At 54.5% G+C, this 55,653-nt stretch carries 61 protein-coding genes, 2 tRNA genes and 1 rRNA gene (1 of these 64 only partly in view); 33 read left to right on the top strand and 31 right to left on the bottom strand.

The window, feature by feature from the left end:
- On the bottom strand, positions 1 to 134 hold the start of the coding sequence (locus tag E3E51_RS07350) for a radical SAM protein (protein WP_167912492.1). It extends 1,474 nt beyond the left edge of the window; the window shows 134 of its 1,608 coding nt (coding positions 1-134); it begins with the start codon at positions 132 to 134; its stop codon lies beyond the left edge, outside the window.
- A 426-nt stretch (positions 135 to 560) separates the two neighbouring features.
- On the opposite strand from E3E51_RS07350, the gene E3E51_RS07345 reads away from it, so the two are divergent.
- From E3E51_RS07345 to E3E51_RS07285, 13 genes are all read left to right on the top strand, one after another.
- Complete coding sequence (locus E3E51_RS07345) at positions 561 to 983, top strand: hypothetical protein (protein WP_167912491.1); 423 nt, start codon at positions 561 to 563, stop codon at positions 981 to 983.
- The gene (locus tag E3E51_RS07340) at positions 980 to 2,011 is read left to right on the top strand and encodes a hypothetical protein (RefSeq protein WP_167912490.1); all 1,032 of its coding nucleotides are present in this window, start codon (positions 980 to 982) and stop codon (positions 2,009 to 2,011) included. Before E3E51_RS07345 ends, E3E51_RS07340 begins: the two co-directional genes overlap by 4 nt.
- Positions 2,008 to 3,738 carry a PEGA domain-containing protein gene (locus E3E51_RS13315; protein WP_167912489.1) on the top strand — a complete coding sequence of 577 codons (1,731 nt, stop codon included), beginning with the start codon at positions 2,008 to 2,010 and terminating at the stop codon, positions 3,736 to 3,738. The genes E3E51_RS07340 and E3E51_RS13315 overlap by 4 nt, the downstream gene beginning before the upstream one ends.
- A 4-nt stretch (positions 3,739 to 3,742) precedes the next feature.
- Entirely contained in the window at positions 3,743 to 4,759 is a 1,017-nt protein-coding gene (locus E3E51_RS07330; protein ID WP_167912488.1) for a hypothetical protein, read from the top strand.
- On the top strand, positions 4,756 to 6,474 hold the full coding sequence (locus tag E3E51_RS07325; protein ID WP_167912487.1) for a PEGA domain-containing protein: 1,719 nt from the start codon (positions 4,756 to 4,758) through the stop codon (positions 6,472 to 6,474). Before E3E51_RS07330 ends, E3E51_RS07325 begins: the two co-directional genes overlap by 4 nt.
- A 4-nt stretch (positions 6,475 to 6,478) precedes the next feature.
- Positions 6,479 to 7,540, top strand: a complete 1,062-nt coding sequence (locus tag E3E51_RS07320) for a hypothetical protein (RefSeq protein WP_167912486.1) — start codon at positions 6,479 to 6,481, stop codon at positions 7,538 to 7,540.
- Complete coding sequence (locus tag E3E51_RS07315) at positions 7,537 to 9,210, top strand: PEGA domain-containing protein (RefSeq protein WP_167912485.1); 1,674 nt, start codon at positions 7,537 to 7,539, stop codon at positions 9,208 to 9,210. The genes E3E51_RS07320 and E3E51_RS07315 overlap by 4 nt, the downstream gene beginning before the upstream one ends.
- Before the next feature lie 139 nt (positions 9,211 to 9,349).
- Positions 9,350 to 10,291, top strand: coding sequence for a hypothetical protein (locus tag E3E51_RS07310; RefSeq protein ID WP_167912484.1), 942 nt, complete (start codon positions 9,350 to 9,352; stop codon positions 10,289 to 10,291).
- On the top strand, positions 10,288 to 11,301 hold the full coding sequence (locus E3E51_RS07305) for a hypothetical protein (protein ID WP_167912483.1): 1,014 nt from the start codon (positions 10,288 to 10,290) through the stop codon (positions 11,299 to 11,301). Before E3E51_RS07310 ends, E3E51_RS07305 begins: the two co-directional genes overlap by 4 nt.
- Positions 11,298 to 13,013: a PEGA domain-containing protein gene (locus tag E3E51_RS07300; protein ID WP_167912482.1), complete on the top strand. Its 1,716-nt coding sequence runs from the start codon at positions 11,298 to 11,300 to the stop codon at positions 13,011 to 13,013. Before E3E51_RS07305 ends, E3E51_RS07300 begins: the two co-directional genes overlap by 4 nt.
- A gap of 4 nt (positions 13,014 to 13,017) precedes the next feature.
- A complete protein-coding gene (locus E3E51_RS07295; protein WP_167912481.1) occupies positions 13,018 to 13,794 on the top strand; it encodes an ABC-2 transporter permease in 777 nt (258 codons plus the stop codon).
- Positions 13,791 to 14,228 carry a hypothetical protein gene (locus E3E51_RS07290; RefSeq protein ID WP_167912480.1) on the top strand — a complete coding sequence of 146 codons (438 nt, stop codon included), beginning with the start codon at positions 13,791 to 13,793 and terminating at the stop codon, positions 14,226 to 14,228. Before E3E51_RS07295 ends, E3E51_RS07290 begins: the two co-directional genes overlap by 4 nt.
- Entirely contained in the window at positions 14,225 to 14,887 is a 663-nt protein-coding gene (locus tag E3E51_RS07285) for an ABC transporter ATP-binding protein (RefSeq protein WP_167912479.1), read from the top strand. The genes E3E51_RS07290 and E3E51_RS07285 overlap by 4 nt, the downstream gene beginning before the upstream one ends.
- Here the strand turns inward: E3E51_RS07285 and E3E51_RS07280 are convergent.
- Positions 14,862 to 15,929: a P1 family peptidase gene (locus E3E51_RS07280; RefSeq protein WP_167912478.1), complete on the bottom strand. Its 1,068-nt coding sequence runs from the start codon at positions 15,927 to 15,929 to the stop codon at positions 14,862 to 14,864. The two genes, E3E51_RS07285 and E3E51_RS07280, sit on opposite strands and share 26 nt — an antisense overlap.
- 84 nt (positions 15,930 to 16,013) lie before the next feature.
- Between E3E51_RS07280 and E3E51_RS07275 the strand changes: the two genes are divergently transcribed.
- From E3E51_RS07275 to E3E51_RS07260, 4 genes are all read left to right on the top strand, one after another.
- Positions 16,014 to 17,639 (top strand): iron ABC transporter permease, encoded by a 1,626-nt coding sequence (locus E3E51_RS07275; RefSeq protein WP_167912477.1) that lies wholly within the window; start codon positions 16,014 to 16,016, stop codon positions 17,637 to 17,639.
- Positions 17,633 to 18,643, top strand: coding sequence for an ABC transporter ATP-binding protein (locus tag E3E51_RS07270; protein WP_167912476.1), 1,011 nt, complete (start codon positions 17,633 to 17,635; stop codon positions 18,641 to 18,643). Before E3E51_RS07275 ends, E3E51_RS07270 begins: the two co-directional genes overlap by 7 nt.
- A gap of 83 nt (positions 18,644 to 18,726) precedes the next feature.
- On the top strand, positions 18,727 to 19,635 hold the full coding sequence (locus tag E3E51_RS07265) for a hypothetical protein (RefSeq protein WP_346765955.1): 909 nt from the start codon (positions 18,727 to 18,729) through the stop codon (positions 19,633 to 19,635).
- Between the two features lie 160 nt (positions 19,636 to 19,795).
- A complete protein-coding gene (locus E3E51_RS07260) occupies positions 19,796 to 21,175 on the top strand; it encodes an NCS2 family permease (RefSeq protein ID WP_167912475.1) in 1,380 nt (459 codons plus the stop codon).
- Positions 21,176 to 21,215: 40 nt separating this feature from the next.
- On the opposite strand, the gene E3E51_RS07255 is transcribed toward E3E51_RS07260, so the two are convergent.
- The 3 genes from E3E51_RS07255 to E3E51_RS07245 form a co-directional block, all read right to left on the bottom strand.
- Complete coding sequence (locus tag E3E51_RS07255; RefSeq protein ID WP_167912656.1) at positions 21,216 to 21,653, bottom strand: metal-dependent transcriptional regulator; 438 nt, start codon at positions 21,651 to 21,653, stop codon at positions 21,216 to 21,218.
- Positions 21,654 to 21,829: 176 nt separating this feature from the next.
- Positions 21,830 to 21,907 (bottom strand) — tRNA-Lys (locus E3E51_RS07250).
- Between the two features lie 201 nt (positions 21,908 to 22,108).
- Positions 22,109 to 22,186: transfer RNA gene (locus tag E3E51_RS07245), tRNA-Pro, on the bottom strand.
- A 73-nt stretch (positions 22,187 to 22,259) separates the two neighbouring features.
- Between E3E51_RS07245 and E3E51_RS07240 the strand changes: the two genes are divergently transcribed.
- A complete protein-coding gene (locus E3E51_RS07240) occupies positions 22,260 to 23,318 on the top strand; it encodes a glycosyltransferase (RefSeq protein WP_167912655.1) in 1,059 nt (352 codons plus the stop codon).
- Here E3E51_RS07240 and E3E51_RS07235 read toward each other — a convergent pair.
- A complete protein-coding gene (locus E3E51_RS07235) occupies positions 23,271 to 23,732 on the bottom strand; it encodes a hypothetical protein (protein WP_167912474.1) in 462 nt (153 codons plus the stop codon). The two genes, E3E51_RS07240 and E3E51_RS07235, sit on opposite strands and share 48 nt — an antisense overlap.
- A gap of 226 nt (positions 23,733 to 23,958) precedes the next feature.
- Between E3E51_RS07235 and E3E51_RS07230 the strand changes: the two genes are divergently transcribed.
- The 3 genes from E3E51_RS07230 to E3E51_RS07220 all read left to right on the top strand — a co-directional run bounded on the left by E3E51_RS07230 (position 23,959) and on the right by E3E51_RS07220 (position 26,910).
- Complete coding sequence (locus tag E3E51_RS07230) at positions 23,959 to 24,690, top strand: ATPase domain-containing protein (RefSeq protein ID WP_346765954.1); 732 nt, start codon at positions 23,959 to 23,961, stop codon at positions 24,688 to 24,690.
- Positions 24,691 to 24,702: 12 nt separating this feature from the next.
- Entirely contained in the window at positions 24,703 to 25,134 is a 432-nt protein-coding gene (locus E3E51_RS07225; RefSeq protein WP_167912473.1) for a hypothetical protein, read from the top strand.
- 87 nt (positions 25,135 to 25,221) lie between these two features.
- Positions 25,222 to 26,910, top strand: a complete 1,689-nt coding sequence (locus E3E51_RS07220) for a DUF4910 domain-containing protein (protein ID WP_167912472.1) — start codon at positions 25,222 to 25,224, stop codon at positions 26,908 to 26,910.
- Here the strand turns inward: E3E51_RS07220 and E3E51_RS07215 are convergent.
- A complete protein-coding gene (locus tag E3E51_RS07215) occupies positions 26,907 to 27,248 on the bottom strand; it encodes a transcriptional regulator (protein WP_167912471.1) in 342 nt (113 codons plus the stop codon). The two genes, E3E51_RS07220 and E3E51_RS07215, sit on opposite strands and share 4 nt — an antisense overlap.
- A 101-nt stretch (positions 27,249 to 27,349) precedes the next feature.
- A complete protein-coding gene (locus tag E3E51_RS07210; RefSeq protein WP_167912470.1) occupies positions 27,350 to 27,997 on the bottom strand; it encodes a metallophosphoesterase in 648 nt (215 codons plus the stop codon).
- A gap of 503 nt (positions 27,998 to 28,500) precedes the next feature.
- Between E3E51_RS07210 and E3E51_RS07205 the strand changes: the two genes are divergently transcribed.
- Complete coding sequence (locus tag E3E51_RS07205) at positions 28,501 to 29,295, top strand: nitrilase (protein ID WP_167912469.1); 795 nt, start codon at positions 28,501 to 28,503, stop codon at positions 29,293 to 29,295.
- Here E3E51_RS07205 and E3E51_RS07200 read toward each other — a convergent pair.
- The 6 genes from E3E51_RS07200 to E3E51_RS07175 are packed head-to-tail and all read right to left on the bottom strand — an operon-like array spanning position 29,283 to position 32,550.
- Positions 29,283 to 29,489, bottom strand: a complete 207-nt coding sequence (locus tag E3E51_RS07200; RefSeq protein ID WP_167912468.1) for a hypothetical protein — start codon at positions 29,487 to 29,489, stop codon at positions 29,283 to 29,285. The genes E3E51_RS07205 and E3E51_RS07200 overlap by 13 nt on opposite strands.
- 30 nt (positions 29,490 to 29,519) lie before the next feature.
- Complete coding sequence (locus E3E51_RS07195) at positions 29,520 to 30,263, bottom strand: SdpI family protein (RefSeq protein ID WP_167912467.1); 744 nt, start codon at positions 30,261 to 30,263, stop codon at positions 29,520 to 29,522.
- A gap of 40 nt (positions 30,264 to 30,303) precedes the next feature.
- Complete coding sequence (locus E3E51_RS07190; protein WP_167912466.1) at positions 30,304 to 30,660, bottom strand: PadR family transcriptional regulator; 357 nt, start codon at positions 30,658 to 30,660, stop codon at positions 30,304 to 30,306.
- Positions 30,661 to 30,665: 5 nt separating this feature from the next.
- The gene (locus E3E51_RS07185; RefSeq protein ID WP_167912465.1) at positions 30,666 to 31,370 is read right to left on the bottom strand and encodes a YhfC family glutamic-type intramembrane protease; all 705 of its coding nucleotides are present in this window, start codon (positions 31,368 to 31,370) and stop codon (positions 30,666 to 30,668) included.
- A gap of 2 nt (positions 31,371 to 31,372) precedes the next feature.
- Entirely contained in the window at positions 31,373 to 31,711 is a 339-nt protein-coding gene (locus E3E51_RS07180) for a heavy metal-binding domain-containing protein (RefSeq protein WP_167912464.1), read from the bottom strand.
- Positions 31,712 to 31,716: 5 nt separating this feature from the next.
- A complete protein-coding gene (locus tag E3E51_RS07175) occupies positions 31,717 to 32,550 on the bottom strand; it encodes a hypothetical protein (protein WP_167912463.1) in 834 nt (277 codons plus the stop codon).
- A gap of 97 nt (positions 32,551 to 32,647) precedes the next feature.
- Here E3E51_RS07175 and dph2 point away from each other — a divergent pair, with 97 nt between their 5' ends.
- From dph2 to E3E51_RS07150, 5 genes are all read left to right on the top strand, one after another.
- Positions 32,648 to 33,697: a diphthamide biosynthesis enzyme Dph2 gene (dph2, locus tag E3E51_RS07170; protein ID WP_167912653.1), complete on the top strand. Its 1,050-nt coding sequence runs from the start codon at positions 32,648 to 32,650 to the stop codon at positions 33,695 to 33,697.
- A 26-nt stretch (positions 33,698 to 33,723) separates the two neighbouring features.
- The gene (locus E3E51_RS07165) at positions 33,724 to 35,514 is read left to right on the top strand and encodes a hypothetical protein (protein ID WP_167912462.1); all 1,791 of its coding nucleotides are present in this window, start codon (positions 33,724 to 33,726) and stop codon (positions 35,512 to 35,514) included.
- 54 nt (positions 35,515 to 35,568) lie between these two features.
- Entirely contained in the window at positions 35,569 to 36,180 is a 612-nt protein-coding gene (locus E3E51_RS07160; protein WP_167912461.1) for an METTL5 family protein, read from the top strand.
- A 61-nt stretch (positions 36,181 to 36,241) separates the two neighbouring features.
- The gene (locus E3E51_RS07155) at positions 36,242 to 37,180 is read left to right on the top strand and encodes a hypothetical protein (protein WP_167912460.1); all 939 of its coding nucleotides are present in this window, start codon (positions 36,242 to 36,244) and stop codon (positions 37,178 to 37,180) included.
- 24 nt (positions 37,181 to 37,204) lie between these two features.
- Positions 37,205 to 38,533, top strand: coding sequence for an RsmB/NOP family class I SAM-dependent RNA methyltransferase (locus E3E51_RS07150; protein ID WP_167912459.1), 1,329 nt, complete (start codon positions 37,205 to 37,207; stop codon positions 38,531 to 38,533).
- Here the strand turns inward: E3E51_RS07150 and E3E51_RS07145 are convergent.
- From E3E51_RS07145 to E3E51_RS07105, 10 genes are all read right to left on the bottom strand, one after another.
- Complete coding sequence (locus tag E3E51_RS07145; RefSeq protein ID WP_167912458.1) at positions 38,530 to 39,609, bottom strand: mechanosensitive ion channel family protein; 1,080 nt, start codon at positions 39,607 to 39,609, stop codon at positions 38,530 to 38,532. The genes E3E51_RS07150 and E3E51_RS07145 overlap by 4 nt on opposite strands.
- 2 nt (positions 39,610 to 39,611) lie before the next feature.
- Positions 39,612 to 40,250: a DUF432 domain-containing protein gene (locus E3E51_RS07140; protein WP_167912457.1), complete on the bottom strand. Its 639-nt coding sequence runs from the start codon at positions 40,248 to 40,250 to the stop codon at positions 39,612 to 39,614.
- Positions 40,251 to 40,289: 39 nt separating this feature from the next.
- Entirely contained in the window at positions 40,290 to 41,732 is a 1,443-nt protein-coding gene (locus tag E3E51_RS07135; protein ID WP_240924283.1) for a hypothetical protein, read from the bottom strand.
- Between the two features lie 11 nt (positions 41,733 to 41,743).
- Positions 41,744 to 42,151, bottom strand: coding sequence for a hypothetical protein (locus E3E51_RS13140; protein WP_240924282.1), 408 nt, complete (start codon positions 42,149 to 42,151; stop codon positions 41,744 to 41,746).
- Between the two features lie 287 nt (positions 42,152 to 42,438).
- A complete protein-coding gene (locus E3E51_RS07130) occupies positions 42,439 to 43,086 on the bottom strand; it encodes a DUF434 domain-containing protein (protein WP_167912456.1) in 648 nt (215 codons plus the stop codon).
- Between the two features lie 21 nt (positions 43,087 to 43,107).
- Positions 43,108 to 43,878, bottom strand: coding sequence for an HD domain-containing protein (locus E3E51_RS07125; RefSeq protein ID WP_167912652.1), 771 nt, complete (start codon positions 43,876 to 43,878; stop codon positions 43,108 to 43,110).
- 43 nt (positions 43,879 to 43,921) lie between these two features.
- Entirely contained in the window at positions 43,922 to 44,338 is a 417-nt protein-coding gene (locus tag E3E51_RS07120) for a PIN domain-containing protein (RefSeq protein WP_167912455.1), read from the bottom strand.
- A gap of 36 nt (positions 44,339 to 44,374) precedes the next feature.
- The gene (gene eif2g / locus E3E51_RS07115) at positions 44,375 to 45,607 is read right to left on the bottom strand and encodes a translation initiation factor IF-2 subunit gamma (RefSeq protein ID WP_167912454.1); all 1,233 of its coding nucleotides are present in this window, start codon (positions 45,605 to 45,607) and stop codon (positions 44,375 to 44,377) included.
- Positions 45,608 to 45,714: 107 nt separating this feature from the next.
- Positions 45,715 to 46,092: a 30S ribosomal protein S6e gene (locus E3E51_RS07110; protein ID WP_167912453.1), complete on the bottom strand. Its 378-nt coding sequence runs from the start codon at positions 46,090 to 46,092 to the stop codon at positions 45,715 to 45,717.
- Between the two features lie 107 nt (positions 46,093 to 46,199).
- Complete coding sequence (locus tag E3E51_RS07105) at positions 46,200 to 46,514, bottom strand: hypothetical protein (protein WP_167912452.1); 315 nt, start codon at positions 46,512 to 46,514, stop codon at positions 46,200 to 46,202.
- A 283-nt stretch (positions 46,515 to 46,797) separates the two neighbouring features.
- Here E3E51_RS07105 and E3E51_RS07100 point away from each other — a divergent pair, with 283 nt between their 5' ends.
- Positions 46,798 to 46,968: a preprotein translocase subunit Sec61beta gene (locus E3E51_RS07100; RefSeq protein ID WP_167912451.1), complete on the top strand. Its 171-nt coding sequence runs from the start codon at positions 46,798 to 46,800 to the stop codon at positions 46,966 to 46,968.
- Here E3E51_RS07100 and E3E51_RS07095 read toward each other — a convergent pair.
- A complete protein-coding gene (locus E3E51_RS07095; RefSeq protein WP_167912450.1) occupies positions 46,965 to 47,621 on the bottom strand; it encodes a hypothetical protein in 657 nt (218 codons plus the stop codon). The two genes, E3E51_RS07100 and E3E51_RS07095, sit on opposite strands and share 4 nt — an antisense overlap.
- A gap of 93 nt (positions 47,622 to 47,714) precedes the next feature.
- Between E3E51_RS07095 and engB the strand changes: the two genes are divergently transcribed.
- Entirely contained in the window at positions 47,715 to 48,344 is a 630-nt protein-coding gene (engB, locus tag E3E51_RS07090; protein ID WP_167912651.1) for a GTP-binding protein EngB, read from the top strand.
- Here engB and E3E51_RS07085 read toward each other — a convergent pair.
- Positions 48,291 to 48,755: an Lrp/AsnC family transcriptional regulator gene (locus E3E51_RS07085; RefSeq protein WP_088179754.1), complete on the bottom strand. Its 465-nt coding sequence runs from the start codon at positions 48,753 to 48,755 to the stop codon at positions 48,291 to 48,293. The genes engB and E3E51_RS07085 overlap by 54 nt on opposite strands.
- A gap of 161 nt (positions 48,756 to 48,916) precedes the next feature.
- Between E3E51_RS07085 and E3E51_RS07080 the strand changes: the two genes are divergently transcribed.
- From E3E51_RS07080 to E3E51_RS07070, 3 genes are read left to right on the top strand one after another with little or no spacing between them, the layout of a single operon-like run.
- Positions 48,917 to 49,984, top strand: coding sequence for a Clp1/GlmU family protein (locus E3E51_RS07080; RefSeq protein WP_167912449.1), 1,068 nt, complete (start codon positions 48,917 to 48,919; stop codon positions 49,982 to 49,984).
- 44 nt (positions 49,985 to 50,028) lie between these two features.
- Positions 50,029 to 50,859, top strand: coding sequence for a geranylgeranylglycerol-phosphate geranylgeranyltransferase (locus tag E3E51_RS07075; RefSeq protein WP_167912650.1), 831 nt, complete (start codon positions 50,029 to 50,031; stop codon positions 50,857 to 50,859).
- 12 nt (positions 50,860 to 50,871) lie between these two features.
- Positions 50,872 to 51,252, top strand: a complete 381-nt coding sequence (locus tag E3E51_RS07070; protein ID WP_167912448.1) for a ribonucleoside-triphosphate reductase — start codon at positions 50,872 to 50,874, stop codon at positions 51,250 to 51,252.
- A gap of 32 nt (positions 51,253 to 51,284) precedes the next feature.
- Here E3E51_RS07070 and E3E51_RS07065 read toward each other — a convergent pair whose 3' ends face one another.
- From E3E51_RS07065 to E3E51_RS13310, 5 genes are all read right to left on the bottom strand, one after another.
- A complete protein-coding gene (locus E3E51_RS07065; RefSeq protein WP_167912447.1) occupies positions 51,285 to 52,088 on the bottom strand; it encodes an OB-fold nucleic acid binding domain-containing protein in 804 nt (267 codons plus the stop codon).
- Positions 52,085 to 52,462 (bottom strand): replication protein RepA, encoded by a 378-nt coding sequence (locus tag E3E51_RS07060; protein WP_167912446.1) that lies wholly within the window; start codon positions 52,460 to 52,462, stop codon positions 52,085 to 52,087. Before E3E51_RS07060 ends, E3E51_RS07065 begins: the two co-directional genes overlap by 4 nt.
- A 10-nt stretch (positions 52,463 to 52,472) precedes the next feature.
- The gene (locus E3E51_RS07055; RefSeq protein ID WP_167912649.1) at positions 52,473 to 53,537 is read right to left on the bottom strand and encodes an OB-fold nucleic acid binding domain-containing protein; all 1,065 of its coding nucleotides are present in this window, start codon (positions 53,535 to 53,537) and stop codon (positions 52,473 to 52,475) included.
- A 135-nt stretch (positions 53,538 to 53,672) separates the two neighbouring features.
- Positions 53,673 to 54,290: an SMC-Scp complex subunit ScpB gene (gene scpB, locus E3E51_RS07050; RefSeq protein ID WP_167912648.1), complete on the bottom strand. Its 618-nt coding sequence runs from the start codon at positions 54,288 to 54,290 to the stop codon at positions 53,673 to 53,675.
- Between the two features lie 41 nt (positions 54,291 to 54,331).
- Positions 54,332 to 55,423, bottom strand: a complete 1,092-nt coding sequence (locus tag E3E51_RS13310; RefSeq protein ID WP_167912445.1) for a DUF835 domain-containing protein — start codon at positions 55,421 to 55,423, stop codon at positions 54,332 to 54,334.
- A 97-nt stretch (positions 55,424 to 55,520) separates the two neighbouring features.
- Between E3E51_RS13310 and rrf the strand changes: the two genes are divergently transcribed.
- Positions 55,521 to 55,642 (top strand): 5S ribosomal RNA (gene rrf / locus E3E51_RS07040).
- Positions 55,643 to 55,653: the final 11 nt, after the last annotated feature.

The raw sequence follows: 55,653 nt of genomic DNA, 5'->3' as shown, positions 1-55,653 counted from the left end.
AGCTGGGTGTCCATTACCCGGAAGACCCACTTGGGGAGTTTGTCGTAGGGCGCACAGCCGAGAAAGTCAAGCAGGGGGACGTCGTGGTACGTGCTCGTCAGGGTCTCGTCCAGTGTGAAAACAATCCTAGTCATCTCTGATCACCACATACATCTGAAGAAAAAATTGCATATTTAAGAATTTCTGTTTTCCAGAAATATCATAGTGCCAATTTAGAATATTCCAATTAATAACTATGAATTAGAGTAATACAGAGTGGAAACCCGACACATGCTTCCCAAATCATGATGCCCGAAGGCGGTGGTGATCTCAGTATGCGTACTTAATGCAACATTGTCTCCTCAATGAATTACGTTGAAACCAACCCTCGGCCTGATGTGGGCCCCCACTGGAACATCTATTGTTACTTTGTGACCATTAAAAGTCAGTATCTACGGAACAACAGTATTCATGTATGTCCTTAATTATTCATATTGTGTGTAAATTATTTTGTTTTCTAAAAAAACTTATATACTTTTGAACATAGTTAGGACTGCCCGCTGGGGCAGTGGGGTGGCACCATGAGGTCAAGGAAACTGCTCGGAGTTCTCCTGCTCGGGGGACTCCTCTTCGGGTTGGTGTCAGCATGGAGACCGCTGGTCCCCACAGCAACATCACCCTGCAAAGAAGTCTGGGACCACGACGTTGATGAGAAGAGCTGGGGCGCTTCTAAGCTCGTCTGGGTCGGCGTCCACGCCAAGGTTCTCGTCTGCAACGGAAGCTTCGTTCGCATAATCATAGACCCGACTCCGAACCACAGATCACCTCGCTTCGTGGTGAATGCTCAGGATGTTACAGTGCTTGAAAACGGTAAATACGTGAAAGATGACCTAAGTGAAGCCGGAGCTTGGATTACATACATTGACCCAGAAACAGGAAAGAAATCCCAAGTTTACGCAAGAATCCCTCATCTGTGGCCCCGACGCCAGGAGGTGAACCTTTGAAGGCCAGAGCTTTTTCGCTTCTTTTCATTTTTATTCTTTTCTCCTCCCCGGTTAGTGCATTCACTCCACCCTCCTGGTTCAAAAACGGAACGTACGTGACGTACGCGGTGCTACCAGGGAAAGAGAAGTACGAAGGCTATCCCAACATGCTCTTCTACACTCCCAGCAAGCTCTCTGATGAAACCCTGAATGCTTTCATCGACGTGCTCGAAAATGGCCCCAACTCCTGCCAAAAACTCAAAGCCAAGATAGAGAACTCAGGCAGTGAATATCCTCTCTATGGTTTGTCCGTTTTCGGTCCGATTTTTGTGACGTTTAACCTCACGAACGTGACGAATTCTTCCGCTGTGGTTGTGGTTACATTAACGCTGACCAACTTCACTCCCACCTTGCATTGCACTGTCAGCTCTTTAACCCTCCGTGGAAGGCTTTTCCTGAATGTGACGGACGGGTATTACTACCTCAACGGCACTAAAATAGGTCGACCTTCATTCTTCATCCTTCCCTACCACCTTCCGGAGAGGAAGGATCTGCTTTACAAAGCATCAATACTGAGGAGGCACGGTTTCACGCTGGTTGGTGACCTTGAGGTGAGCAACGTAACCTTCACCCAGGGCAAGCTCGTGCACACATTCGTTAAAACCTTCCACCCGCCGTTGATAGGAGTCAAATCAAACAGGCAACCAATACTCTACCAGAAAAAGGGTTATCTGAGCTCGTCCATTGGCATGGACTCTCTCTATGACATCGACACCGGCGTGGCGGTCTCAATTGGGGACTTGCCATATCCCGAACTCTACACCCTCGGCGTGGTGAAAGGGCACATCTTTAACCATTACTCCGCGGAGATGAACGATAAAATCGACTTCTCCAGGGAGTACTGGCCTTACGAGTTCGTTCTTTATGAGACGAACATCAAGTTCCCGGAGGAGAGGATCGGAAGAACTCCGGATACAATCCTCAAGTACTACCTGCTCGCTGGGTTGATTATTCTCACCGCATCACTCACCCGGAGGTGGAGAAAGTGAAGAGGCTATTTTTAATGGGGTTGCTGTTGACTGCCATCTTCAATCCCACAGCACAGAGAGCACTGGCCAGCTCTGCTTACGGTGTCCTCACGATAGAAGGGGCCAACCTCACGGTTGAAGTTCACGGCGTTGGAGTTTTTAACACCCCAATAACTCTCGTCCTTCCAGTAGGGAACTACACCGTAACCGCGGAGGGTCAAGTTGGGCTTGAGGCCAAAGTCTTCGTCAGCACTTCAAAACTCGTGAGGGTGGAATTCAGCACAGCTATGCCTGATGAGTTGGTGGAGGGAAACCTCACGATCCTCGGCGTTAAAGTGACGTACGACTGGTGGAAGAATCACCCAAAGTACAACTCCCCACCAAGCCTCCACCCTCGGATACGCGGGTGCGGAGAGGTATGGAGTCCATTTTATTACACGGACAGACCCCTGCCGATGACCCTTGAGGACGTTGGGGACACCATTGCAAAGCTCACCATCAACGGCACTATAATGCCCTGTTACCTGCAGAACAGTACTCAAGACATAAGCGGAAAACTAGAGTACATCTTCTACACGATTGTGGGTCCCTTTGGAACCTTCGGAACATCGCTCAAAAACACAAGCTTCATACCCCCACTCTCCTCCGTTAAAGTAACTTCTGATGTGCCCTACGTGGAGGGCTACCTCTACAACGTCAGCGCTGCCTCGATGGTGACTCCCTTCACCCTAATCCTGCCCGTGATTCCCCATGATATTTACAACGTCACCGCCGTGGATTACTACGGGGGTACCCTTATAATAGACCATATTCCAAAGATAGACACTTATAACCTGAGCGTCGGCGTCAACCACACTCTTCTGACGGCGGTTGTCAAACTCAAACCAAGGGAGAAGTACGCAATCAAGTACCACCTGAAAACCGCAAAGAAGCTAATAACAGTTAAAGAAGAACCCGCCGAACTCTACAATCTCAGAATCTCCACAAAACCCGAGAACGCCAAGTTCATTATCACTGACGGAATCCTAGTGGCAAACGGCACAAGCCCCACAACACTGTATCTACCAAAAGGAAACTACAAGGTGACGGCATTCGCCAACGGGAGCGGAGCAGTAAAGAACTTTTCACTCCCAGAAACTTCAGAGGTCGAACTCACCCTGAAGCCGCTACCCGCGATGCTAATCCTCAACATCACCCCCAAGAACGCTTCCATAACCGTTGACGGCAAGCCAGTCGAAAACACCACCCTCACTCTTGCCCCGGGCGAGCACTGGATTTACGCCTCAGCCAGCGGGTACGTACCAGACAATATCTCCATAGTGCTTTCCCCAAACGAGTCCAGAACCTTGAGAGTAATCCTAAAGCGCCTTCCCTCCCTTAGGATTGAAACTAAACCCGCTGGAGCCCTCGTCAGGATCAAAAACACCACCTGCACGAGCCCATGCAAGCTTACGCTAAAGCCCGGAAGCCACACCATTGAAGTCTCACTGAATGGTTACCAGAACGAGACTGCTTCCGTGTACCTAACTGCTGGAGAGAGCAAGAACGTCTCAATAACTCTCAAACCCATTAAAACCCAGAAGACCACCACACCCCTAAACCCTGTCCAGAGTACTACCGCACCGGCTACTCCCACCCAAGGAGCAAACTTCTCAACGGACGCTTCCAGTGAACATTCTACCATCTTAAAGCTCCTCCTCCTTGGCTTGCTAATCCTTGGGCTAGGATTTGCGCTAAGAAGGAGGTAAACGAATGGAAAGAAGATTCAAAAACCAAAAATGGACCGTGAGAGTCATTAAAACATCACCCGCATTTTTCATTTTTCTCCTCCTATCCCCCCAGGCCAGTGCCTTTACTCCACCCTCCTGGTTCAAAAACGGAACGTACGTGACGTACGCGATTTTCCCAGGGGAAGGTGAGGACGAGAAGGGCTTTAATCTCCTATTACCCTCCCTAATGCCCCCCAAAGATATTATCAAGTTCAGGCCTTATGTTGGCGATTACATAAAGCACGATGCACTTTTTGACGTTGATACTTACGGACCCACCTTCCTGACCATCAGGCTTTACAACGTCACCAACTCCTCAGCACTTGTGAACATTACACTGGAGTTCAGGAATGCCACACTTGGGCGCTCCAAGCCAATAAAAAGCCTAACCCTTTCAAGAACGCTCCTGTTGAACCTCACTGATGGCTACTACTACCTGAACGGCACGCGCATTGGAATGCCCTCATTCTTCATCAGCACATCAAACCTGCCCCCCAAGGGAAAAATTTTCCTGAACTGTAAACCCCTCAGAGAACGCGCCTTCGCATGTAACGACCTCAAAGTGTCCAACGTAAGCTTCGAGTCCAAAAAGACCGTGATAACCTTCGTTAAAAAGTTCCATCCGCCCCAAGTGAAAGTATCCCTGGGAACCCTTTCCCTAACGACCACAAAACACGGGAACTTGGCCCTTACAGGAATCTCATGGACAATCTATGATTTTGACACAGGCCTCGCAATATCCCTCGATACCATTACCTCCCCAGAATTCATCGCCCTCGGGATAATCTGCCCCAGCACGTACAACCACTACTCTGCTGAAATGAACAAGAAGCTGGACTTCTCCAAAGAGTACTGGCCCTACGGGTTCGTTCTTTATGAAACGAACATTCAATTCCCAAAGGAAGAGACTGGGAGAGCACCTGACACGCCGCTTAAATACTACCTCATCCTTGGAATCACCCTTCTCATCACATCACTCATCCGGAGGCTGAGAAAATGAAGCTAAAAGGACTGCTCCTGCTTGGAGTTCTCCTGTTTGCCTTGTGCCCCAACGTCAATGCTGGCAACACTGCATACGGAGTCATGAGCATTAAGGGGATCAAAAGAGTCACGATTGATGGTGTAGGAACCTTCAAGGCACCTGTTGTCCTCGTTTTGCCCACCGGCAACTACACCGTTAGAACAGAAGGAGCGGTCAAACTTGAAGCGAGAGTCTTCGTGAACGGGTCGAGACTCGTCGAAGTGGAGTTTGAAGAGGCCAAGCTAAAAGATCTCGTTAGAGGAAACACCACAATCCTCGGCGTTAAAGTCACATACAACCAATGGAGGGCATACCCGAAACTCAATGGCACGCCAAGCCTCGGCCTCATAGGGGGATGCGGAGGAGGGGTAGGGCCAGGCTATGGAACTACAAAACCCTACCCAATGAGCCTTGAGGACGTGGATAATAATGTGGCCAAACTACACTTGAACAATACTATACTGCCCTGCTACCTCAAGGGCAGGAAACAGAACATCACAGGGAAACTAGAGTACTTGTTCTACACTATAGCAGGGCCATTTGGGGTTAGTGGTGTTGGACTCAAGAACGCGAGTTTTGTTACGCCTTTGTCCTTAGTGAATGTGAATGCTGATGTGGATTACGTTGTGGGGTACCTCTTCAGCATGAGCGCGGCTTCAATGGTCACGCCATTTAAACTCATCCTCCCAACAATACCAGAGGACTTTTACAACGTGACGGGAGTGACTGAAGAGGGAGACGTCATCAGGATTGAGCACGTTCCCAAACTGGACGTGTACAACCTGAGCGTGGGCGTTAACCACACTCTCTTAACCGCCGTAATCCAGCTCAAACCCAGGAAACGGTACAGCATCACATACAGCCTTAAAACAGCCTTAAACCTCATTAAGGTTAAAGAAGAGAGCGTGAAACTTTACAAGCTCATTGTGAGCACGAGCCCAACACCTGCAGAAATCGTGATTAACGGGAGCGCGGTAGCACACGGTCATTCAGGGGAAGTGTTTTACTTGCCCGCTGGAGAGTACATGATCACAGCATTCACTAATGAGAGCGGGGCCATCAAACGCTTCAGAATACCCGAAGTGAGCACTATTAACCTCACACTAAAACCCCACCCCGCGAGATTAACACTCCACACTACACCAGAGGACGCTCTGGTTGTTATAGACGGTAGAACCGTCAACAACACGAGTGTGACGCTTTCGCCTGGTGAGCACCAGATTCTAGTATCGGCCAATGGCTACGTCGCGGAGAACCTCAGCGTACTCCTCACCCCAAACGAGTCCAGAACCCTAAGAGTGGCCCTAAAGCGCCTCCCCTCCCTGAGGATTGAAACTAAACCCGCCGGAGCCCTTGTCAGGATCAAAAACACCACCTGCACGAGTCCGTGCAGGCTTACGCTAAAGCCCGGAAGCCACACCATTGAAGTCTCACTGAATGGTTACCAGAACGAGATTGTTTCTGTATACCTCAATGCTGGGGAAAGCAGGAATGTCTCAATAACCCTCGAACCCGTTGAAACCCAGAAAACAAGGACACCCCTAAACCCTGTCCAGAGTACTACCGCACCGGCTACTCCCACCCAAGGAGCAAACTTCTCAACGGACGCTTCCAGCGAACATTCTACAGCCTTAAAGCTCCTCCTCCTTGGCTTGCTAATCGTTGGGTTGATCTTCGCACTAAAAAGGAGGTAAACGAATGAAAAGAAGATCCAAAGACCAAAAATGGACCGTGAGAGTCATTAAAACGTCACCCATCCTTTTCATTTTTATTCTTTTCTCCTCCCCGGTTAGTGCCTTCACTCCACCCTCCTGGTTCAAAAACGGGACGTATGTTACATACGTAGTTTACTCTGACAGTGATGCTTTCAATGGAGTTGATGTTCTCACCTCCCTCCTCTCCGAGAGAAACCTGAGGGAGATAGTTGGTAAGCTCAATGAAAGTGACAAGGAGTGTATTGATGTGAGGGAATACTTCGACAGGCCCGAGGGCCTAGTGAGCCTCCTTGTGAGCGGCAAAATGCTCCTTACATTTAATCTGACCAATGTCACCAACTCTTCCGCGGTTGTTAAAGTCACCCTGGAGCTCCACAACACCACAATCCCCTGGTGCAACATCGGTAACGTCACGCTGGAGAAAGAGCTCTTCCTGAATCTCACCGACGGGTACTACTACCTCAACGGCACTAAACTGGGCAGGCCTTCCTTCTTCATCCTCCCCTACAGCCTCCCAGAGAAGGACGAACTCTTTGTAACCACAGACCTGCTCCGAAAACACAGTTTCACCTGCAATGACATTAAAATTGCAAACGTCAGTTTTAAGGGGGAAGAAGTCATCCAGACATTTTCGGATAAGGTTATCCACACGTTTGTAAAAAAGTTTTATCCCCCCCACATTTATGTCAGGTATTCCCAGTTCTACCTTAGTAGCACAAAACACAGAATCTCCCTTACGGGCATTTCCTTCGCAACATATGACCTCGACACGGGTGTTGCCACGTCGCTTGAGCCGATAACCTCTCCGGAACTCCTCGCTTTGGGTATCGTGACTGTCAGAGAGTACAACTACTATTCCGCCAAAATGAACAAAAAGCTGGACTTTTCAAAGGAGTACTGGCCGTACGGGTTCGTTCTTTATAAAACAAACATCCAGTTCCCCAAAGAACAGACTGGCAAAGCCCCGGATACTGTCCTCAAGTACTACCTCCTCCTTGGGCTCGTCATTCTAACCGCATCGCTCTTAAGGAGGTGGAAGAGGTGAGGTTGAAGGGACTGTTCCTGCTTGGAGTCCTCCTGCTCGCGCTGATGGCAATTACCCCTGTGGATGCTAATGAACCAGCCTATGGCATTTTGAGTATACGTGGAGACGTGGATGAGGTCACCGTTCCGGAAATCGGGACGTTTAAAGTCCCTGTCTCTCTCGTCCTCCCCGTCGGAAACTACACCGTTAAAGTGAAGGGAGACGTCGAGCTTGAGGCGAGGGTTTTCGTGAACTCTTCAAGGCTCGTCGAGGTGGAGTTCAGAAAGGGAAACCCGGGCGACCTTGTTAAGGGCAACCTCACAATCCTCGGCGTTAAAGTGACGTACGACCAGTGGAAGAACTACCCAAAGTACAACTCCCCACCAAGCCTCGGCATTAAACGGGGCTACGGGGTAGGGGCAGGTTATGGCACCACGGTTCCATACCCAATGAGTCTCGTGGACGTGGGCAACAGTGTGGCCAAACTCCTCCTGAACAACACAGTGATGCCTTCCCTCTCTTACACCCTGGCAGGGCCCTTTGGTGTTGTTGGCGTTGCACTCAGGAACGCGAGCTTTATAACGCCCCTCTCTGCCGTCAGCGTTGCCTCTGACATACAGTACGCAAAGGGGTACCTGTTCAACATTAGTGCAGCCTCGATGGTGACTCCCTTCACCCTAATCCTGCCCGTGATTCCTCACGATGTGTACAACGTCACCGCCGTGGATTACTACGGGGGTACCCTTATAATAGACCATATTCCAAAGATAGACACTTATAACCTGAGCGTCGGCGTCAACCACACTCTTCTGACGGCGGTTGTCAAACTCAAACCAAGGGAGAAGTACGCAATCAAGTACCACCTGAAAACCGCAAAGAAGCTAATAACAGTTAAAGAAGAACCCGCCGAACTCTACAATCTCAGAATCTCCACAAAACCCGAGAACGCTAGATTTATCATCACGGACGGGATTTTGGTGGTAAATGGCACAAGCCCCGCAACACTGTATCTACCAAAAGGAAACTACAAGGTGACGGCATTCACCAACGGGAGCGGAGCAGTAGAGAACTTTTCGATTCCGGAGACTTCAAAAGTTGAACTCACCCTGAAGCCGTTACCCGCGATGCTAATCCTCAACATTACCCCCAAGAATGCTTCAATAACCATCGACGGCGAGGAGGTCAACAACACGAGTGTGACGCTTTCGCCCGGCGAGCACTGGATTTACGCCTCAGCCAGCGGGTACGTACCAGACAATATCTCCATAGTGCTTTCCCCAAACGAGTCCAAGAACATGAAGGTAGCCCTAAAGCGCCTTCCCTCCCTTAGGATTGAAACTAAACCCGCTGGAGCCCTCGTCAGGATCAAAAACACCACCTGCACGAGCCCATGCAAGCTTACACTAAAGCCCGGAAGCTACACCGTCGAGGTCTCTCTGAAGGGTTACCAGAACGAGACTGCTTTCGTGTACCTAACCGCAGGAGAGAGCAAGAACGTCTCAATAACTCTCAAACCCATTAAAACCCAGAAGACAATGACACATTCAAACCCCGGCACCACCTCACCGGCCACTCCCACCCAAGGAGCAAACTTCTCAACGGACGCTTCCAGCGAACATTCTACCGCCTTAAAGCTCTTCCTCCTTGGTTTGATAATCCTTGGGTTGATCTTCGCACTAAAAAGGAGGTAAACAAATGAAACAAAAGTCCAAGGGCCTGGAATGGAGAGTAAGAATCTTTAAAACATTACCCGCATTTTTCATTTTCCTCCTCCTATCCCCCCAGGCCAGTGCATTCACTCCACCCTCCTGGTTCAAAAACGGAACGTACGTGACGTACGCGATTTTCCCAGGGAAGGAGAGGTACAAGGACATGCCCATACTCATGCCCACTTACATCCCAGCACTACTCCCTGCGAGGGATTGGGAGGTTTTTATGAATGCGCTTGAAAATGGTTCGAAGGACTGCATTGAGTTTAAGAAGGAGATAGAAAGCCCGCGGTACCGTTCAATCTGGGACTGCTTTCACGTTTATGGCCCCGTTTTTGTGACGTTCAACATTACCAATGTTACTAACTCCACCGCCGTAATCCTCGTAACGCTGAAAATGATGAACGTCAGTCCAACAGTTTACTGCACCCTCAAATCTCTAACTTTCCAAGGAAAAATCCTGTTGAACCTCACCGACGGTTATTATTACCTCAACGGCACTAAAATAGGTCGACCTTCATTCTTCATCCTTCCCTACAGCCTCCCTGAGAAGGGTAGTCTGCTCTATAGGGCCTCCCTCCTGAGGAAGTACGATTTCCAGCTCGTAGAGGATTTAACCGTTAAAAACGTAACCTTCAAGGAGGGCAAACTCGTCCACACCTTCGTTAGAACCTTCCATCCGCCCCTCATAGCGGCAAAATCAAGCAGGAAGCCGATACTCTACCAGAAGGCAGGCTACCTGAGCTCCTCCCTTAGAATTGATTCGCTCTACGACTTAGACACAGGGGTAGCGGTTGACATGAGCTTCCCATACCCTGAACTGTACTCCATCGGGATAGTGGAAGGGGATGATTTCAACCCATATTCCGCTGAACTAAACGACAAAATTGACTTCTCAAAGGAGTATTGGCCGTATGAGTTCGTTCTCTATAAAACAAACATCCAGTTCCCCAAGGAACAGACCGGCAAGGCTCCCGATACTGTTCTCAAGTACTACCTCCTCCTTGGTCTTGCAATCCTCGGAATCGTCGGAGTTTTGAAGTTAAGGGAGGTGCGGAAGTGAAAGCCGTTAAAATCATCCCCCTCCTGCTCATCCTCCTCTTATCCCCCCTGGTTAGTGCCCTCACTCCGCCCTCCTGGTTCAAGAACGGGACGTATGTCACATACGTAGTTTTTGCCAGCAATACAAAGAAGGGTGTTAACGATTTATTTTTCTTCACAGAGCTTATGTCGGAAAAGAATAAGAAAGCACTGCTTGAGGGGATAGACAACTCCAGTGATGAGCAGTGCGAGGATGTTAAACGTGTGCTCTTAGAGTCTGGCCATGTTGGTGATCCGGTTGTAACCGACAAGTTGCTCTTGACTTTTAGGATAGTTAATGTCACGAACTCCTCCGCGGTGATTAAAATCACCTTAAAGCTCTATAACACTACAATCCCCTGGTGCAATCTCGGTAACGTTACGTTAACAGGAAAGCTACTTTTGAACTTTACTGACGGCTATTATTATTTTAATGGCACTCAAATTGGCAGGCCTTCATTCTTTATCCTCCCCTACGAACTCCCAGGGAAGAAGACTCTGCTTTTCAGGGCGTCGCTTCTCAAAAAATACGGCTTTATCTCCCATGACCTCCTGGTGGAGAACGTGACGTTTGAAGATAGACGGAAAGCTTTAACCTTCATCAAAACCTTTTATCCCCCTCTCATTGAGGTCAAATCAAACCAGCCACCACTAATCTACTCGCGGAAGGGCTATCTAAGCGCGTCCTTAATAACAAACACCATTTATGACTTAGACACTGGGGTGGCCATTGGCATATGGCCGGCACCTTGGCCGGAACTTTATATCCTTGGAATAATAAACGGGGGGATATCCAACTACTATTCCGCCAAAATGAATAAAAAGCTGGACTTTTCAAAGGAGTACTGGCCGTACGGGTTCGTTCTCTATAAAACAAACATCCAGTTCCCCAAAGAACAGACTGGCAAAGCCCCCGACACGCCCCTTAAGTACTACCTGCTACTCGGGCTCGTCATTCTAACCGCATCGCTCTTAAGGAGGTGGAAGAGGTGAAGTTGAAGGGACTGTTCCTGCTTGGAGTCCTCCTGCTCTCCCTACTGCCCGCCGTCAATGCCAGCAACATCGCATACGGCGTCCTGAGCATAAAGGGAGCGGGAAAAGTCACAATTGATGGGGTGGGCACCTTTACCGCTCCGGTTGCCTTAGTCCTCCCCGCCGGCAACTACACCGTTAGAGTGAAAGGAGACGTTGAGCTCGAGGCGAGAGTCTTCGTGAACCATTCAAAGCTCGTCGAGGTGGAGTTCAGGAAGGGAAACCCGGGGGAGCTCGTTGAGGGCAACCTCACAATCCTCGGCGTTAAAGTGACGTACGACCAGTGGAAGAACTACCCCGTTTACAACTCCACGCCAAGCCTCGGCGTTGGGCGGGGATGCGGAGGCGGCTGGAGCCCCTTTTACTACACAGACAGGCCCTTCCCCATGACCTTAATGGACATCGGGAGCACCGTTGCAAAGCTCCTAATCAACGACACAGTGATGCCCTGCTATCTCAGGGACGGCACGCAGGACATAGACGGGAAGCTTGAGTACGTCTCCCATACGATTGCAGGGCCCTTTGGTGTTGGTGGTGGTGCTGTACTCAAGAACGCGAGCTTTATAACTCCCCTATCCGCCGTCAGCGTTGCCTCTGACATACAGTACGTTAAGGGCTACGTCTTCAATGCCAGTGCGGCCTCGATGACGACCCCGTTTACCGTAATCCTGCCGGTGATTCCCCGCGATGTGTACAACGTCACGGGGACGAGTACGGACGGGGACGTCATAAGAATAGAGCACATTCCAAGGATTGACACCTACAACCTAAGCGTCGGCGTCAACCACACTCTTCTGACGGCAGTTGTCAAACTCAAACCAAAGGAGAGGTACAAAATAAGTTACAATCTCAAGCGCGCCCGTGACCTGGTGCGCGTTACCGAGGAGAAAGTAGAGCTCCACCGAATAACGGTTAGAACGGATCCGGAGGGAGCATCGCTCGTCATCAGCGGCGCCGTCCTCGTCAGGGGCACTTCTCCCGCCACATTCTACCTGCCCACCGGAAACTACACCGCAACGGCATTTCTCAACGGTAGCGGTGCTGTGGAGAGCTTCAGCATCCCGGGGAGGGAAGAGATTAACCTCACGCTTAAGCCCCTCCCCGCGACTCTCACCCTCAACGTCACCCCCGAGAACGCTTCAATAACCATTGACGGCGAGCAGGTCAAGAACACGAGTGTGACGCTTTCGCCTGGTGAGCACCAGATTCTAGTATCGGCCAATGGCTACGTCGCAGAGAACCTCAGCGTACTCCTCACCCCAAACGAGTCCAGAACCTTGAGAGTAATCCTAAAGCCCCTCCCAGTTCTAGTTGTCGACACAAAGCCAGCTGGAGCAAGGATTAGCGTCGGGAACCAGGCCTGCGCCAGTCCCTGCAGGCTAACCCTAACCCCCGGCCACTACGTTGTCACTGCGTCGCTGGAGGGCTACGAGAACACGAGTGCTGGAGTTTACCTAGAAGCCGGGGAGAACGCCAGCGTAACGCTGACCCTTGAAAAAATCAAACAGGAGCGAACGACCAGCAGTGCGCCTGCGATTACTCCAACATCCACAACCTCAAGTGATCGCCCCTCCAGCGCTTCACTGCTGGACACCGGCAAGGGAGTGGAGCTCAAGCTCCTCGTTCTCGTCTTAGTCTTTGGGATTACCCTACTCCTGCTCAGGCGGAGGTGAGCGAATGGGACGCGTCAAAGAACAGCTGAAGTGGGAATTGGAGGATCCCTACGTGGCACTCATATTTGTTTTCAGCTTCATCCTGCTCGCGGTGACGTTCTACACCACTCTCTTCAGCATTAACGCGAACGTGATGCCCATGGGCCTGGAGATGGCCAGGGAGCAGGCGGCCGCGGGGACGGCCATACTTTTCCCTGGACTCTCCGATAAGTCCTCCGCAATCTTCGCCATTACCGGCGTTCTCCTTGCATCCCTTACCATCCGCTACGACAGAGACACGCGGGTTGCAAAGAGCGTCTACTCCCTTCCCGTCAGGAACTACGAGGTTATCCTAGCGAAGTTCATTACGGTCTTCACCGTCCTCTTCCTCTCAGCCTTCAGTGCGGCTTTTGTTGCCTACATCTACGCCTACGGAGACAGCCCCGGCATGATTAAGGAGGGAATGCTCGGTCAGCGTTACCTGCTCATACACCTCATGTACTGGCTTGAAGCATCCCTGTACGTGTCGGCCCTGTCGTCCCTAATAGCTCTCCTGAGCCCCGGCACGTTCGCATCGATCCTGGGAGGGATTACAGTAATGTACATCCCGGAGATTCTTGACTGGGAATTCCTGCCCCCGAGGATTTTGAACGACGGACTCGTAAAGGCGCACGCCGTGTTCTGGGATCCCGGAGAGAAGCTGAGCGTTTTCTTCAACACGACGTTCTACGCCGGCCTGCTGCTCCCGCTGGTCGTTCTATCACTCACGCTCGTTCTGAGCGAATGGAGGGATGTCTCGTGAGGCTCATAAAAGCGTTCCTCCTAGCCCTGCTGCTCTTCACCCTCCTTTCATTTCCGCTCCAGGAAAAGGCCCTCAGGACATCGACCTCCGGCATTGTAAGCCAGGAGAGAGGTTTTGTGCTTCCCTCAGCAGGTGTCCTTCGCGTGACGACCAACGCCGGAAAGGGCGCGAATTACAGCGTTTCATTCTACGACCCAGAGGATAACAGGTTCCTCATCAACGAGACTCCAAAGGGTCAGCTCAACGGGTACTTAAAAATTGAGCACGCCGGTTATTATTTCGCTCAGGTAACGAGTTACTATGCCCCGGTCACCTTAGCGTACAGGATGACTTCAAAGTACCCATCAAAGCGGATTTTGGAGATAAAATACTTTATCGGCGGAACTTCGGCGATACTGCTCGCATTACTGCTTTTTAGGGAGGTGAGAAGATGATCACTGCAGAAAACCTGAGCAAGCGTTTTGGAAAGCTCGTGGCCCTTGACTCGGTCAGTGTAGAGATTGGGAAGGGATTCACCCTTATCCTCGGCCCGAATGGCGGGGGCAAGAGCACTTTCCTGAACCTGTGCGCGGGCCTCTACAGGCCAAGCTCGGGAAGGATTGAGGTTCTCGGCGAGGCTCCGTGGAGCAACGAAAGGGTCAAGTCCAGGCTCGGCGTCTCCTTTGACCCGCCGTCACTCCCAAAGCACAGGGCCGGGCGGGAGTGGCTTGAGTACATTGCAAGGTTCAAGGGAGCCGATGAGAGCGACGTTCTGGAGAGTGCTGAAATGTTCTCGGTTACGGGTTTTCTTGACAGGCGGATTGGCGAGTACTCCGCGGGTATGCTGAAGCGGCTTTCTTTGGCTCAAGCCTTCATCGGAAAACCCGAGTTAGTCCTTTTGGACGAGCCCCTTGCAAACCTCGACTTCAAAGGAATAAAGGAGGTCTCGGAGACGCTCGGAAAGCTCGCGAATGAGGGGTTGAACATCGTGGCAGTATCCCATATATGGCGTCCCCTTATCGGCTTTGCCGATGAGGTAGTGGTCATAGCCGCCGGAAAGGTTGTTCTGAAGGGCGGCCCCCAAGAGGTCATCCCGCAGATTGAGGAGATATGAGGGCCCGCCCACCCATCCCATAATTTTTGAGTATCCCCAAAACCCGCTCAGGGGGCAGTGCGTACCTCACGTGTCCGTTTCCCTCGACGGTTCTGGCCTGCAGGAGCGCGTTGATTACAGCCTCCTCAGTGGCTTCGGCGGCTGCTCTGAAGAGCCGGCTCAGAGCGTTGTCGGGCAGGAAGCTGAGCAGATGGGCCTCCTTATCCAGCGGAACGGTCTGGGCTGTGGAGAAGGCCAGAACCACGTCGCCGCTCCCGTGGTAGGCGTAGCCCCCGGTTCTCGCGAGCCCGACAACCGCCCTCTTCCCCAGCCTTCTCAGCTGCCTCGCTGTCAGGGGAGCGTTCGTGGCAACCACCATCGAGATGCTCCCCCTTCCGGAGGTTCCCCTGCCCGGGTAGTCCTTCAGCTCAAGGCCAACGGGGACCCCTGCTATCGTCAGGTCCTCCCTCCTGCCGAAGTTCGCTAAGACGAGGGAAGCAACCGTATACTCCTCGCCGCCGATTTCAACGACCCTCGACGATGAGCCTATGCCGCCCTTGAACTCGAAGGCGCTCATTCCGGTGCCGGCGCCAACCGAGCCTTCCTCAAAGTCGAGTTTCGCGTTTTTGAGGGCCTCAAAGTAGTGCCCCTCCCCCACGGCGAGCTTCCTTATGTTGTTCAGGTAGGAGTCGTTGCACTCCATCACGAGCGGGGAGACGCTCCTAAGCTCCGGATTCAGCTCGATCATGTGCTTGACCATAGCGTTCGCGACCGTATAGACGCTCAGCGTGTTGGTTAACGCTATGGGTGTCTCAATGTAGCCCAGCTCATCGACCTGGACGAAGCCTATCGGCTTGGAGAAGCCGTTCATGACGAAAGTCGAGGCAAAAAGCCTCTCCCTGTAGGGGTTCTTGACGGGAGGAAGCAGAACGGTAACCCCGGTTCTGATGTCGTCTCCATCGATTATCGTTGAGTGACCGACTTTAACGCCCAAATCCGCTATTGAGTTCCTTTTTCCGTGAGGGTGAAGCCCGATCCTTATTCCCAGCTCGGGAGCCTTCATGGTATCACCGGTGATAAATAGCATGCCGGATTTAACAACCTTGCCCAATCAATACTTATAAACCCCCAAAACCGAGTTTTGCCCATGAGGGTGAAGCCTTCGAAGCTCTTCCTGCTCATCCCTCTGGCCTTCCTCCTCATCTTCTTCTACGTCCCGTTAGTCAGTATTCTAAAAACCGGCCTCTGGGAGAACGGCTTCACCCTCAAACACCTCTCCGCCGTTCTGGCCAACGACTACCACAGGAGGGTCATCCTTTTCACGATAGGGCAGGCGATAGCCTCAACCCTCCTTACCCTGGCACTCGGCCTTCCAGGGGCGTACATATTCGCCAAGTACGACTTTCCGGGGAAGGGCACCATAAAGGCTGTCTTAACAGTCCCGTTCGTCATGCCCAGCGTGATGGTCGCGTTGGGATACATACTCCTCTTCGGAAAGAGCGGCTTCATAACCGGCCTCATCGGCCGCGATCTGGGCATAATCTATTCCTGGAAGGGCATTCTCCTAGCTCACGCCTTCTACAACTTTCCGATAGTTATACGCATGGTCTCGTCGCTGTGGCAGCGCGTGAATCCCCACTACGAGGAGGCCGCGATGGCATTGGGGGCGAGGGGCTGGACGCTCTTCCGCAAGGTTACCCTACCGATGATATCCCCGGCGATTTTTGCCTCGGCGATGCTCACCTTCGTGTTCTGCTTCCTGAGCTTCTCGATCCCCCTCATCATCGGCGGCTACCAGTACGCCACGATAGAGGTGGACATCTTCACCTCGATAATGGTGCTCCTCGACTTCAAGACAGGCTCAGCTTTGGCCATAATCCAGATACTCCTCAGCATGGGCTTCATGTACCTCTACCTGAGGGCGCTCGATGCCTACGCCAAGCGCGAGGAGCAACGCGTGTTTAGAAAGCCCCGCCCCTTCACGAGGCGCGACTGGCTGAGCCTCAAGGGCCTGCTCGTTGGAATATACTCCCTAATCGTCTTTCTCTTCATAGTCTCCCCGCTCCTGGCTGTCCTCTACGACTCCCTGCGCTTCAACGATGCTTGGAGCCTCGAATGGTACAAGAGAATATTCTCGACTGAGTACAACCCGATGTTCGGGGCGACAACGCTTGACGCGGTAAGGAACTCACTCACATTCGGTCTGGCGACGATAGTCCTATCTGTTCTCGTGGCACTTCCCATAGCCTACGCCCTCCACCGGTGGAACTTCAGGGGAAAGAGGCTCTTCGACGTCCTGGTGATGCTCCCGCTGGCGAGTTCGGCCATAACCCTCGGTCTGGGATACATAAGGGTCTTCCACACCACGCCCCTCTACTTCACCGCCTGGATAATCATAGCCGCCCACACCGTCATAGCCTATCCCTTCGTGCTCCGTGCCGTTTCAACGTCCCTGAAGAAGATACAGCCGAACCTCTGGGAGGCGGCGCTGAGCTTGGGAGCCAAGGAGTGGAAGGCCTTCCTGAGGGTGGAGCTTCCGCTGGCGCTCGGTGGGGTCATCGTCGGCGCGATATTCGCCTTCGCCATAAGCATAGCCGAGCTGGGAGCGACCTACATGCTGGCCAAACCGGAGTACACCACGATGACTGTGGCCATATACAAGTTCCTCGGGGCGAGGCAGTTCGGCTCAGCCTCGGCCCTGGCTGTTCTTCTTATGGCCGTCTCAACGCTCAGCTTTCTGATAATCGAGAGGATAGGTGAGGAGGTATGGTGAGGGTAGAACTGAAGGAAGTCCTCAAGGAGTGGGAGGATTTTCGGCTTGAGATAAGCGAGCTGGCAGTTAAGGACGGCGAGTTTCTCACGCTCCTCGGCCCGAGCGGCTGCGGAAAGACGACGACGCTGAGGATGATAGCGGGCTTTGAAAAGCCGGAGAGGGGTGAGATACTCTTCGACGGAAGGCGGGTAAACGATTTACCTCCCTACGAGCGCGGGATAGGCATAGTCTTCCAGGACTACGCGCTGTTTCCCCACATGACGGTCTTCAAGAACATCGCCTTCGGCCTTGAGATGAAGAGGCTTCCAAGGGCGGAGATAGAGAGGAGGGTAAGGTGGGCGCTTGAGCTGGTCGGTCTGGAGGGCCTCGAAAACCGCTATCCGGAGCAGCTGAGCGGCGGCCAGCAGCAAAGGGTTGCCCTCGCGAGGGCTCTGGTCGTCGAGCCGGAGGTTCTTCTCCTGGACGAGCCGCTGAGCAACCTCGACGCCAAGATAAGGGAAAGGCTTAGGGGGGAGATAAAGAGAATCCAGCGCGAACTCGGCATAACGACGATATACGTTACCCACGACCAGGAGGAGGCCATGGCGATAAGCGACAGGATAGCGGTTATGAACGTCGGCCACGTTGAGCAGGTAGGGAAACCGCTGGAGCTCTACTACCGTCCAAAGACCGAGTTCGTGGCGCGCTTTCTGGGTTTGAGCAACATACTGGAGCTTAAAGCCGAGAACGGAAGGGCTTGCCTCGGCAAACTGTGCTTTGACGTCGGAAGGGAGGGAAAAGTGAGGGTATTCTTCAGGCCGGAGAGCGTCTACGTAACACCCGGCGATACCGCTGAAATCATCGACTACGAACTCCTGCCCGGCAGGATAAGGCTAAGGCTCGGGATTGGAGGGGAGGTAATCCTCGCGGAGCGCTTCCTCGACGAGCTGCCCTTCGGCGTTGAGACGATGCCCGAGCGGGTGGACGTCGAGGTGAGGAGCTTCTCGGTGCTCGAAGCGGAATGAGATGTGATTTAACTCAGTGCCATTAAAACTTCCACCATTAGGTATGGAAAGAATTAAATAGGAGAACCCCGAATATAAAGCCGGTGGGAATAGTGAAGAGGGCCCTTGCTGGCGCGCTATTGCTGGTTCTTGCGCTGGCGATCATTGCGGTCCTGGCAGGGGATAGCTCCCCTCCAAGTGCACGGGAGGAAAACTCACCGATGAACCATTCGGACGTTGAATGCTCCCTCAAAGTCAGCTCCAAGGCCCCAAAAAATGCCCTAATCGGCGGGTGGATAGACAACAGAATTACTGAGGTGACCAACGGTTCTGAGATCACACTGAAGGACTGGTTCGTCGTTTACCCCCACATGAACCTCACCTCCCCACCGGAGGGCTGGAACGCCTACCTCATCTACTGGCCGGAGAAGTTCAACCTGACGGTACCCTGCTCCATGGGCGGCTTTACAATGGCCCTGGTAGGAAGGGAAAGCGGGCAATCCTTCTACCAGGCGGTTTTAAGGAACGAAACACCCCCGAAACAGGCGAGGGACTGCTGGGGAGAGGGAAACGGGCGGTGGCTGGAACTGCCGCCGGGAAAGGCCTACTTCGCGGTCCAGTTCATTCCAACGGCCAACGCAACCTGGAAATTTACCGTCCTGACGCCGACCAAGACCTGGACGGACTTCAGGGACTATCACATCTTCTTCGAGACTCCGGTGGAGCTTAAAGCCACCTGCACCTGCCCTATAGAAACGCTGGCCGAGAGGTTTGAGGCTTCCATTAAAGCCCAGGGCTTCGAGGAGAGCGAGCTCTGGACCACACCCAGGGAAAACGACTGCTTCAAGCCCCTCAGCGTCAAGCTATACCGCAGGGGCGACGAATACCTCTACGTGGAGTTCGCCCAGGTGAAGGGTCTGGACCTGGTCAGGGTTCTCATGATACTCGCGGAGGAAAAGGAAGTCGTGAAAGCCTACGCGGAAGGTTTCACCGCGGTGGGTGATGGGGATTGAGGGTCGGCCCACCCAACATTACCTTTTGAAAGCCTCGCCCTCCAGGGGAAAAGGCCAGCCCTTCCCCTGCCCCGCCACGTTTCTTTAACATTTTTATGTCAAAAAATCTTTAAAAAACCAAGTTATTAGGCAGGGATAAGTCAAACCAGGGGTGAAGCTCATGGGATGGTTCGAGAACTACTTCGAGTTTGAGAAGCACGGCGCGGATATGAAGACCGAAATCCTGGCGGGCGTTACCACCTTCATGACGATGGCGTACATCCTCTTCGTGAATCCAGCGATCCTCAGCGATGCCATGGGTAAAGAGGCCTTCAATTCACTCGTGGCGGTTACGGCCTTAGCTGCAGGCTTCGCGACCATTCTGATGGGCCTCTACGCCAAGAAGCCCTTCGCCCTCGCGCCGGGAATGGGACTGAACGCCTACTTCGCATACAGCGTCGTCCTAGGTATGGGCTACGACTGGCGCGTCGCCCTCGCGGCGGTCTTCGTAGAGGGTCTGGTGTTCATAGTCCTCAGCGTTACCAAGGTGAGGAGTGCGATAATCCACGCGATACCCATAAGCCAGAAGTACGCAATCGGAGCCGGTATAGGCCTCTTCCTGACCTTCATAGGCCTCAACGACATCGGCCTGCTCTCCGCCAAGGTCGTCGGGCCTAAGGGCTCCGAACTCGTGATCAACGACCAGATAAACCTCATCGGAACCCTCAAGTTCACCGGACTCAACACAGGAGTCCTGACCAGCAAACCGATACTGCTCTTCTTCTTCGGGCTCTTCCTCACGATGGTTCTCATCGCGCTCCGCGTCAAGGGCTCGCTGCTCATCTCCATCATAGTCACCAGCGTCATTGGCTGGATCACTGGGGCCGCCCCCTGGCCCGAGCACCTGTTCTCAACCCCAGACATCAGCTACACGTTCATGCAGATGGACCTCCAGGGCCTCCTCAACGTCGGTGCGATAGGAGTGATATTCGCGTTCTTCATGGTGGACTTCTTCGACACCCTGGGAACGGTTACTGGCCTGAGCGCCAAGGCAGGATTCCTCACGAAGGACGGAAAGGTTCCAGACGCCGAGAAGATACTCCTAACGGACGCCATAGGCACGACCGTCGGAGCGGTCCTAGGAACCTCAACCGTCACGACCTACATCGAGAGCGCGGCCGGAATAGAGGAGGGCGGAAGAACTGGAATGACTGCGCTCGTCACGGGACTGCTCTTCCTCGGAATAGGCCTGTTCATAGCGCCGCTGGCCCAGGCCATACCAGCCTTCGCAACGGCTCCAGCCCTCGTCATTGTCGGTTACTACATGCTCAGCGCCATCAGGGAGGTGAACTTCGCCGACCACACAGAGGCCATCCCGGCATTTCTCGTGCTCATAACCATACCCTACACCTACTCGATAGCGGACGGAATAGGCATCGGCTTCATCAGCTACACGATACTCAAGCTCTTCAGCGGCAGAAAGGACGAGATACACCCACTGATGTATGCCCTGTCTCTGATATTCGTGGCTTACTTCGCCTACCTCGGCGGAGTCTTCTGACTCCATTTTCTTTTAATCAGAGAACGGCAAAAGTTGAGAGTCATTTGGATTCAGCGTTTTCTGCAAGCTTCTCTTTGATGAACTGCTTGAGAACGTAGGGGCACTGCTCCTGTATGTACTGGGCAAACTCCCTTATTCTCCGCACGGTTATCTCGCTGACGTAGTGCTCGAACTGACATGCGTCGTGCTCGGCTATCTCCGGCGGAATGCCCAGAATGTCAATGAAAAACTGCGTGAGGAGCAGGTGCTTCGAGTAGGTTGCCTCGGCTATATCCCTGCCGGCGTCCGTTAGCAGAATCCTGTCGTACTTCTCGTACTCCACCAGGCCCTTTTCCGAGAGCTTCTTCAGAGCATCCACCACGCTTGGCGGCTTGACGCGCATCATCTTGGCGATGTCCTTGACGCGGATGATCCCCTTATTTTTATGAAGGATGTACATGGTCTCAAGGTACTCCTCTTCCCTCTTGCTTACCTCCAACGACCTCACCTGATTAGGCTACCCAAAAACCTTTAAGTAGCTTTCGCACCACAGGAAACTTTACCTGCTCAAAGTTTCTTAACGTGGGCGCAGCCCTACTTCGGGGGTTTGAGAGTACAGGAAACTTTGCGCTACAAAGTTTCATCAAACTTTTGCAGAGCAAAAGTTTGTATTACTGGCGGGCCGGACGGGATTCGAACCCGCGGCCACGGGGTTAAAAGCCCCGCGCTCTAACCAGGCTGAGCTACCGGCCCACATCCGATGGGATAACTGTGGGGAGATTTTATAAGCTTTGCCCTGCAGCCTTTAAGAAAGGCCGGCGAAAAGAACACCTTCTCATCATGAGGGCAAGAATCAATCGTGCGCACAGTCACTAAAACAAAAACCCACTAACATGACCACTCAAAAAGAATCACAATCTTTTGGTCAAACTTTTGCAGGGCAAAAGTTTGTTGTGGTGGGGCCGCCGAGATTCGAACTCGGGTCCCCGGCTCCCGAAGCCGGAAGGATAGGCCAAGCTACCCCACGGCCCCATGCCCGCTGATAAGGGCAGTCGCAGGACTTATAAAGTTTACGGAACAGTTGATGAAGGTGGAGGGAAGCCCCTTGAGAATCAGCGTGATAGTTCCCACCTACAACGAGAGAGAGAACCTTGAGGAGCTCTTTAATAGGATTCAGGGAGCGCTTGAGGGTCACGATTACGAAATCATCATCGTTGACGACGATTCTCCCGATGGAACCTGGCAGTTTGCCCAGGGGCTGGGTGAAAGGTACCCCGTCAGGGTGATACGCCGCACCGAGGAGAAGGGCCTCTCCTCGGCCGTTATAAGAGGGTTTAGAGAGGCTTCTGGAGATATCTTCGTTGTCATGGACGCCGACCTTCAGCATCCACCGGAGGTTATTCCCAAGCTTCTGAGGGCCATTGAAAACGGCGCCGATATAGCGATAGCGAGCAGGTACGTTCCGGGCGGCGGCGTGAAGAACTGGTACTGGTACCGGAAGCTCATCTCCAGGGGTGCCATAATGATAGGCCGCCTCGCGCTGCCCAGAATAAGGAACGTCAAAGACCCCGTGAGCGGTTTTTTCGCCCTCAGACGGGAGGTCGTTGAAGGTGTAGACCTGAATCCGGTCGGCTTTAAAATCCTTATGGAGATTCTGATCAAGGGCAAATACGGGAAGGTAGCCGAGGTTCCCTTCACCTTCGGTCTCAGGAAAGCCGGGGAGAGCAAGCTTGGTACGAGGACGATGCTCAACTACCTCCGGCACGTTTACAGGCTCATGCGCTGGGAGGGAGAGCTGGACAGGCTCGTTAAATTCACCCTCGTCGGCCTCTCGGGTGTTCTCGTCAACGAGAGCTTTCTCTGGCTCTTCGTCTCCGATTTCGGATGGGATAAGATACTCGCCAACGTTCCGGCGACAGAGCTGGCGATACTGAACAACTTCACCTGGAACGACCTCTGGACGTTCAAGGACATCAGGAGAAAGCCCCTCTGGAGGAGGCTCCTCACGTTTCACATGGCGGCTTTAACCGGGGCCGTTGTTCAGTGGCTCATCTACGCCGGTCTCGTCTACATGGGACTGTACTACCTTATCTCCAACCTGATCGGGATAGTCGTTTCATTCGCCGTGCGCTTCATCGTCAACAGGCACGTGACGTGGGGCTAACGCCCCCGCGGCGACTCCCACAAGTGTCATCAGGTACACGAAGAGCACAAAGATGGTGAACTCCTCCCCGATTCCGGTGGGGAGCCTTTTAGACACCGCCACCGCGATAATGATAAAAAGCGCCAGGATTCCTGGAACTCCCAGAACGACAGTACTGGTGAAGAGTGAAAGCCCGTCCGCGTTCCATCGTCTTCTGAGGAGCCATGTGACCAGTGCCACGGCGACGAGGGGAAGAGCGAGGAAGAGCAGGTCAAAGAAATCGTGGCACCGCAGGCTCCATTCTACGTCCGTGATTCCGAGGCAAACGCGCTTCCTGAAGAACCAGGGGAGGTTGAGGTAGTCCTCCAGAATGAGGAGGCCGGCGGTGAACCACGGGATTATGAACCCAAAGAGCTTGCGCCGCATAGCTTCCACGTTGCGTAATAATCCTGAACACTTATAACTTTTTGGTCATAACATTAATCAGTGCGATTTTATTCCAATTTTGAATGTTAAATCTGTAACGCCCACACAGATGATTTTTTAACTTTTCCTATGCCGTGAAGTTACATAGCGTCCCCCGTTCCTTTCGAACTGTTCATCATTCCCCGATACTGGCGGTCACTTTAACCTTTAAATACCAGGACGCCCTACCCTTTCTGTGGAGGGAGTGGTGATGTACGTGGGAGAACTCCTCAAGAGCCTTGACAGGGTCTCAACCGGCGTTCCAGGGCTTGATGACGTTCTCAGCGGTGGATTCTTGCCCGGCAGGACCTACCTGATTGTAGGCCCCCCCGGTAGCGGAAAGACCACCCTGGGCATCCAGTTTCTCGTGGAGGGAGCAAAGAACGGGGAGAGGGGACTGTTCATATCCCTGTTCAAAAACCCCAATCTGATAACCCAGGAAATGTTAAGATACAACTTTGGACTGCTCGGATACGTTCAATCCAAGCGGATAATTCTTTATGACTTTGGCGAGATTCTCTTTGGGGCAGGGAAGAAGTTCACCTGGGACGAGGTTCTGGATGCCATTCTGGAGATCATAAAGCGGGAGGAGAACATAAGGCGGGTTGTCATAGACTCATTTACATCGCTGGAGTGCTCCGTGGTGGATTCGGAGAATAAGCGGGTGGCCATCGGCAAGTTCATGAGGAAGCTGTACTCCCTTGAGATAACGACCGTCATAATCTCCGAGATGCTGAGCTCGGATAAATACACCGATGAGTACTACCTCACCGACGGTGTCATAGTCCTCCACCACTTCATGCGCAACTACCAGATGATTCGGGCGCTTCAGGTGCTCAAGATGCACGGAGTCCCCCACGACAGCAACCTCAAGAGGATACGGTTCACGGACGAGGGTGTAAGGGTGTACCCGGAGGCGCCGTTTTAGCGGGTGATTCCGATGAAAGCCGACAGGGAGAGAGCGAAAAAGCTCATCAAGGAGGCTTACGAGTTTGGATACTTCATAGGCTACAAGGGACACAGCGACTGGGCCGAATGGGTCAGGAACATGAAGGAAGAGCTGTACACTGAGGCCGAGGGACTGGAAATCTACGACCTCGTCAGGGAGGCGTACGCACGCGGTAAGGCGGAGGGTGCCAAAAAACGTGAGGAGGAGATACATCTAAGCCTCATAGAGAAGGGCAGGGTCACCGAGAAGGCGCCCAGACCGAAGGTCAAGCCGAGGGCAGAGGAGAAGGAGGTTCCGGAGGAAGAGCTGAGGCGCGTTGAGTTCGCCCGGTTTCTCGAAACCACCCGGATTCTCCTTCCCCCCGACATCCTGGACTCTATGCGGCACCTAGACTTTCCAAAGATGCTCCGTCCCCGCGACTGACCTCCTCCCCGCCCCAAAGGGCTGGGCTTTCAAAAGAAAAATGGAATGTCTTAAATATCCATCGGCCAATTACTACTGGGGATAGCCATGAGACGCTTTTTAAACGAAGCCGGGGTTTTCGACCCCTCGAACGTTCTGCACTACATAGCCGAGATAAGCCAGTTCCACAGGATACAGGGTTCAAAGGAGCTCCCTGAGGCCGTTCGCTTCATCCGGGAGGAGCTAAGGATATGTGGAATCAACGCGGAGCTTTACGAGGAGTTCTACGATGGAAAAAGGTGGTTCCTAACGCTTAAGTCCCCCATAGCATGGGACCTGGTGCACGGAAGGGTGGAGGTTCTGGAGAAAACCCTGACTACTTCCCAGAGCCCCCTCGTCGTCATGGCCCACTCGCCGAGCGGAAATGCCGAGGGTGAGGTCGTGCACATAGCCAGCGAGAAGGACTGGGAGAACGCCGAGGGGAAGATAGTCCTGGTAGGAAAGGAATGGCGCGACGCCTACAGAAAGGCCAATGAGACCGGTGCCCTGGGCTTCATCGCCTACCGCGAGGGAACCGGAGATGCGATTCCATACATCGGCCTTTTCCTCTCCGAGGATGACCTGGAATGGGCAAAGATTCCCGCCGTTGCCGTTCCCGAAAGCCTGGCAAAGGGCATCGTTGGAAAGCTGAACTCCGGCGAGAGGGTTGAGGCGAGGATTGAAGTTGAGACCCAGATAAACGAGCGTCAGGTTCTGCCGATCCTCTACGCGGAGATAGGAAGGGAGCCGTTCCTTCTCTTCACCGCCCACATCTGCCATCCCAGGCCCGGTGCCAACGACAACGCCTCCGGAAGCGCCATGCTGATGGAGCTCGCGAGGGTTCTGGGAAGGCTCTACGACGAGTCCTTCCGCTTCGGCTTCGCCTTCCTGTGGATTCCCGAGTACTACGGAACCCAGGCCTTCGTGGAGAACTACGCGGGGCTGGACAGGTACTACGCCGTCATAAACCTCGACATGGTGGCCGGAAGCGAGGACAGGGCCGGCTCAACGATAATGCTCGTAAGGACTCCCCTGTCAAGGTTCTCGGTGGTTTCCGGCCTTCTGGAGTACTTCCTCGGGCTGGCCAATCGGGAAGGAAAGAGCTTCTCGGGAAGTCCAATACCCCGTTTAAAGCTCAAGAGCTACCCCTACGAGATGGGCAGCGACCACGACGTCTTCAACTTCTTTGGGGTTCCGTCGGTGATGCCGATAACCTGGCCGGACAGGTTCTACCACTCCAGTGAAGACACCGTTGAGAAGGTGAGCAAAACCACCGTGGAGGTTATAGGCAGGGCCGTTCTGGCAACCGCGCTGGCGCTCGCCAAGGCCGAAACCGAGGAACTCCAGCGCTTTGCGCGCGGCTACGCCATGAAGTACCTCGGTGAGCTCTCCCTTGAGAGGGACACCGAACACGCGGAGAAGCTCGTCATGATGGGTCTGGCCAGGGACTCGCACTTCCTAGGCATCGAGAGCGGCCATCCCTTCGAGAGGAGGCCCTGGATGCGGTGGGTTAGAAAAGGTCAGATATCGGGTGCGCTCATAAGGAGCATCGACGAAAAAGCCTACGAGGAGTTCAGGGAGCTGACGAAGGACAGGAGAACGCTGGTGCACCTCCACGAGCTTCTCATGCTCGGCGAGCTCCTTCCGAGGGACGATGCGATGCGCGCGCTGAAGGAGGAGTTCGGGGAGGTCGAAGAAGAGAAGCTGGAGAAGCTCCTAACCCTGCTGGAGAGGCTTGGGGTTATAGAGCGGCTCTAGTTCCTCTGTTTGGAGGAGTTCTTGAGTTCCTTTTCGATTTCGTTTATCCTCTTTATCAGGTTCTCCTTCAGGTGCTCCAGAACCTCACTCGGCGAGACGGCGGTGTAGACGTAGCCCAGCCATCCCTGTTCGATGAGCCTTCTCCTGAGTATGCCCTTGCGGTACAGGCTCAGGACGTGCTCCCTCACCGAGCGCTCGCTTATGCCAAGTTCTCTCTGTATCTCCGTTATCCTCATGGGTTCCCTCTTTTCAAGGAGGAGGCGGTATATCCTCAGCTCCGTCTTCTTAACCCCAAGCGAACGCAGCAGCGCCTCAAGTCTCTCGTAGACGTCGCTCATCTCCGGGTCACCTGATATACTTTTATCCCACCTATGAAGTATTACCTTCATACCTTAATAAACTTTCCCCGCCGGCGGGACAAAACGGCGGTTCATTGTTCCTAGAGCGGAACACGCCCCAGGTAGATGCCCTCGGGGAGGAATGCTTCCCCCTCCTTGGAATTCTTCAAAAAAGGCACCATCTTTATCCCCTGCCGCACATCGAAGCCCTCAATGAAGGGGTTGACCGTTGGGAGGATTAGAAACTCGCCCACTCTGAAGAAGACCTTCGTTTTCCTGGAGGTACCCCCGCTCCTGAACGTGTACGCGGGATGTATGTGGCCCAGATAGGCCTCCGAAAACTCCACCCCTGGGAGGTTCGTGTGCCCGTGGAGGAACAGAAGGTCTCCGATGAGGGCATGCTCGACGACCTCAACGTCGGGAAACCTCTCGGCCACCTCCTCTATCCTGCCGTCGTGGTTCCCCTTGGTTATCAGCGTGGGTATCCCCTGGAGGTCGGAGAAGAAGCCCATAAGGAGGCGCCTAACCGTGAAGCTCATACCTATCGGCTCCTTAAGGTCGCCGAGCAGAATCAGCAGGTCGGGGTCTTTTTCGGCTATGAACTCCGCGAGGCTCTCCTCGAAGTGGGTTCGTATCCTCAGCCCCCTGGACAGTTCGAAGCCGATGTGGGGGTCGGCTATCAGGAGAGTTCTTCCCCTGTGAGTTTCAATCTCCAGTGAGAGCCGTTCAAAGGATTCAAAAGAGTACATGGAACCACCGGGCAAAAGGATAAGAAGAGGGCATCAGATGAGTCCGCGCTCCTTCCTGCGCTGCCTCTTCAAGCGCCTGATCCTCTTCTTGATCCACTTCCACCTCATCCTTCCCTTCTTCTTCCACTTCCTCGGGCGCCTCTTCATGATCATCACCCCTGACTTTCTCTCCAGCCATAGCTCCAGCGGTTCCTTTTTAAGCTTTTCCATGGAGGAGGGCCGGCTACCTTCGAACCGTCGAAAAGCTGCCTGGCTGCCCCAACTGCCCCAAAAAGCCGTGTGAGAGCAGGTTCCGAGTTTCCAAACTTTCCACGCCTCCCAGCTCTTCTTGCTGCCATTCAGTAAATATATGGGGTTCTTACTACAAATGCGTTGTTGTTCCTATCGCAATAGGATTTACAGAACAATAGTGGGTCTATTTTTCCGTACCTTTTGACATTAGGCCTGAAAAGACCTTCCGCTAACCTTATCTATCCCGCGGGCAATGTTAGGGCGGTGGTAGCATGAAGGTCGCCTACGTTCAGATGGAACCGGTCCTTCTTGAGCCGGAGGTGAACTATTCCAAGGCCGAGGAGCTGATCCGTGCGGCGGTCGATGAGGGTGCCCAGCTCGTCGTTCTGCCCGAGCTTTTTGATACCGGCTACAACTTCGAGAGCCGGGAGGAGGTTGACGGGGTTGCGGGTCAGATTCCCGATGGGCCAACGACGCAGTTTCTGATGGAGCTTTCGATGGAGTTGGGGGTGTTCATAGTCGCCGGAACCGCCGAAAAGGACGAAAGGGGAAGACTCTACAACTCGGCTGTGATGACCGGGCCGATAGGGAGCGGCTACATCGGAAAGTACCGCAAGGTTCATCTCTTCTATCGCGAGAAGCTCTTCTTTGAGCCGGGCAACCTTGGTTTTCATGTCTTCAACATCGGCATTGCGAAGGTCGGGGTGATGATATGCTTCGACTGGTTCTTCCCCGAGAGCGCGAGAACTTTAGCTTTGAAGGGTGCCGAGATAATCGCCCATCCGAGCAATCTCGTCATGCCCTACGCCCCGAGGGCCATGCCGATTAGGGCACTGGAGAACCGCATTTACACGATAACCGCCAACAGAATCGGTGAAGAGAGGGGTCTCAGGTTCATAGGCAAGAGCACGATAGCCTCGCCGAAGGCCGAGGTCTTGGCAATGGGGAGCGAGAGTAAAGAGGAGGTTGCAGTCGTCGAGGTGGACCTCCAGCTGGTAAGGAACAAAAAGTTAAACGAGCTCAACGACGTCTTCAAGGACAGGAGACCGCAGTACTACGTTTTATAGGGTCTGCGAGGGTAGACGATGTTCCCGACGTTCACGACGCCGTGCTCGCCTTTTCTTATTATCCCCGCCTCCCCGAAGAGGACCTTTCCAACGCCTGCCAATTCTGCCAAGAAGGAGCGCAGTCCCATGAATCTGTTCGGAGCAACCTCGCTCTTCGGATCCATGAAGGTTCTCAGGTAGCGAGCCCCCTCCATCCTCCTCCGGTCGGTTGATATGCGACCCTTTTAATAGTAACCCTCCTCGTAGGCGCTCGTCAAAGCTGTGAAGGCCGCGTAGAATACCGCACCGAGGGAGATGAGGAGCATGAGGATTACAAGGAGCGGGCTCGCCTTGGGATTTAAGGCCGCAACCGCCAGCTGAAGCACTACCATCGCCGAAACCGCCGCCATCGCCCTCGCGAAGCCGAGCGCCATCTTTCCATTGAACTTGGGGGCGAGCTGGAAGACGAGGGGCCGGGAAACGAAGACTGTAAGCGCGAGGAGGAAGAGCTGGAGGATTGCGATTAGTACGACCCCCGGGTCCCTCGGGAGTTTTCCAGCGAGAAGGAGCACGAAGGAAAGGCCGGCGAAGAATGCTTGGAGGGTGATGTACTTTCCGACCCTTGGAGGTTCTATCCTCCTCCCCGGTTTCTCCGGCGCCTCCTTTGAGAGCTCCTCAAGCTCGTACTCGCGCTTTGCCGTGAGGTATGCGAGCAGAAGGGTTCCGCCGAGGCCGGCGATTATGACGGCGAAGGGCCAGGGCATCGGGAGGAAAGGCGAGAGGAGGACGAGCGCTATCCCCGTCAAAATCGTTCCGATTCCTGAAACGCGGTTGGCTTTTCTCCGCGCCCGCTCCGAGAGGTAGGTGTACCCTATCCTGAAGCCTATCCCGGGCTCGCCCTTGGAGGTGAACGTCAGGATTCCGGCGATTATGAGAAAAAGGCCGAGGAACAGTCCATATAGGATTCTTAGGAGCCCATACCCGTTCATCCTCCCTCACCGTGAGACGATGGCTCCGACCCTTTCCCCTTCACTCCCCCTCAAGCTTCTCAAGGATTTCCCTTATGGCCAGTATATCCTTCTTCATGTCCTCCAGAACGTTCTTTCCGAGCTTCGTCAGGGAGTAGTACTTCCTCGGCCTCCCCCCAACCTCCGCCCAGGCGTCCTGGATGAGGCCCAGCTTCTTCAGGCTCTTAAGGATGTCGTAAAGTGCCCCCTCGCTCGGCACGATTCGACCGTCGCTCAATTCCTCAAGCCTTTTCCGTATCGCGTAGCCGTGGAGTTCTTCCTCCTTCTCCAGGAGCAGGAGGACTAGGTACGAGTACAGCCCCGAACGGAGGTCCTTTCTCAGCTTTTTGAGAGCCCTCTCCTTCCTGTCCATCAGCACGTCGTTCACCACAGGGCGGCCTCTTCCTCCGGGAGTTCGAGTTTCGCCTTTGGAATCGTGTGGTACAACAGACCCAGTGCGACGAGGGCGGTTATAAACTCTACCGCGTACATTACCGGCGTGCTTTTCGTGAGCTGGTAGTACGCCGCCATCGAATCGATGACCGTGTGGATTCCTATCATCGCCAGGAGGCCCGTCCTTCCGTAGCCCTCCCTGTAGGCATACGCGAGGTATATTCCCGTCCCCACATGGAAGAGGACGACGAAGTAGCGCTCCACCATCGAGGCGAGCGCCGCGCTTAGCGGGACGTCGAGGGGCTCTCCCGTCGCCAGCGCACCCGCGAGAGCAGCTCCGGCTATAACGAAGACCTCCGTTATTCCGAAGCCCAGACCGAGGAAAAGTCCTGTGTTCAGGCTTTTTCCCTTTACCAGAAGGTACTTCGCTCCTTCCTGTGCTATTCCAGCGATGAGACCGAGCCATATCGAAACACCCACGGTGAACGCGGTTCCCCTTGCTATGATGTCCGCGTTGGACTTTATCCCCACCCCGAGGAGCGGGAGCTGCTGGACGGGGTTCTGGATGATGATCGCTATGAAGAACGCCGCCAAACCGAGAACAAACTCCCCCCACCTCTGCTTATCAAAGCCAAGGGAGTAAATCGTTGCCCACGCCAGCAGCCCGCCGAGTATGGGGAAAGGAAGGAGGTACATGCTCACTCCTCCTCGACTTTCTCAACGACCACCGCCGTGCCGTAGGCGTATATCTCGGCCATACCCGAGGCCACCGCTGAGGTCATGAAGCGGACTCCCACGACGGCATTGGCACCCATGTCCTCTGCGTGGAGCACCATCCTCCTCAGTGCCTCCTCCCTAGCCTCCGCGAGCATCTGGGTGTACTCCTGAACTTCGCCTCCCTTGAGATTCTTGAAGAAGGCCATTATATCCCTCCCGACGTGGGTGGCCCTGACTATGCCGCCCCTCGCGAGGCCTTTGACCTCGATCACCCGGTAGCCCGGAATCTTCTCGGTGGTCGTTATGATAAAATCACTCATGCCCCTCACCTCGATGCATCGAACTTCGAGGTATAATTGACGTCCAGAGTATTTAAGGCTTTCTCCCAGTCCGAGAACTTTGAGGTAATGTCAATGAAAAACAGGACGGTGGCTATGCTCAGCGTTAGGGATACTGGAGCCACCAGAAACAGACCAACCGTGAGGCCAAACACCCCTGCATTCGTCGCGATGAACGTCAGCGGGACTGAAATCATTGCCCCAATGGCGAGGTACTTGAGGGCGTAGTCCAGATATTCGCCACCCCTTCTCGCTAGGTTCAGGCTTTCCACCAGAGCATCACGAAACCTGAGCCCGAGGATTGAGATTAGAAACGGTGTTCCATAGACGGCGTAGAGGAATACGAGGAGCGCCAGGAAGGCCAGGAGAAACATGGACGGTACGGTTATGAGTGAGAGGACTAGGATAGTCACGGCGGCGTACATCATCAGGTTGAACTGGAGGAACTCAAGAAAGTCCCGCTCCGCGTTTTTGAGGAATCGGCCCTCCCGCATAAGAACCTCGTCCCTAATGCTTCCGACGTAGCCGGCTTGGAGATAGCTTCCGAAGAGAACGAGGAGCGCCGTGAACAGGATGCCCTCTGGTGAAAACGTTGTACCAGGTGCTCCCGCGGGCAGGGATACAAAGCTCCAGAGGGTCGGCAAGGGTTCCGGAAGTGGAAAGCGAATTCCAAAATGAAAACCTCCCAAGTGCAGGGTTCTGATGACTTTGTCGTAGTCCATCAGACTCATCACGAGCGGCACCGGCAGGAGCCATTTGGTCTCTTCGAACTTTCCCCATGCCTCCCCAAGGAGTCCAAGAAACTCTACCACGTTGTTCACCATTCCAGGTCGAGATTTTTTATTTTTAACTTTTTCGCATAGTACTGATGCCGATGGGCATTTAAAGGCTTCTCAGCTATGGATTTCGGTGGACTCAATGCACGAAGTTTCGACCCGCGAGATACTTGAAACCCTGCGAGAGCTCGGCGCGGAGAGGGTGCTCATTCAGACGCCGGAGGGGCTGAAGAGGGAAGCCCAGTCTCTGGCGGATTTCCTTGAGGAGAACGGAGTCGAGGCGATAATAAGCGGCGATATAAACTACGGTGCCTGCGACCCGGCCGATAGGGAAGCGAGGCTGCTCGGCTGCGATGCGCTGATACACCTCGGCCACTCATACATGCGCCTCCACCTTGAGGTCCCAACGATATTCGTTCCCGCCTTCGCGAACGTCGATGTTGTTCTCTCACTTGAAAGGAACCTGGGCGAGATACGGAAACTTGGAAGGAGGATAGTCCTGGTCACGACGGCCCAGCACATCCACCAGCTCGACCGGGCGAGGGAGTTCCTTGAGGAGAACGGCTTCGAGGTTCTTGTTGGAAAAGGGGACTCCCGCGTCAGCTGGCCGGGCCAGGTTCTCGGGTGCAACTTTGCCGCGGCGAAAGTTGACGGGGAGGGGGTTCTCTTCATCGGCGCCGGCTACTTCCACCCGCTCGGCGTCGCACTGGCGACGGGGAAGCCCACCCTCGCGGTAAACCCCTACTCCGGCGATGCGGTCTGGATGGATAGCGAGGCCGAGAGGCTCATCAGGAGGCGCTGGGCACAGGTAGCGAAGGCCATGGATGCGGAGCGCTTCGGCGTGATAACAAGTACCAAGAGGGGACAGCTCCGCCTGGCCGAGGCGAAGCGCGTGGTGAAACTCCTCCGCGAGCACGGGAAGTACGCGAGGCTCATAGTCATGAACCACATCAACTACCCTGCCCTGGAGGGCTTCGACTTCGATGCGTACGTCGTGGTAGCCTGCCCGCGCGTTCCGATAGACGACTACGAGAACTGGAGGAAGCCGGTGCTGACGCCGCCGGAGGTCGAGATACTCCTGGGCCTGCGCGAGGACTACGCCTTTGACGAGATACCTGGGACGGCGAGGGAGCGGGACGAGCCCCTGGGAATCAGCCTGCACGGAGGGGGCATATCACCGAAAGGCGTATAAGTTTTGAATTCGAACAACATGATGTAATGCCTCCGAAGAATGATATCATCGGGACGCTGGAGGAATGCCTCCGTTCCTGGGCGATCGGAAGGGCCGTTGAGCTGGCCCTTGCCGACGATGCCGCCCTAGAAGGGCTGTTCAAACTGCTCCGCGAGGGCGATGGTGAGGTCAGACTCCGCGCCCTCATGGCGCTTGAGGAGGTTCTGGCTTCCTTACCGGACGTAAAGAGGCTGTTTCTTCTCAGGGAGTACCTAAACGATGTACTTGCGGCCGTGAAATGCAACAGCGATGAGGTTTCCATCCACGCGCTCAGGGTGCTGGCAGAACTCATACACGGGATACCCCTCCGTCCGGACACCTTCGTGAGACTTGCGCACGCCCTCAAAGACCTCGTTAAAAGCCGCAGAAACGAGGCCGTTCTGATTGAGATACCTCCAGTCCTCATGAACATGAAGGCGGTTTCATACACTCCGGCCCTTATGGACGTACTTTCGAGACTGTTGAGCTCGAAGAATCTGCGATTAAAAGCCATGGGGCTCAGACTCCTCCTGAACACCGGCACGTACACGGGGGCGTCCCCCCTGCTGAAGACCGTGTTCTCAGAGGTCGGAAACATGCTCTCCGAAAAAGACGTGCCCCTGGCGGATTTTGCCCTGGACATCCTCATGGAGGTTTCGAATTTCCCGCTGAATGAAGAACTCGTGGACGACGCTGTCAGGGTGCTCACGGCTGTTAAGAACCTTTCCCTAAGGGGAGACCAGAAACTGGGAGAGAAAGCTCGGCTGGTGGCGGGCAGACTGGAGGCCGCCATAAAGAAGTACTATCTGAACAACCCTGAAAAGGCAATGGAGAAACTTCATGAACTCCTGGTGCACGAGCGCTTCTACGAGGCGGTGGATTTGGCCCTCGCGGTGGGGGATACCTACGTTCTGAAATGGCTCGCTGGGGTTCTGAAGGAGATGGGTAAGGAGACCCTGAAAATCAATGAAAGGATTCTTCCGGGGCCGAAGTATCCGGAGATACCCCCAGAGAAAAAAGCCCAGCGGTATCTCCAACCCCCGACCCTGTCCCGGTTCAGAGGGAAGGGCAAAAAGACCGCGGGGTCTTCTCCCAGTGCCACCACGTCCAAGCAGAGGAGGGCAAATGAGTCCCCGGAGGATAGACGGACTGAATTCAACCGTGCTCTCGCATCAGGCGATGAAGAAAGACTCCTTGAACTGTCCAGAATAAACCCCGAGTTGGTGTTCGAGCTAGTTCGTATGCTGGATAACGGCGATAAGCTTGAGAAGATGGACGCCCTGTGGGCCCTTTCCAAGCTTGCGGAAAAGCTCGATTCTAGATGGATGCCCCTACTCGAAACCTGTGTAGAGCCGCTGATAAACCTGGCACTGTCCAAGAACCGGTGGATGCGCATGAGGGCCGTAAAAACCCTGGCCGTACTGGCGTCGCGGACTCCTTACGGTAGTGGGATAGTGAGGCGTTTTCTGGAATTCTATCTGTCTGGGGACACATCAAAGGCGATCCCTGCCCTTGAGTTCCTCGGCTACTACTTCGACAGGATGTGGGATGAGAAAAGCGCAATGGCGGTTCTTTCGCTTCTCCCCGAGTACCTCGACAGGGATGAAACACGATTTGATGCGCTGCTCGTCCTCGAAGCACTTGTCAGGTCCGCTCCCGCCGAACGGATGTCTCTTTTCAAGCCCTTCGTTGAGCAGCTTAAAATGATCAAGAAATCGGCGGCCTACGAGGATCAGAAGCTTGCGATCAGGATTCTTGAGGCTCTAGCCGACAGGGAAAAGGGACTCGTTCATGAATAGCCCACAAACTTAATATAAGCGCCTTTTGATATCGGCAGAGCGACGGTGAGTCCCATGAGAAAGAGGCACCTTGCCATGACCCTCTCCCGGCTGGAGGGCTTCCAAAACCCCAAACCGGAGCTTGAGCAGTACAGGACTCCGGGGGATGTCGCGGCCGAACTGCTCTGGCTGGCCCACTCCCAGGGCGATATCGCGGGCAGGGTGGTTGCCGACCTGGGTGCCGGAACGGGGGTTCTGACCGTCGGTGCCTGCCTCCTCGGTGCCGAGAGGGTCTACGCGGTTGAGGTCGACGGCGATGCCGTTGGTGTTCTCCGCGGCAACGTGGAGCGTCTTGGGCTGAGTGACTGCGTTGAGGTGGTTCACACGGATGTCTCGGATTTTTCTGAGAGGGTCGACACGGTCCTGATGAACCCGCCCTTCGGGAGCCAAAAACCCCACGCCGACAGGCCCTTTTTGACCAAGGCCTTTGAGGTGGGCGACGTTGCCTACTCCATCCATCTTGCCAAGCCCGAGGTGAGGCGCTTCATCGAGGCCTTTGTGAGAGACTTCAATTTTTCAATAACGCATAGAATAACCCTCCCCTTTGAGATTCCGGCCCAGTTCTTCTTCCATCGGAAGAAGCTGGAGAGAATCTCCGTTGACCTGTACAGGTTCCAGCGGGTGTGAAGCGAAAACAATATATTGGATGAAGTTCAACATCTCGCGGGTACAATTAGGGGTGAAGCCCATGGATCAAATTAAAGAACTGGTTCTTTCCTGGCAGACGAGGGAAGTCGCCCGCCTCGTGAGGAGCGATGAGAATGTCCTAGACGTTGTGATCAGCCTGCTGGGGGAGGGTGACGATGCGCTCAAGCTCAGGGCACTGTTCGTGCTGGATGACCTGCTGAGCGACCCCTCCGACTCATTCCGAAGAAAGGTCCTCTCCAGGGGTTTTGAGAGGCTGGTTGACCTCCTGACGGCCGATGACGACAGAATCGTCATGAGAACACTTTCCGTGCTCAGAAAGCTCATTGAGAATACGAACCTCACGGAATCCCAGTTTGCACGCCTCCTTGACGCTCTTTACATCCTGGCACCTCGCGGAAAGACAACATGGATAGGAATCCTCGACCTCCTGTCGGCAATCTCCCCGGGATACTATTCGTCCGTTGACGGACACGTGGCCAGATTTCTGAGTTCGGACAACCTCTGGGTGTCGTCGATAGGGCTGAAGCTTGCGGCTTCCACCGGATACGCTCTGGACGGAAACCTGAGGCACGTGGGCAGGGTTTTCTCGGAGATTCTTGATCTCAACGATGTCCTGCTCCTTGAAGTGGCCCTTGATTCGATGGTTCAGATGCTCACGACGCCGTCCCAGGAGATCATTGAGGTTCTCCTCAGGTCGTCGTACTTCAGGCTCTCCGTTCTGGCCACCTCCCACGAGGACATACTCGTACGCTCGCGGGTCAGGGAGGTACTCGGACTCATGCGGAGGGCCATCATGAACTACTACGGCAAAAGACCCGACGATGCGATTGATCTGGCGAGGAGACTAAAGGAGGAAGGGTTCACAGAGGAAGCGGTCTTCCTGGAGCAGATGCTGCCCGCCTATGACTGGAACGCATCCACCATCTCCATACTGGAAGAGAACACCGGTAGGCTACCCCGGTTCCTCAGGGAACTTTAAATAGTCCCCACCGTAGCCTTAACCATGCCGAAACTCAAACTCAGCGACAGGCAACTGTACGCCCTTATAGAGGCCGTGAAGCTCGGGGAGGAAGTCAAGCCCAGCCAGAGCGCCAAGAGAAAGGCCTTCGCCAGGTACAAAATCGAAGGCTGGGAGAACTCCAAGCTCACGGGGATATTCTACTCCATTCAGCGCAGACTCGGTCTGATAGACGAGATAATCGAGGAGCTCGTCGGTGTTTCCCCGCTCATCCTCGACCCATGGCTCAGGGCGACGCTCAGGGTGGCCGTTGAGGTGGCTATCTTCAGGGATCCGGGTGAGCGAACGCGGGGACATCTGAGGGGCCTCGCCCAGTTTCTGTCGAAGAGAACGCACCCCTACGCCGGCTATTATTACTACGACCTCCTTCCGCGCATCCTTGAATACGTGCCGGTCATCGACACCGAGGAGAAGCGCCTCAAATGGGACTACCTCTTTCCCGAGTGGTTCATAGCCCGGATGAGGGGGCTCCTCGGCGACGAGGCTGAAGAGCTCCTTAAGGCTCTCAACGAGACGCTGTCGACGAGCATCAGGGTTAACCTGCTGAGGGCAGGCATTGGAGACGTGGAGGAATACCTGAGGAAAAAGAACGTCAGGTTCGAGAGGAGCGGCAGGGTTGATACCGTTATCAGAATCCTTGACCCATTCAACCCCGAATGGCTATTCAACAAGGGGTTCGCCGTAGCGCAGGAGGAAGCGGCAGCGGTTGCATCTCTGGTTCTGGCTCCGGAGCCCGGAGAAACAGTCGTGGATTTGGCCGCCGCCCCGGGTGGCAAAACCGCCCACATGGCCGAGCTGATGAACAACGAGGGAAGAATTTACGCCTTCGACGTTGACGGTGCCAGGATAAAGCGCATGAAGGAGGTTCTCAGGCGTACGGGCGTTGAGATTGCCGAAACCATCAGGGCGGACGGCAGGAAGGCACCAGAGATACTGGGGGAAGAAAGGGCCGACAGGGTTCTCCTCGACGCGCCGTGCACCAGCGACGGGACGATAGCGAAGAACCCCGAGCTTCGGTGGCGTCTCCGCGAGAAGAACATTCCAAAGGTCGTGGCGCTTCAAAAGGAGCTCCTTGAGAGTGCTTGGAGGCTCCTCAAACCCGGCGGCAGGCTGCTGTATTCAACCTGCTCCATGCTCCCCGAGGAGAACGAAAAAGTTATCGAGTGGTTCCTTGGGCGGCACGGGGATGCCGCGCTGATTCAGATCAATGGACCCTACGACGAGGGCTTTCTGCCCGGAACGATGCGCGCCTGGCCCCACAGGCACAAAACGATAGGCTTCTTCTACGCCCTGATGGAAAAGAAGGGGGATTAGGTTTCTTCGCTTTCCCCGCTTTCCTCCACCTTTACCCTCAGCTCGTTGGCGAACCAGTTCACCCTCTGCGGGAACGGTATCTCTATTCCCGCCTCGTCGAGGGCCTTCTTAACGTCCCGCACGATTCGCGTTCTGACATCAAACCACTTCTCGCTGGGTGTCCATGCCCTTATGGCAATCACAACCGCGCTGTCCGAGAGTTCGTTGACGTAAACCAGGGGCTCTGGCTCGGCCAGAACGAGGGGTATCCCGTCCAGAACGTCTTTTATTATCTCAACGGCCCTCTCCGCATCGGCGCTGTACGATATCCCCATGTCGATGTCCACGCGCCTCACCGGATAGCGCATGAAGTTGACTATGTTGCTGTTGAAAAGCTTCTCGTTTGGAATCCTTATCAGAGTCCCGTCCCAGGCCCGTATCCTCGTCGAGAGTATTCTTATGTCCTCAACGACGCCCTCAAGCTCCCCTATCCTTACCTGGTCGCCTATGGAGAGCGGCCTGTCAAAGTACATGAAGACCCCGGAGATGAAGTTCGAAACAACGGTCTGGGCCGCAAAACCTAGGACTATACCGGTTATCCCAATCGCCGCCAAAACAGCGCTCAGCTCACCGCTTATCCCGGCAAAGTTGAGGGCCAAGAAGAACGCCACGGTCAGGAAGATGTAGTAAAATATCTTGGCCTTTATCATGACCTCCGGTCGGGCCTTTTTCCCAGAGCTGGCAATCATGTAGTCCTTGGACTTCTTGGCTATGAGGTACGCGAAGTAGAAGAACCCTATCGCGAAGGCTATGTTTCCTACGGTGGTGTTCCATATCCCATAGCTCATTATGCCGAGCAGGTACAGGGACCAGATTATTCCACCGAGCACGAACATTCGAAAGATTATGTCGGCCGTATCCTCGTTGATTATCCATGTGAGGGTCGTTTCCTTGGATTTTCTGAGGATGAAGCGCCTCATGAGCCTGCCCAGGACTATCATGCCCATGACGACCAGTGCGGCCTCGATCAGCGTGAAAAGTGAGAGGCCTATGCTGGGTATACCCAGATGGGAAACCGTCGTGTTGTTCGCTGCCATGTTCACCACCTCATCCTGAAGTTGGGTAGCGGTTCCGCCTCATGGGTTGGCTTCAGCGTTCCGTCCGGTGGATTTCCGGTGTTGTTGACCTCGTAGATTTCCCTCGTGGTGAGTATTATCAGGGGGTAATACGCCCTGTCCTCGGAGTAGAACATCACGCTGTTCCTTATCGGGAACACTATCTTTTCCACGAGCTTCCAGCTCTCGGTCGGATTGTTGATGATCAGCTTTACAATCCCCGGTGAGTCGGGTATCTTCTCGTGGAAGTCGCTCACGTGATAGCGTGCTATAACCCCGATGGTCTTCTCGCCGTAGAGGGCATACTTCTCCCTTCCGACGACGAAGCGGTCTATCTCCACGTCCCCGCTTCTAACTGAGATGTCTATGGGCGCAGAGAGGTAGCCGGTCAGCTTCTCCCCTGGAGGCACGGCTATTCTCTCCGAGAGCTTTACCATAAGGAACTTCACGCCGTAGCCCTCTGCCGGGGCGGGAAGAACCAGGAGATTCCCATCCCCCCGTTTTATGAGCACGCTCACATCGTCCCGCCGGTAAAGAACGGTGTCTCCAGAACTCTCCACGAGATGAATTTTCTTATCGATGATTTTGATGAACTGAGTTTTCAGCCTGTGCTCACCAAACATGGGTAAAAATAATGTAAGGAAAGATTTAAAGTTTGCTTACTACCTGGCACGTTCGAGCTTTATATCGAGAAGCTCTGCATGGACGTAGATTCCCCCGCCTCCAGGCATGGTAAGCGAGGCAGTTACCTCGATGGGGAACGGGAGTTCGGGCGCAACGACCGTCTCCCCGTTGGCCTGGGCCAGCCCGCCCTGGACGACACCATTCCACGTTACCCTGTACGTCTTGAACCCCATGCCTGCCAGGGATATATCGTCTCCTGGCTCAACTGTGTATCCCTGTCCGTTGCTGGTCAGGGTTACGTAGCTGAGCACGTCACCATAGATGCCGCCGTAGAATCCGGTCGGGTAACTCCAAACCATGTTGTACCGCTGGAAGTCGTCGCTTATGTAGCCACAGTTGTAGTCGCCCTCCATGTTCCCCGAATCGTCCATTGAATAGTGGCAGCTTGGTCCGGTCACCTCTACCTTAACCCAATCCGGGCCGTTGACCATGTCGTAAACGGCCGGAACCCACAGGATTCCGGAGGTGTACTCGCTGAGGTAGTCCGGCTCAACGTAGACCGTGTAGTTGTAGGTCTCCCCGCCGATGTCAAGGATCGCGTAGAGGGCATAGACGTCCTCTCCGTTGAGTTTGGTTTCACGGTAGCCCTTTTTAACGGTCATCTGGACCTGTGAACCTCCGGAGACGCGATACTCAGCCTTGAAGGTTACCTCCCTTACAACGTAGTCCTCACCGTTTATGGTTATGGGCTCGCTTGCGTCCCAGGCGAGCTGCCAGTTGTCCGATGAGCCTCCGCCCGGCGTTTCCGTTGGGGTTGAGGTCGAGGTCTCCGTTTGGGTTTCCGTTGAAGTTTCAGTCTCCCCCAGGGACGTTCCCTGCTCTATCTCGACGCTTATTCCCTCGAACACCCTTGATAGCCTTAGGTCCTCCAGCTTCAGCTTTGAGTAGTAGCTTTCGCCGCCCATCTGGCTGAACGTTCCCTCTGTTTCCACGGGTATCGGCAGCTCCGGTGCTATCTTTGCCTTTCCCTGACCCCTAACGTTTCCAATTGCCCAGCTCCATTCGACGTTGCTCACTTTGAAGCTCTTCCCCCCGAAGCTCACGCTTCCGTCCGGATCCACCTTGTAGCTGTATCCAATCCCCATGAATGAGAAGCTGTACTCGTCCGGCTTTGAGAGGTCGTGCTCCTCAAGCCCCGTCCACACGGCAGAGCCCACCATCGCCATCCATCCCTGGATGGTGGAACCCGATATGCCTCCCATGATCGTTTCAAAGTCCCCCTCGGTGTACGGAAGCTCCGAGTACTTGCCTATCGCAGCGGGGTTGCTCCAGTAGAAGTAGTTTCCACCGTACGACGCTTCAATGACCGCCGTCGTTCCCGACATCATGGCCCCAAAGTCAGGGAATGGAGTGAGGAAGTACGAGTCGCTGTCCTTCGTTCTCTCCTTTATGAGTATAAGATACTCAAGCGGCCCGTTCATCTCGGGGTCGTTCAGGGGGTTATCTTTCCGTAGTAGGCGAAGAGGTTGTACTCCCCCAAATCCTTCTTTCCGTTGTCGTCGGAGTAGATGTGGGCCTTCACGTAGCCCCTCTGCTTTATCACCTCATAGGAGCGCTCCCCCTCGGAACTCTTGACTGTGAACGTGTACTTCACGTACGTTATGTAGTAGCCCTGACCGTTAACCTGAACCTTGTTGTAGGCATCCCAGGGGGTCTTCCAGGTTGAAACCCCCGAACCTCCACCGCTTGTGCTGCCAGTCTCCGGGGTTTCCCCCCCGCTTTCCTGATACGTTTCGCTGGTGGAAGGCTTCTCCTCGCCCCCGCTTCCCATGCAGCCGCTTGCAACTACGCCCAGCAAAACAACAACAATAAGGAATAGGGCCAAACTTCCATTTTTCATACACGCCGCCTCCCTACCTATCTAATTGGTTTTTATCATATTTAAACGTGACATTTTCCGCAGTGTAAAGCCCTGAACCCCGACCGGATGACATGCCGGCCACCAGAAGTGCCAGCAGGATCGCTTTGGTTGCCTCCATATGGGCTTCCTCCATCACCCGCCAAGAAAGAAAAGCGGGTATCGTGGGATATACAACTACCTTGTACACGAATGTATTAAAAATTTTCCAAGGCTTCAAACGGCTTTGCAGCTCTAAAAGGACCGTCTGAATGTCAATATCTCCCTGGTTACGTTTTTCCCAGGATTTCAAAGAGATCGCCAGCCTCCCACCCGGCGAGCCTTCCCACGTACGCAGCCAGGTCGAAGACGTGGGGAACCTTTGAAATGATTCCGATGTCGGCAGTTGCGACGGTCTCGAAGGCCTTGAGCTCGAAGTCGGGGCTCCTCACGAGCCTCACCTCGGAGTTTACCCCCTCCAGAAGGGGGGCTTCCTCCGTCAGCCTCTTCACCTCCCCGCTCCTTGGAACCGCAGAGCCGTAGAAGAACACGGCCTTTTTAAGGCCCAGCCCCCCGAGGGCGCGGGCTAAGTCGTGGAGGAGCCGCCCCGTACCTTCGTTGAGCCTGTATCTGCCCTGGTACTTCAAATCCCTCACGAGCCCGTCCTCGCAGAGTATAGCTCTTCCTTCGAGGAGCGATTCGAGGGTTATCAGAACGTTGAAGCCGTCTATCCCAAGAACTCTACCCCCGAGCTCTTCAGGGCGTAGGAGCTTTCTCCTTACATCATATATCCATTCGTCCGAGAAGGCGCACCGGGCCAGGAGGTAGCGCTCGCCCTTGGTCAGCCGGTAATGGTTGGCCACGAATTCAAGGGCGTACCTTTTTCGGTAGCCCCTGTTGAGGAGGTACTTCAGGTCGCGGTACGCATCGAGGAGCATGGATAAAGAAACGGTGGAGGGTTAAATAACCTTCTCCATTACCTCCGCCCCGGTGTGTATCCTGAGCCGGACCTTTCCGCTCAGGAGGGAGCTCTTGACCTTCTTCGTCAGTATCTCGTCCACCTGGAAGATTCCGGCGGGGTGCTTCATCCATATCTCAATGAGTATTGGCTGCTCCTCGTCCCCTTCCCCTATCTCCACCCTCTCTATCGCTAAAGCCGAGACGGCGTGGATGTCAACCTTGTCCCTCTTGTGGACGAGCCTGCTCCTTCCAGCCTCCATATCGCAGCCGTCCGCTATGGTGACGAGCGAGCCCTCTATGGTAGTGCACGGCACGTGCTCATCGTGGGTGTATATCGCGTTTAGGGTTAGAGCCTTCAGGAGAAGCGGGTCATCCGTCCCGAACTCCCTCACGAGGGCATCTATTACAGGCTCCGCCAGGAGAACGCTGAACCCGTAGTGGTTCTCCCGGTGTATCATGTTCCCGATGTCGTGGAACAGCGCTCCAAATGCCACTATGAACTTGCTCCAGCGGAAGGGCTTGCCGAGCTTCTCTGCAGTCGTCTGGATTCCGAACTTCCCGATGATGTTCAGAAGCTCCAGCGCGCGCCTGGTCGTGAGCAGGACGTGAATCGGCCCGTGGTCGTTGAAGCCGTAGACGTTCAGCACGATGTAGTTGGTCGTCTCGAAGTAGTAGTGGTACTCCCTGAACGCCCTCTCATAGAGCTCGTAGAGCTCCTCGTCGCCGAGGAGTTCCCCAATCTCGCCCAGCAGTTCTTCCTCCGTGTACATCTTTTCCACCCAAGGACGTGGAGAAGAGGGTGTTTTAAGGCTTTCACCCCAGCATTCCCTCAAGCTCAAGTATCTTCTTCGAGCGGAGGTAGACGACTGGAACGCCCCTCTCGCGGAGGCGCCTCTTCAGCCCCTTATCGTTGGTGCAGACTATTACCTGCCCTTTCCTAACCGCGAAGTCGTAAATCTGGTCGTCTATGGGCCTCTCACCAAAGCGGCCTATCTCAACGACCTCGAACCTCTCCGCGAGCTTTTTGGCCATCCTGATGGCGAGCAAATCCTTCCCCCGGGACTTCCTCTCTATAACCTCCAGCTCCTGAAGGACGACGTTGGGGACGGCTATTCTGAACCTCACGTCGAGAACCCTGTTCAGCTCGGAGATTATGTCCACGCCGAACTGGCCGGGAACGAGGAGGAAGTTCGTGTCAGGAATCACCAGCCATTCCCGTCTTTCAGGCATCTGCCTCACCGAAAGTTAATGGAAAAGAAGAGGGGCTCAATCCCTTATGAAGCCGTAGCCTATGAGGCGCCACCTGCTGCCGACCTGCCTGCTGATGGCGACCCTGTCGCCGACTTCCGCACATATCGGTATCTGGAGCTTAAGCTCGACCTCGTCCTTTCCGAGGCCCGTGACGAGACCCATCGTTCTGGCCGTTCCGACGTTGAGGAGGAGAACCTCGCGCCTCTTTATCGGCTCGACCCTGAGTTCCTCTTCGGTTCCCACGACGCGCTCAAGCAGGTGAACCTCAAGCCTGAGGTCGTCCCAGACCGGCGGAAGCTGGCCCGGCTTTCCGACGACGTTTCCCGCCATCAGGTCGCCCTTGGTGAGGTATGGGTCGAGCTTGGTTCCAACGCCGACGAGTCCTCCGGGATATGCCTCCTCCACGAACTTTCCGCCCGCCTGGAGGGAGGTTATCTCTGTGGTTATCGGCTCGTACTTTATCCTGCCGTGGTCCTCGTAGGGGACGCCGGGGCGAATCTCTATCTCGTCGCCGACCTTGAGCTTGCCCTGGATTATTGAACCGCCGATGACGCCGCCGACGAGCTTCTCGGGCCTGGTTCCCGGCTTGTTGACGTCGAAGCTCCTGAGAACCAGCATCTTGGGCGGCTTCTTGAGGTCGTGCTTCGGGGTTGGTATGAACTCCTCTATCGCCGCGAGGAGAACGTCAACGTTCGAGCCGTGAAGGGCCGAAATCGGGATTATCGGGGCGTTCTCGGCGACGGTGCCCTTGACGAACTCCTTTATCTCGCGGTACCTCTCGATGACCTTCTCCCTGTCGACCAGCTCAATCTTGTTGAGGGCTATGACGATGTTCCTGTTGCCGACTATCTGGAGCGCCATGAGGTGCTCCCTGGTCTGGGGCATGACACCCTCGTTTGCCGCTATGACGAGAACGGCACCGTCCATGAGGGAGGCACCGGCGAGCATCGTTGTCATGAGCGCCTCGTGGCCGGGGGCGTCTATGAACGAAACACGCCTCTCGAAATCGGTCTCGGCACCACAGTACGGGCAGACCGGCGAGTTGGAGTACCTGCCACAGCTCGGGCACTTCCTTATCTCAGCATCGGCGAAACCTATCTTGATTGTGATTCCTCTCCTGAGCTCCTCGCTGTGGGTATCGGTCCAGATTCCGGTTAAAGCCTTTGTGAGTGTCGTTTTACCGTGATCAACGTGACCAACCATTCCGATGTTAACCTCGGCCTGTCTAAACTCCTTCTTCTTTGCCATCTTCTCTCACCCCTAAATTTAGAGCGTTGGCCGGTTTATTAAGGTTACCTCGATGGGGAGAACTTGAGCGGGACAGAAAAGCGATAAGTTTGGGGAAAGGAGGAAGCTCAGAAGACGAGCTTCATGTTGATCTGAACTATCTCGGGGCTGATGGTGTTGCCCCTGACGGTCTTCTTCCTCCTCTCGCCCTTCTCCTTCGGTCTGAAGCCCGGGCCCTTCGAAACGAGGATCTTGACCCTCCTCGGGCCGTGGACGTCGGGCCTCATGGCGAAGCCGTCCTTGTCGGTACCACCGGTTATCCTGAGCTTGACGTTGCCCGGAATCTCCTCCCCGAATATCTCGGTGAGGTTGAGTCCGAGCTCGCTCGCCGGTATCTCCTCTCCTATGCGCTTTCCTATGAGCTTCTCGGCTCCTTCGCCGCTTATCTCAACCTGCCTGGCTATGCCGTTCTTCGGGTTGGATATAACGAGCTTAAAGGTCGCCATTTCCTCCCACCTCCTATGTCATTAGCGGGATTCATTGGGTAAACCCCTTATCCAGTGAGCGCTGTGGTTTGGCCTTTAAAAAGTTTCCTCTAAAAATAAAATGATGGTCAGCCGCCGCTGAGATGGTACAGCATCTCCCAGAGTCTGATGGTGTACTCAACCGTTGGAGGGTAGCTCTGGACTATTTCGGTGATCTCCATGTTTTTGTGGAATGTTGGGGCGTTTATCGTTTTCATGTACTCCTCAAGGGCTTCTCTGTTCTTGGCCCGCCATATCGTATAGCTTCCGCCGACGAAATTGTACGAGGCGAGGAACTCAACATCGCCCGTGAGGGGCAGCCGTCTGAAGAAATCGGCCGCTTCCTTGGTTGCCTTGATGCTCTCTTCATCCGAATAGCGGTGGGTGACGAGGAACATCGCCATACGAACACCTCCCATGTATCAACAAAATTTCATATGTTCTTGCCAGAGGGAGCGCCGCTGGGTGAGAATTGTCGCTGGCTTCCGGGCGCTCCGTTTTAGGTTCACCCAGACAGAACCTGCTGTGTAGGCATTGGCCTTATCATATATAAAGATTACGACCGAATTAACTTGCTATTAAACAAGTAAAACTCTGTAAAAATTCAGGGCGTTTTAAGTGGTGAACCCACAATCAAAACTTTTTTATACCTTAGCGCCAGTAGGCACTCCTTGAGGGGTGAGATGAATGGCAAAAGAGAAAACAACACTCCCGCCAACCGGTGCCGGCCTCATGAGGTTCTTCGATGAGGACACCAAGGCAATAAAGATAAGCCCCAGGGGCGTTATAGCGGTTACGCTCATCTTGGTTGCCCTTGAGATACTCCTTCACGCCTTTGGGACGCAGCTCTTCGGTTAAATGAAGCTCGTCTTCTTTAATCCCCTTGCGTTCAGCTCCTCGTTGATTATCGCCCTCACCACTTCTTCGAGCTGGGTCTGGATGAGCCTGTCCACGTCGTCCTTTATCTTGTCGATGTCGTGCCTGAGCCCTTCAAGGAGCCTTATGTAGTCCTTGGCCATTTCGAGCTGTCCCTCCTGTCTGACAAGCTGCTCCTTGAGGTGTTCGAAGTCCTCCTTCATCACCTGAAGCTTTCTTAACTCACGCTGTATCTCGTCGAGCTTCTTGGTCAGCTCGTAGTTCTCCTCCTTGAGCTTCTCGATGAGCCTCTCCTTGGCCTCAAGCTCCCTCACCAGGGCGTTGTACTCCTCGGCTATCTGGTTCAGCCTCTCTATCTCCCTGAGCGGCGGGACTTTGCCGTTTCCAAGGATTATAACATCCGGCCCAACGTTGACTATATCGCTCGGCCTTATCTTGAGCTTCCTCTCGCTGGAGAACATGCTCTGGCCCTTTCCGAGGTTCTCGACTTCCTTCATCTTAAGGATGAAGTAGAACTGGTCGCCCTCAACCTCAACGTTTATGTCGGTCACAAAGCCCAGTATCTTTCCATCCGTCAGGGATATGACGAATTTGTTGATGAGCTGATTGGCCTTGGTTTCGCCACCATCTACCATAGAACACCACCGTTGGGACTTATCCCTTCGCCTACTTAACTTTTCCGCCAAGGCTTATAAGGCAAGAGAACTTCATCGCTAACGGTGAGAGGGATGATAATATTCGTGGGACGTTCAAACGTTGGCAAAAGCACGCTCATCTTCCGCCTGACCGGCAAGTGGGTCAAGAGGGGCAAGAGGCCGGGGGTTACGAGGAAGCCCGTGGAGATAAACTGGCGCGAAAAGCTGGTTGTGGACATGCCGGGCTTCGGTTTCATGAGCGGCGTTCCAAAGGCGAAGCAGGAGCGCATAAAGGATGAGATAGTCCGCTTCATCGAGGACAACGCCGAGGAGATAGAGCTGGCTGTCCTGGTGGTTGACGGCAAAGCCGCCCCGGAGATAATAGAGCGCTGGGAGAAGCGGGGCGAGATACCCATCGACGTGGAGTTCTACGCCTTCCTTCGGGAGCTGGGAATCCCGGTGATAGTCGCGGTCAACAAGATGGACAAGATAAGGAACCTCCAGAGGACCATAAACTTCCTAGCGGAGAAGTTCGGCGTTCCCCACAGCGAGGTGCCCGAGACGTTCGTACCGATATCCGCCAAGTTCGGGAAGAACCTTCTTGAGCTGAGGAAGCTCATGGAAAAGAAGCTTAAAGAGGGAAGGAAGCGGCCCTCCGCGGAAACTGGCTCAGAGGACTTCGAGAACGATGTGGGTAATGGTCTCCTTGACGCCGTCGAGTGAGGCTATCTCCTCAAGGATATCGTCGAGCTTCGTCTTGTCGGCCTCAATGATGAGGTCTATGTCGCCGGTGACACGGTATATCTTCTTTATCTTGAGCTCCTTGATGTGTTCGTAGACGTGCTTCCTCTTGGTGGGCTCTATCTTTACGAAGACGAAGACGTCGCCCTTCTTCTCACCGAGAAGGTCGAGGGCCTTGTCCGTGAGGTCTATGAAGCCCCTTCCGGTCCTTATGTAGCCGAGTTCTTTAAGCACCTTAAGGTGATTGCTAAGGGCCTGTCTGGTGATTCCAAGCTCCTCCGCAAGCTCGTCCTGGGTCTTCTCGACGGTGTGCACCTCGATCGTCTTTCCTTCCTCGTAGAACTTTCTGAGCAGCCTTATCTGCCTCGGGGTAAGAGTCGACCTCCCTTCCATCTCCGAAACCTCCTTTTGCAAGATTAGCGTTTACAGCTTTATTAAACCAACTATTTTTAAGTCTTATGTCAACTTTTTCTGGTTCATGGATTATGGCCACTACCACTCTTATAAGTCTTTCTAAAAGTTAGCTTTTTAATTCAGGCCTCATAGTAGCGCATATGAACAAAGCGACTTACACGGAGGACGTTCCGCCGGACAGGTTTGAACTCCTTGAGCGTATAACTGCCCTGGAGAGACCTGCAAAGGTCATGCTGATAGGCTCCACCGACAGCGGAAAGACAACGCTGTTGACATTTCTAGCCAACAGGCTCATCGATGAGGGCCTCAGGGTCGCGGTGGTTGACAGCGACGTCGGCCAGAAGGGAATCCTGCCACCGGCCACCGTGAGCCTCGCCTTTCCCGAGGGGCCATTTGAGTCGATAGGGGAACTATCCGCCAGAGCGCACTACTTCATAGGGACGATCACCCCGGGAGGGTACGCCGGCGAGATGGCCGTTGGGGTCAAGAGACTGACCGAGGTGGCTTTAAAAGAGGCCGACGTGGTTCTCATAGACACGACCGGCTTCGTCACCGCCCAGGGTATCGAGATAAAGCGCCTCAAGGCCGAGCTCGTGAAACCAGAGCTCATCGTTTTCCTTGAGCGGGACAACGAGCTCTCCCACCTGCGCAGGCTTCTATCCCCCTACGGGGAGGTGGCAAGGCTCTCCGTCAGCGAGAAGGTGAGGGAGCATTCGAGGGATGAGAGGCGGGAAGTCAGGCGGGAGAAATGGAGGGCCTACTTCTCGAAGGCCTCGCTCGTCGAGGTCGACCTCTCGAAGACTGTTCCCACGGGGACGGAGCTCTTCAGGGGCAGGCCGCTGATCAGGGAGGAGAAAGAACTCCTCTCGACGCTCTTCAGGTGGCTCGTGATAGCCGGCTGGAAGGGGGAGCGGTACATCGTTGTCAAGGCCGATGCCGAGCCCGGTCCCCGGCAGTACGGCCGCCCGGTAATCCACGCGGTCGATTTTGAGAGGCTGAGCAACCTCCTGGTGGGCTTCATCGATGGAAGCGGTTTCTGCCTCGGCGTTGGGGTGCTCAAGTGGATAAACTTCGGGGAGATGAAAGCGCAGGTTCTGACGCCCCTTTCCGCCGCAGAGGTGGATAAAGTCCTTGAGCTTCGCTTTGGCAGGGTAAGGGTGCTTGAGACGGGCGAGGAACTCGGCCTTCTCAGGAGGGAGGAGCTCTAGCAAAGATTTTTAAGGCGATAACCTAATCGAATTAGGTGTCCCTAATGGAACTCAAGGCGTTCGTAGAGATAACCAGGCCCCACAACTGCATCCTCGCCGGGATAGTGGGTGTCCTGGGTTCGATAGTCGCGGTTGGACACTTTCCAGACTTAGCCACGGCGGTTCTGGTCTTTCTGGTCGTCACCCTCGGCTGTGCCGGGGGCAACACGATAAACGACTACTTCGACTACGAGATAGATAAAATCAACCGGCCCGAGAGACCCCTTCCCAGGGGGGCAATGGGCAGAAGAACCGCACTCTACTACTCGCTGCTCCTGTTCGCGGTTGGCCTGGCTCTTGCGTACCTAATAAACCTCCGGGCGTTCATCCTGGGGGTTATCGCCTACGCCGCGATGCTCCTCTACGCCTGGAAGCTCAAACCGCTCCCGTTCATAGGAAACCTCGTGGTTGCTGGCCTCACCAGTGCGACGCCGCTCTACGGCGCCCTCGCCGTTGAACACATCGGCCTGGCCGGCTACCTCGCGCTCTGCGCCTTCCTGGTAAACGTTGCCAGGGAGGTTATCAAGGACATCGAGGACGTTGAGGGCGACGTTGCCAAGGGCGCCAGAACGCTCCCCATAATCTGGGGGAAGAAGAAGGCAGCCTACATCGGGGTCTTCTTTGCCGTTCTGACTGTGGTGGCCTCGTTTCTGCCGGTCAGAGCCGGTGTTGGCCTCGGTTACTACGCTATGGTGCCGGTTGACCTGGTGATACTCTACGCCGCGTACATTATACTTAAGAACCAGGGGGAGGAATCGGCACACAGGGCCCAGAAGCTGCTCAAGGTGAGCATCTTCCTGGCCGTCACTGCATTCATAATAGCCGCGATAGTGTGAGGAGGTGGGGGTATGGAGTTTAAGGATGAACTCGTGAGAAACCTCGAATCCGAGGAACTGTGGACTGTCATCACGTTTAAAACGCCCTACGGGCCTGCAAAGACCCTTGAAAAACTCGTGGAAGCCGTTGAGAATGCGGGCTGGCGCGTTACCTTCAAGGCCAACTGGTGGACGGCCGACATTCCTTACGGTTTGGCCAGAATAGACGCCAGAAAGGGGGACAGGGAGAAGATAGTGCTCGGCAAGTGGATACTCGGGGGAAAATGCGAGCTGATAAGCTTAGAGAACATGCCGCTGGAGAAGGGGCGCGACGAGTTCTTCCGCATGGTGGACAGCATAACCTCAACGCTGATCCACGACCCGGTCATAAGGACGATGAGGGAGCAGTACTAGATTTTCTCTTTTTTCAGAAAAAGATAAGAGCCTCAAAGCGGCTCGTAGTAGCCGATCTCGGGCTCGTATATCTCGCCCTCCGCCAGAAGCTGGGTTATCGCCTCCTCGATCAGCTCCTCGTCGATCTCCTTCGAAAGCTTCTTGATTATGAACTTGTGCGACAGAGCCTTGCCCTTCTCGCGGAGCAGGTCTAGGACGGCCTTCTTGGCCTTCTCAAGCTCGGGATTCTCTTCCTTGGGTTCCTCCTCGACGACCTCCTCCTCAAAGAGGGCCTCCTCCGTGCTCCTCTGCTCAAGCATCATGGTGTAGAGTTCGTCTATGGTAATGAGCATGTCCTCGCTTACGCCCTTGTTCTTGGCTATAACCTTGGCCTTGGCGGTTATCCCGTAGCGGTCGTATATCTCGAAGGCCCTCCTGGCCTTCTCCGCGTGCTCGGCCTTCTCCTTCAGCGTCTCGAAGCGGTGGAGTATCCACATGTTCGGCTCGACCTTCGATATGCCCTCAACGAGTATCTGCTTGTCGTCGCGCCACTCCCCAACCTTTCCGATGATCTGAACGAGGTCGCCCTTCTTCACAAGGTTTATGAAGCGGGTGTTCTCCCTGAAACCGAAGACCCATATCGTTCCGGTGCCGTCGTCAATCTGGAACCTTCCGTAGCTCTCATCCTCGCTCATCATGGGGTCTCTGACGACCGTGGCGACGACCTTAACGCGGTAGACCTTTCTGGCGTCCCTCGTTATCAGGTAGTTCGGCTCGAAGTCGCCTTCGCTCCTGACGTAGTAGCCGTCTATGATGTCCTTGATGTAGACCCTGCTCGCCGGAAGGCGCTTCTTCATAGTTCCTCACCCCCGAAGAACTCTATGATGCCCTCGACTTTGGGCAGAACCTTTCTCTCAAGCTCCCTTATCTCTTCCAGTGCATCTAAGTCAGCATCGCTGAAGTCCTGGACGACCTCGCCGTAGATGTGGGTCTCCTCTTCGTTCCTGATGACCCTTCCGATGACCCTCACGGTCTGCCCGTTCTCGGGAAGAACGTTCTCCTCGCTTTCGATGAGTATGACGCCCGTTCCGTCGTCGAGCCAGAAGGTGTAGTCCATCTTGTCGACCTTGAAGGCCTTTCCGATGAGCGAAACCCTGGTGTCGTCCTCCCTGATCTCCTCAATCTTTCTCTCGACGGCGGGCTTTCTGCGCCTGAACCTAACTTCCTCCATCGTCAACACCTCACACCAAGTCCTTGATGACCTCCTTCAGCTCGGCCCTCACCCTGGCGATCTCGCGCTTCGGGTCAACCTCGTCCCATCCAAAGGCCTTCAGGATGAGTCCGAGGAACTTGTCGTCAACAACGTTGCCCCTGACGATTACCTCCCTGCCGAGCAGGTGGTAGTACTCCTCCTCCGCCAGCTTCCGTCCTGCTTCCCTGAGCGTTAAACCGCTCTCGACGAACTCCCTGAGCTTCTCGGCTATCTCTTCGGGGTCCCTGCCCACCAGCTCGGCCGCATCGTCTCCAAAGAGCGTTGTCCTTATGTATCCCGTGGAGTCGTCCAGGCCGAAGTCCACTATCGTTATCTTAACCGGCCGAACCTCACCGTGCTCAGGGCATATCCAGGTATCCGTTGCGGGGTCGTAATCGACCTTTCTCCTGCACTGGGGGCAGGCGTCGTAGACGGTGACGCGGTAGAGCCTCGCAATCGTCCCGCGAACCTCGATGAACCGCTCGCCTCCCATCAGCTCGCCTATCTTTCTCCGCTGGTAGTTGTAGCTCCTGACCTCCTCGATGGGGGGTATCTCCCCGGCGCGCGGGTCTTCCGGGTTGACGATTATTCTCGTCCTGAAGTTGGCGTGCAGCTCGACGCCGTTACGACCCTCCCTGACGCTGGGGTCGATTATCTTGATGAGGTCACCGGCGTTGAGTTCGCTGTAGTACTTGGTCACGAGGCCGTCCCACAGGACGAGTCTCGTCTTTCCAGTGGCGTCGTATATTATCACGTTGGCCACCTGTCCGGTGGAGCCGTCCCTCTTCTGATACTCCCTGGGCGGGTACTTTCGCAGAACCCTTGCCACGACGTTGACGCCGGTCATTCCAGGAACCAGATCGGCTATGTGGAGGAGCTCCTCCCTGCCCTCAAGGTTCACCCCGAGTTCCTCGGCGAGCATCAATGCCGCGGCGTGCTCGGAGATTCCCTCACGGGAGGCTATCTCCGATATTCTCCTCTCGATTTCATCCTTCGAGAGGCCCTTCTGCCCCTCGATCATCTCAATAATCTGCTCCTTCGTCAGCACTCCCATAACACTCACCTTAATGGTAATAATGGCTCGGACTATTTAAACCTTTCTCCAAACTCGGTCCAAGGGGCCATTTTTCAGAAAGGAAGGACGATTTCTTCCTCTGAAGGAAAATTGAGTGACTGAAGAGCCAAGGAATTACTCTTCGCCCTCCATAGAGGTCTCCGCTTCAATCTCCTCCGGTTCCTGAGATTCGCCACCATCACCCCTACCCTCCAGCTTCGCTATCAGGTCGCTGTACTCGGCGTGGACAACCTTCTTGAAGGCCTCCTTTATGATGTTGGGGTCGTTCTCGGGGAAGCCGTATAGCTCGGCGAATTTTGACGTCGTTCCTAGGAGCTTCGTTCTCTCGTATGGCTCGGCATAAATCAGCCCCATCTCCAGGAGCTTTCGTATATGCTCGTATGCCTGGCTGCCGCGGAGTTTCACCACCTTGCTCTGCTCTATCGGCTGGAGGTAGGCTATGAGGGCGAGGGTCTTCAGTTCGCCGGTCCTCAGGTCCGGCCTCGGCATTAGATGGATGACGCGCTGGCTGTAGTCCTGCTTCACCTGCATGACGTACTTGTCCCCCAGAACCTTCACAACCTCTATCGCACTCTTTCTCTCGGCGTATTCGGCTGCTATAAGCTCGATGAGTTTTTCGAGGTAGTCCAGTGACCTTATCCCCAGAGCCCTCGAAAGTTCCTTCACACTGAGCGGCCTTCCAGAAACGAACAGTGCAGCCTCAACAAGGGCCTTGTCCTCAAGGAGTCCCATTATTACCACCACGTTGAAATCAAGCTCCGTTCTTATAGGGTTTACTCTCCAATGAGAACGCGCTTTATGATGCGATAATCCTTCCTTTCCATGGCGGTTTCGTCTACTACAACTATCAGCCGGCCGTCCTGCAGTATCACAAGGTCTCTGAGCGTTCCGAGAAACTTTGTTACCGCGGTTATGCCGTTGTGGATGACGAGATACTCTATCCCGTCAATAACAACAACCCCGGTTATCCCCTGCATCCCTGCCTCCCGGAGGTATCTTCCAGATAGTTCCAGGATCCTCGGAAGGTTCGTCGGCGTTATCGTATCCTTCCCGGGCAGGCTGGTGAGAAAATATGCCTTCCATTCTTTCGGGGGAGTTAGTTCCCTGATAAACGCGAGCACGGGGTATCCTTTGAGGTCGTCCTTTACCCTGCGGTAGGCGTTGCTTGACACAAGCTCAATGCCGGGGTCTACGTTAATCCTTACCGTCCCCTTGAGGTTTATGAACTCCCTCGACAGCACCATGCGGGACATGAAGTAGGCCGTGATCACCGTCAGGGCCGCGCCTAGGGTGAAGCCAATCGGTGCAAACCACTTCACACCCCGCAGGAACGGGTAGTCCATTTTGTGGACTCCAAGAATGCCGAGGGAGAGGGCCGCAAGTTTGGCGCTTTTGAACTTTGAGTCTATTGGGGTGATGATCAGGGCGCCTGAGAGCACTATAAAGAATGCGGAGACACCGTAGGGAATTCCAACCACAGAATTCCAGTCGTTTCCCAGGAAGACCCCATAAATCGCTGAGATTAAGGGCGGTGCTGCCCACAGGACGCAGTATTTAACGCTCTTTCCGAGTTCTTCAGACAGAAAGACCAATGAGCCGAGAAACAACAGAGAGGAGAACGCTGCCTCCGTCAACGCCGTCAACTGGAGAATCCCCAGGGCGTCGGCCACTATGCTGAAGGCCGCCACAAGCCAGGCGATGGCCCAGATGAGGGCGGACTTTCGTTGGGATCGTATGTGAACAGTCAAGAGCACCGCCGAAACGGCGAACTTGGCCAGAAGGCTGAGGGTCTGCCCCACCATGAGGAGAGTAGTGTTCATCCTGACCCTCCCGATGTGTCCAGCTGTTAACTTGTGTTCTATCACTATAAAAAGCTTTGGCTACCGTGTAGGGACCGAAACGCGAGGGTGGGCTCCGGGCGACCGTAATCTTTATAAACCCAACTCGAAAGGTTAACAGCGGTACGGCGGTCATAGCGGCGGGGTCACACCCGGTCTCGTTTCGACCCCGGAAGTTAAGCCCGCCAGCGATCCCGGGTGTACTGTCCTCCGAGAGGGGACGGGAAACCGGGGACGCCGCCGGCCACTCAAACGCC

This window comes from Thermococcus sp. 21S7 (assembly GCF_012027615.1).
GTDB lineage: Archaea > Methanobacteriota_B > Thermococci > Thermococcales > Thermococcaceae > Thermococcus.
This window is presented reverse-complemented; position numbering and strand designations above follow the sequence as displayed.

Bases quoted from the DNA above. Each gene is read 5' to 3' on its own strand.
- E3E51_RS07080 (WP_167912449.1), top strand. From the start codon at position 48,917: ATGAACAAAGCGACTTACACGGAGGACGTTCCGCCGGACAGGTTTGAA.
- E3E51_RS07075 (WP_167912650.1), top strand. From the start codon at position 50,029: ATGGAACTCAAGGCGTTCGTAGAGATAACCAGGCCCCACAACTGCATC.
- scpB (WP_167912648.1), bottom strand. From the start codon at position 54,290: ATGGGACTCCTTGAGGACAAGGCCCTTGTTGAGGCTGCACTGTTCGTT.
- E3E51_RS07280 (WP_167912478.1), bottom strand. From the start codon at position 15,929: ATGAAGGCTCCCGAGCTGGGAATAAGGATCGGGCTTCACCCTCACGGA.
- E3E51_RS07085 (WP_088179754.1), bottom strand. From the start codon at position 48,755: ATGGAAGGGAGGTCGACTCTTACCCCGAGGCAGATAAGGCTGCTCAGA.
- E3E51_RS07195 (WP_167912467.1), bottom strand. From the start codon at position 30,263: ATGAACGGGTATGGGCTCCTAAGAATCCTATATGGACTGTTCCTCGGC.
- E3E51_RS07295 (WP_167912481.1), top strand. From the start codon at position 13,018: ATGGGACGCGTCAAAGAACAGCTGAAGTGGGAATTGGAGGATCCCTAC.
- E3E51_RS07070 (WP_167912448.1), top strand. From the start codon at position 50,872: ATGGAGTTTAAGGATGAACTCGTGAGAAACCTCGAATCCGAGGAACTG.
- E3E51_RS07260 (WP_167912475.1), top strand. From the start codon at position 19,796: ATGGGATGGTTCGAGAACTACTTCGAGTTTGAGAAGCACGGCGCGGAT.
- E3E51_RS07330 (WP_167912488.1), top strand. From the start codon at position 3,743: ATGGAAAGAAGATTCAAAAACCAAAAATGGACCGTGAGAGTCATTAAA.
- E3E51_RS07205 (WP_167912469.1), top strand. From the start codon at position 28,501: ATGAAGGTCGCCTACGTTCAGATGGAACCGGTCCTTCTTGAGCCGGAG.
- E3E51_RS07180 (WP_167912464.1), bottom strand. From the start codon at position 31,711: ATGAGTGATTTTATCATAACGACCACCGAGAAGATTCCGGGCTACCGG.
- E3E51_RS07325 (WP_167912487.1), top strand. From the start codon at position 4,756: ATGAAGCTAAAAGGACTGCTCCTGCTTGGAGTTCTCCTGTTTGCCTTG.
- E3E51_RS07130 (WP_167912456.1), bottom strand. From the start codon at position 43,086: ATGCTCCTCGATGCGTACCGCGACCTGAAGTACCTCCTCAACAGGGGC.
- E3E51_RS07105 (WP_167912452.1), bottom strand. From the start codon at position 46,514: ATGGCGATGTTCCTCGTCACCCACCGCTATTCGGATGAAGAGAGCATC.
- E3E51_RS07065 (WP_167912447.1), bottom strand. From the start codon at position 52,088: ATGAAGAAGCGCCTTCCGGCGAGCAGGGTCTACATCAAGGACATCATA.
- dph2 (WP_167912653.1), top strand. From the start codon at position 32,648: ATGCACGAAGTTTCGACCCGCGAGATACTTGAAACCCTGCGAGAGCTC.
- E3E51_RS07320 (WP_167912486.1), top strand. From the start codon at position 6,479: ATGAAAAGAAGATCCAAAGACCAAAAATGGACCGTGAGAGTCATTAAA.
- E3E51_RS07100 (WP_167912451.1), top strand. From the start codon at position 46,798: ATGGCAAAAGAGAAAACAACACTCCCGCCAACCGGTGCCGGCCTCATG.
- E3E51_RS07215 (WP_167912471.1), bottom strand. From the start codon at position 27,248: ATGAGCGACGTCTACGAGAGACTTGAGGCGCTGCTGCGTTCGCTTGGG.
- E3E51_RS07140 (WP_167912457.1), bottom strand. From the start codon at position 40,250: ATGTTTGGTGAGCACAGGCTGAAAACTCAGTTCATCAAAATCATCGAT.
- E3E51_RS07160 (WP_167912461.1), top strand. From the start codon at position 35,569: ATGAGAAAGAGGCACCTTGCCATGACCCTCTCCCGGCTGGAGGGCTTC.
- E3E51_RS07210 (WP_167912470.1), bottom strand. From the start codon at position 27,997: ATGTACTCTTTTGAATCCTTTGAACGGCTCTCACTGGAGATTGAAACT.
- E3E51_RS07120 (WP_167912455.1), bottom strand. From the start codon at position 44,338: ATGCCTGAAAGACGGGAATGGCTGGTGATTCCTGACACGAACTTCCTC.
- E3E51_RS07055 (WP_167912649.1), bottom strand. From the start codon at position 53,537: ATGGGAGTGCTGACGAAGGAGCAGATTATTGAGATGATCGAGGGGCAG.
- E3E51_RS07095 (WP_167912450.1), bottom strand. From the start codon at position 47,621: ATGGTAGATGGTGGCGAAACCAAGGCCAATCAGCTCATCAACAAATTC.
- eif2g (WP_167912454.1), bottom strand. From the start codon at position 45,607: ATGGCAAAGAAGAAGGAGTTTAGACAGGCCGAGGTTAACATCGGAATG.
- E3E51_RS07150 (WP_167912459.1), top strand. From the start codon at position 37,205: ATGCCGAAACTCAAACTCAGCGACAGGCAACTGTACGCCCTTATAGAG.
- E3E51_RS07060 (WP_167912446.1), bottom strand. From the start codon at position 52,462: ATGGAGGAAGTTAGGTTCAGGCGCAGAAAGCCCGCCGTCGAGAGAAAG.
- E3E51_RS07275 (WP_167912477.1), top strand. From the start codon at position 16,014: ATGAGGGTGAAGCCTTCGAAGCTCTTCCTGCTCATCCCTCTGGCCTTC.
- E3E51_RS07125 (WP_167912652.1), bottom strand. From the start codon at position 43,878: ATGTACACGGAGGAAGAACTGCTGGGCGAGATTGGGGAACTCCTCGGC.
- E3E51_RS07345 (WP_167912491.1), top strand. From the start codon at position 561: ATGAGGTCAAGGAAACTGCTCGGAGTTCTCCTGCTCGGGGGACTCCTC.
- E3E51_RS07165 (WP_167912462.1), top strand. From the start codon at position 33,724: ATGCCTCCGAAGAATGATATCATCGGGACGCTGGAGGAATGCCTCCGT.
- E3E51_RS13140 (WP_240924282.1), bottom strand. From the start codon at position 42,151: ATGAAAAATGGAAGTTTGGCCCTATTCCTTATTGTTGTTGTTTTGCTG.
- E3E51_RS07110 (WP_167912453.1), bottom strand. From the start codon at position 46,092: ATGGCGACCTTTAAGCTCGTTATATCCAACCCGAAGAACGGCATAGCC.
- E3E51_RS07185 (WP_167912465.1), bottom strand. From the start codon at position 31,370: ATGTACCTCCTTCCTTTCCCCATACTCGGCGGGCTGCTGGCGTGGGCA.
- E3E51_RS07145 (WP_167912458.1), bottom strand. From the start codon at position 39,609: ATGGCAGCGAACAACACGACGGTTTCCCATCTGGGTATACCCAGCATA.
- E3E51_RS07220 (WP_167912472.1), top strand. From the start codon at position 25,222: ATGAGACGCTTTTTAAACGAAGCCGGGGTTTTCGACCCCTCGAACGTT.
- E3E51_RS07285 (WP_167912479.1), top strand. From the start codon at position 14,225: ATGATCACTGCAGAAAACCTGAGCAAGCGTTTTGGAAAGCTCGTGGCC.
- E3E51_RS07270 (WP_167912476.1), top strand. From the start codon at position 17,633: ATGGTGAGGGTAGAACTGAAGGAAGTCCTCAAGGAGTGGGAGGATTTT.
- engB (WP_167912651.1), top strand. From the start codon at position 47,715: ATGATAATATTCGTGGGACGTTCAAACGTTGGCAAAAGCACGCTCATC.
- E3E51_RS07155 (WP_167912460.1), top strand. From the start codon at position 36,242: ATGGATCAAATTAAAGAACTGGTTCTTTCCTGGCAGACGAGGGAAGTC.
- E3E51_RS07135 (WP_240924283.1), bottom strand. From the start codon at position 41,732: ATGAACGGGCCGCTTGAGTATCTTATACTCATAAAGGAGAGAACGAAG.
- E3E51_RS07200 (WP_167912468.1), bottom strand. From the start codon at position 29,489: ATGGAGGGGGCTCGCTACCTGAGAACCTTCATGGATCCGAAGAGCGAG.
- E3E51_RS07225 (WP_167912473.1), top strand. From the start codon at position 24,703: ATGAAAGCCGACAGGGAGAGAGCGAAAAAGCTCATCAAGGAGGCTTAC.